Raw genomic sequence first — 57671 nt, forward strand, 5'->3', positions numbered from 1 at the left:
CCCGCCAATACACCGTATTCCCCGTTCTTATTGGCGGTTGTGGCTGCTTTATTTTGTTTATTAATTATGGCGCAATGGCAATTGGTTGATTATGAAAAACAATTTAAATTTGATGCCAATTTATTCGGTAGTCTTTCCTTAGTCGTTTCATATGTCGTTTACACTTACTTATTATTAAAAGTATTTAATTTGGCAAGTCGTGCTGTTCAGACAATGACTTGTATTTTTGCAGGGCACATTATAATACATCTGCTTGCCTTTCCTTTAATACTAATGGCGCTACTATTGGTTAGCGGGTCGATTTCACAAGGATTGGCAACGATAATGACCATAATCTATTTACTGTTGACCCTCATTCTAACAGCGTGGCAATTCATGTTATCGGCCTATGTGTACAAAGAGGCACTGCAAGTTAATTATTTACCGGCCATATTGGCCAGTATTGGACTGCTTGCAGCCAATATTCTGGTGGTTTCTTTCTGGCGTTGAATGGTGGTTCAAAAATCAATTGGACGGCATTTACTTTGCACAGCTATAATCAATAACCTTTAACAAGATCCGTGATTACTTTCCGATCATGACTGTACAACATATTCATATCTTAGGTGTAAGCGGCACCTTTATGAGCGCGCTTGCATTATTGGCGCGGGAGGCAGGGTTCTGGGTTACTGGCAGCGATGCCAATTGTTATCCTCCAGTCAGTGATTTGCTGGCCGCACAAGGGATAGAATGGACTGAAGGCTATGAAGACAGCAGCCAGGCTTTAAAAGCGGATCTTGTTATTGTTGGAAACGCCATTAAGCGCGGTATGCCTGTGCTTGAAAACGTACTTAATGCAGGCATTCAGTACACTTCTGGACCCCAATGGTTGGCTGAGCATATTCTCTCACGCTACCGGGTAATGGCTGTTTCTGGAACCCATGGAAAAACAACCACCACCTCCATGTTGGCCCACATCCTGTATTATGCGGGAATGAACCCTGGATTTTTAATAGGGGGGATTGCGCCTAATTTTAATACCAGTGCTTGTCTTGGCACGGGTAAATGGTTTGTTATTGAAGCGGATGAATATGACAGCGCCTTTTTTGATAAACGCCCAAAATTCATGCATTATCGTCCTGACATCGCCATTTTGAATAATTTGGAATTTGATCATGCCGATATCTACGATGATCTAAAATCGATTCAACAGCAGTTTCACTATTTTTTAAGAACCATACCTGGCAAAGGGTTGGTACTCAAACCTCGGGAGGATACAGCTCTAAATGAAGTCATGGCTCTTGGCCAGTATAGCCGCCTAGAAGAGATGGCTTGTAACAGTGATGCAACGTGGCGAGCTGAGTTACTCGAGGATAGTGGCCAGTCGTTTCGTTTGTGGCATCAAGGAAAAGAGGTAGCAGAAATAAGCTGGTCATTGATTGGGCGCTTTAATGTTGAAAATGCATTGGCGGCGTTTGCCGCCAGTATTCATGCAGGTGTGGAGCCAAGCATTGCAGCGAGGGCTTTAGAAAGTTTCATACCAGTAAAAAGACGTTTGGAGGTGAAATCAAATCGTCATGGAATTACAGTGTATGATGATTTTGCCCATCATCCAACTGCAATCAAAAAAACCATCGCTGCTCTCAAGCAAAGCGGCCGACATCGGCGAATTTTAGTGGTTTTGGAATTTGCCTCTTATACCATGCGGACAGGTGTGCATGCCCAGGAAATGGCAGAGGCTTTGACAAATATTGATGCCGCTTATGTATTGAATCCAATGGATTTTTGCTTATCTGACGTGGCTAAAGATTGGCATTGTCCTTATTTTGTATTGTCTAGTGTAGACACGATTGTTGAGACCGTTGTTAAAGACGTGCAGGAAGGGGATGCTTTGTTGGTGATGAGCAATCGCGGCTTTGGCAATATTCATCAGCATCTTGTGTCACGAATTGATGAAAAATTTGTACATTGAAGCATGTTAATTGCGAAGCAGAAATCCTGGCTGCAAGCAGCCAGGCTGCCATTGAGTGAATTGTAGCCTGGTTAACGCGCCAGCGGTAACCGGGTTTTGTCGGAAATTACTCCTGGATATTGCTTCGCTTATCCAGGCTACTGGTTATGATTCAAAGTGTAGCTGTTCATTTTTCCACGACACGTTAATGGTATCTCCGGGTTTAAAAAGACCGGTCAGTAAGTCTTGCGCTAAAGGATTTTCCAGTTTTTGTTGAATGACTCGTTTTAATGGCCTGGCGCCATAGACTGGATCAAACCCGGCTTCTGCCAGATGACTGAGCGCTTGAGGTTCAACGTGCAAAGAAATGTCTTGCTGTTGCAAGCGCTCTTGCAAATAGCGAATTTGAATGATTGCAATATTGGCAATCTGCTCTTTGGTTAAAGCATGGAAGACGATACTGTCATCGATTCGATTGATAAATTCAGGCCGGAAATGCTGGCCCACTAAATCCATAACGGCTGATTTTATTTGTTCATAGGTAAGTTTGCTGCCCATATCTTGAATCAAATGTGAGCCTATGTTGGAGGTCATGACAATGACTGTATTGCGAAAATCCACGGTTCGTCCTTGGCCGTCGGTTAAACGACCATCATCCAAGACTTGCAAGAGAATATTAAATACATCGCTGTGTGCTTTCTCAATTTCATCGAGTAAAATCACTGAATAAGGACGTCGTCGAACAGCTTCAGTTAAATAACCGCCTTCTTCATAGCCAACATACCCTGGAGGAGCGCCAATTAATCGGGCTACGGAATGTTTTTCCATAAATTCGGACATATCAATGCGGACCATGGCTTCGACGGTATCAAAAAGGAAAGCAGCCAAAGCTTTACAGAGTTCTGTCTTACCGACGCCAGTCGGACCTAAAAAGAGAAACGAACCAATGGGGCGATTAGGATCAGAGAGCCCAGCTCTTGAACGGCGAATTGCATTGGATACGGTATCAACGGCTTCTTCTTGGCCAATCACCCGCTGATGAAGGGCTTCTTCCATATGTAAAAGCTTCTCTTTTTCACCTTCAAGCATTTTGGCAACTGGAATGCCAGTCCATTTTGATACCACTTCAGCGATTTCTTCTTCTGTTACCTTATTACGTACCAGCTTGGTTTCTTGAGGCTCTTTACTGCCGACTTGTGCCAATTGCTTTTCAAGCTCAGGGATTCGCCCGTATTGCAATTCAGACATACGTGCCAGATCGCCGGCGCGCTTAGCCGTGTCCATTTCAATTTTTGCTTGCTCAAGTGCTTCTTTAATATGCGTTGCGCCTTGCATGACGGCTTTCTCGGCTTTCCATACGTCTTCCAGATCGGCATATTGCTTTTCAAGATCCGTAATCGTATGCTCCAAGTCGTCCAAGCGTTTTTTTGACGCTTCGTCGCTTTCTTTTTTTAATGCTTCACGTTCAATTTTTAATTGAATCAGTCGACGGTCAAGCTTATCTAGACTTTCTGGCTTGGAGTCAATTTCCATACGAATTTGGCTGCCGGCTTCGTCTATCAAATCAATGGCTTTGTCTGGCAGTTGCCTGTCAGTAATATAGCGATGGGATAAGGTGGCTGCCGCAACGATGGCAGGGTCGGTAATCTCTACGCCGTGATGCACTTCGTAACGTTCTTTTAAACCTCTTAAAATAGCAATGGTGTCTTCTACGGATGGTTCATTAACCAATATTTTTTGAAAACGACGCTCAAGAGCTGCATCTTTTTCCACATATTGGCGATATTCATCCAGTGTTGTTGCACCGATGCAATGCAATTCACCGCGAGCGAGCGCGGGTTTTAGCATATTGCCTGCATCCATGGCACCTTCTGCTTTGCCTGCACCTACCATCGTATGTAATTCATCAATGAATAAGATGATTTGTCCTTCTTGTTTAGCCAGGTCGTTTAATACACCTTTCAAGCGCTCTTCAAATTCGCCGCGGAATTTTGCACCGGCAATTAATGCCCCCATATCTAAGGACAAAAGGCGCTTGTCTTTTAATCCTTCCGGAACTTCACCGTTAATGATGCGTTGGGCGAGTCCTTCAACAATCGCGGTTTTACCGACACCTGGCTCTCCAATAAGCACCGGATTATTTTTAGTACGACGTTGTAAAACCTGAATGGTACGGCGGATTTCATCGTCACGACCAATGACGGGATCCAATTTGCCTTGCTCGGCACGTTCAGTTAAATCAATGGTGTATTTTTCCAGTGCTTGTCGTTGTTCTTCGGCATTTGGATCAGTGACTTTCTCACCACCACGAATTTCATCGATGGCTTTTTCAACGGCTTTTTGTTCAGCACCGGCTTGTTTCAGCAATTTTGCCAGCGAGCCACCTTCTTCAAGAGCTGCCAGAATAAATAATTCGCTGGAAATGTAATTATCTTTACGTTGCTGCGATAATTTATCGGTTAGATTGAGTAGTCGTCCCAAGGCATTGGAAATATGAATTTCACCTCCGGTTCCAGACACTTTGGGAAGACGCTCAAGCGCTTGGTCGATGAGTGTTCTGAGTTGTGAAATATTGATGCCGGCTTTAGAAAGCAAAGGTCTACAACTTCCTCCTTCCTGATCCAATAAAGCTTTCATCAGATGTTCTGGCTCAATGAAGCTGTTATCTCGGCCTAATGCCAACGATTGTGCATCGGCTAAGGCCAATTGAAACTTTGATGTCAGTTTGTCCATTCTCATAAGATGGCCCTTAATATTAAAGAATGATTTTAATTACTTCCTATCTACCGTAAAATGGGGGCTTCCTTGGTAAAATCAAGTCGCAGGTATGGATAATCATTCTTCTATAGATAATTCAGATTCGCAGGCGTTATTAAATAAAATTGTGTTTGAATACATGCGTGAGCAAAAGCGCAAGCGTTTTTGGCGATGGATCATACGGGTTTTCTTTCTAGTGCTTATTATATGGGGTATTTATCAGATAATCTCATTGCGTGGCGAAGAAATAACTGCACGGACAAAACCACATGTTGGTTTAATCGATTTGAAAGGAACTATTTTTGAAAATCAATCCGCCAATAGTGACAATTTAATTAAAAGCATGGAAAAAGCTTATGAAAATAAGGGGATGAAAGCACTCATTATTCGTATCGATAGCCCTGGTGGTAGCCCTGTGCAGGCAGATTATATGTTTAATACCATTCGCTATTACCATCAAAAATACCCTGATATTAAAACCTATGCCGTTTGTGTTGATGTTTGCGCTTCTGCTGCCTATTATATCGCGGCGGCAGCGGATGAAATATACGCTAATCCTTCAAGTTTAGTTGGTTCTATTGGCGTGCTATACAATGGATTTGGTTTTGTTGATACTCTGCAAAAACTCGGAGCCACAAGGCGCTTATACACTTCAGGTCAAAATAAGGGATTCATGGACCAATTTTCTCCAGAGCAGCCAGAGCAGGTCAAGAAGTTGCAAGTGATGCTTGATTTGATTCATCGGCAGTTTATTGACAAAGTGAAGGAAGGACGAGGCAATCGTTTGAAAATCAATGATGAACTCTTTTCAGGCCTATATTGGACGGGCATTCAGGCAAAAGAATACGGTTTAATCGATGGATTTGCCAGCAGTGGCCAATTAGTACGCGAAATCATCGGTCTTGATAAGGTAGTTGATTATACTCATAAGGATACGGTATTTGAGCAAGTGGCAAAAAACATTGGTACGGCAATGATTAACGAGCTACCACAAGCGCTGGGAATAAAACCGGGATTGCAATAGTTTTTCTTTCCATCATGATGGTTGGATTGCTATCCAGCCATTCTGAATGGCTGTCGACATTGTCTTCATCGAGATGGGGTTGGGCTCAAACGTTCTTCCAAGCATTCATCGACATCGCCTTTGATTCGCTGCAATCCTTCTTTCATGCTTTGTGTTTTTCTAATGGGGTCGGGATCAGGCATTAACAGCATTTCCAGTTTTTTTTCTGTTGAACTGAGTTGCATCTCTTTTAGTTCAAGGTTTACACCAGCTTCGGAAATGGCTACTTCATAGATGCATTTACCTGATAATATCGGAGCTTTTCCAGGTCTTTGTACGTATTCAGGATTGTCAGGATCTCTTCTTGAAAGATTGCCTTGGTAAACAAAGAGTTCTTTCATTGCAAAGCCTTCGTCGGTGGGGATTAAATCAATACGTCTTTCCATGCCTCTTTTTACATTATCAAGCATCATGCCGTCATAGGTTAATGATGTTTGCAGTTCTCTTTCCAGGATAGTAGGCAGACCACCTTGATGAAGGATTTGTGCTAATTGATCATAGATTTCATCTTTATCATTGAACGTAGCAGGAATTAGAGGATCTAATAGCGTTTTGAATTGGGCCTGTACCATCGGGTCATGAGGTGCTCCAAATACTTTATCAAGATCGATACCAGCTTCTTCAGCGTGGGCCTGCAAAGATTGACCATTGATGTATAAATAATGTTTTATGCGTGGCCAGTCGATCATTAATTGAGAGATGGTGGCGTTCCTTGAAAAATTAGGATGTTCAAGTGCACGTTCAATAGCCGACTTTTCCGGTTTATAATTAGACATATATGGCAAAAAATAATTATATAATCTAATTTTAGACCATTTTTTAATAATGACGGGGGAAGTGATACTCTAATAGGTATTCCACAAGAGTGACGGCCAAATTCGTTTGGCTGAGCTATTTAGGTATTATTGTAATTGCTGCCAGGATTGGCGGCCAAAACGGCTGCTGCCAGGATTTTCAGTGACTTTTTGAATGTCGCCACTGGTGCCTGGAAGGTATTTGTATTCAATATTGCCGGCATTAAGAACAGCGGGGGTGTTAATTAAGCCAACATTGGGCTGAACACCACTGGCAGGAACGCTAACGTCTTGTCCTCCTTCGCTATGCACCACAGCGTCACCATCATTAAATAAGTTATCGTTATTCAGATCAAATACATGATAATTCAATCGTGCGCCGGTGAAGGCATTTAATTCCATCAACCAGCTTTCCCCACCAAAATCACAAGGATCATCGGTGGGAATAATGGTTGAGAAAATAATTTTTTTATTAAGGAAAATCATATTAGATATAATACGCTCGCCACGGGCCACACCGCCAACAATGAGATCCAGATACCATCCGCGATCGTTGTTTGCAAGTAAATTTTCACTGACCACACGAACGTTGCCTTCTTCCGAAAGAATGGTTTGTTGCCGTAATTCGGCACGGCCGCTAATGCTTGTGGTATGAGTGTCACGCAACGTATAAATGGTTTGAATGCTGGTATCTGTTTTATCTGAAGTTTCTAGATATTTTCCGGTTCCAATATGAATTTGTAATCCCGATGCATTGACATCCAAGCGAGAGATGGTTGGCTTGATGGTGATGGGTTGGCGATTACCATTGCTATCCATGGCGACGAAAAAGGGCAGTGGTGTATTGCCAGATTTGAAACTGAAGTCCCATTGGCTAGCGTTTGCAGCGGAAATATTGATTTTCCAGACATTGCCAAACAAGTCGCCTGCGTATACAAAATCAGCGATGCTGTTGCCATCAAGATCAACAACGACAGGCGATGACATGCCGTTTGGTCGCCCAAGACCTAAGGGATCAGCACTCATGCCTACTTTTGTGTCAAGTTTTTTAATGATTGTCCCATCGTTGATGTTAACAATATAAAGCACCGCATTCCCCGTGGTGCTTGCATTGCCATCGGTATAGGTGTTGTTATAACCGTTGCCAAAAATGGCAGCCCATTGACCTGTCGCCAGACGAACGATGACCGGTTGACTGTAGGTAAATCCTAAATCCGCATCATTGGTATCCGTAAATTCCCATTTGACGATACTAGCCGCATTATTTTCATTAAATTGCCCAGGATCAGTGACATCTAACGCATAGACACCTTGCCCACCACCATTTAAGCCTGCAACCAGCATGGTTCGCCATTGATTATTGGAAAAAACATCAATGACGGTTGGTGAACCGTCTGCATAATAATGATGTGTGTAGTTAGGCGACGTTAATTGTGGCAGATTTTGATAAACAGGTGAGGGTACATAGGCAAATAGCTCGTCGCCCGTGTCGGCATCGAATGCATGAAGCATGCCGTCATTGGCACCTACATACAGTACCGCTTTGCGATTAAGATTGCTTTGGCGGAAGCTGCTGTAGGAAACATTATTTTCAGGAGCATTCCCTGACCATACAACGGGATATTGTTGTTCAGGCATGCTGATTGCAACGGGGTTTGAATTGATGATATCACCTAGTAACGTAGAACGGTCACGAAATAGGCCGCCATTTTGTTCTTCTTGCCCTTGATCACCGCGTAGATAATTTAGACGTAAACTGCCGTCGGAATCATTAAGAGCGGTGGTTGGATTGGTATTCAAGGCATTGACTTGTACCAGATCAAGTTCGCTGTTGGTCGGAGAAGCAGGATTGCTTGGCCAGCGAAAAGGAATACCAAGATTGGCAGAAGGTTTATAAGTTAAAATTTGCCTGCCCGTATTATAATTTTGTAGATCAAGTTTTTGCGCTGCATCCCATACGGAACCCGATGGACCACCGCCTGTAGTTAAGATGTCGCCCGTGGTTTCGTCGATGGCAAATGCCAGTAATTGTCCACTCCAATCTTCCGTGCGAAATATGGCTTGATAAATCCTTGTGCCAGTACTTAAAAAACCACTGCTTAAGGCGGCGGAGGAGAAAGAACCTGTGCGTTCAATAATCGATGCAAATGCTTTCGCCAATTGCGCTTGGAGATTATTAGCATTGGTAACTAAGAAATAGTTATCTGGGTCACCTGTGCCACTGTTATCAAATTCTTCTGTTTGATCCGGTGTATTATTGTTATTAGCATCATTGAATCCACCCCATTTCGCTGCATACCATAAAGGGGATTTGAGGAGGGTGGCATTAGGCTGATTGCTTGGTGTAAATGTACGGGTGGTTACTATCGGCAGAGCCGCATTATCTTGCCATCCTTGTCCAGGTAATTGGCCTGGAGGTGTATCTAAAAAATAATCCACATCGTTATTGGCGCTTGTATCACTGTCGCGTACTTCAAGATAGACGCCGTCTGCGGTGGTGCCTGAAATGACATACCCCATGTGTTGCGTGATTGAACCCGCACTATAAATTGTTTCCAGATTAACAGTCAGCGTATTATTAGGATTGACGGTGACGGTGTATTTGACAATTGCATCCATATCAAAATCTGCGCCTTGCTGAACGTCTTCAAAATTAACGCGAAACACTGCACTCGTATCCGTTAAGGATTCAATGTAGAAGTCAACAATATTGTTGGTGGGTTGGTATTGGCCTTCTGTTGGGTTAATGCCGAAACCATTGACCGATTTGCCAAAAGGTATGAGAGAAATCGGATGGCCACCTACATTAAATGTAATTTCTGGTGAAGGAGAAGACAGCCCAACCATGAAGGATTTTATATTCTGTTTTCCTTGTGCATTGTTTACATCATTTATCCATCCGTAATAAGCCACGCTGGCGGCATAATAACTGCCTTGAGAGTTGGCATCATGCGGAGCCAGACCACGAATGTTGCCGAAACTGGTAACGGTTTTTGGTGTTGGTGCGCCGTCGCTTACCCCCGCTGATTGGCCAATAAAGGCGAGTAAACTCAAGAAACCTTCTCCCGTGAAGATTTGTTGCCCAAGCGTTGCGGCTTCCAGGGCAGGCGATAAATCACCCGAAACACTGTTGAAATAGCTTCCTGGCACGTAGTCACTGTCATAGGAGGGATAAATATCACTAATGACTAGCATGTTCGCTTTAGCGCAGCGAGGGTATTGGCTGTAAGGATCTTGCCAGGCCGGTTTGGGCAAATTAAGGCTTGCGTCTGTTCCTCCCGAATAGTCAAAAGCTGAGGTGGGAGTAGATTTGCCGGCAAAATAACGCACGGCTTCATACATCATTTCAGCAATAGGGTTTCCCCACATTTGGCATTCGCCATTATTGATGTTACGGGTGGTTATCCACCCGCAACTGTATGAGTAATCCGTTTGGAAGCCTGTCACGGTGAGCCGGTTCAATGTGGCAATGATGCCGCTTACGTTGGTGAATTGACCAGTATTTAAGTTAATTTCATCCGTAATGGAGGATATATTTTTGCGGACTACTCCACCAGAAAGATTATTATTATAGGTACCCGTTAAAAGACCAAATTGCATGGAGTCATTTTCACCAAACTCCTGTAATAAGCCAATGGGTTTATGGTGTCCTGAAGCATAAGCACGGCAATTTTCTTCTACCCCTACCGCTTGGTCGCAGACTTTTACTCGCACGACATAGTCGGTAATTCCTGCAATAAATGGCCCACTGCCGCCATTTAAAGCTCGACTTCCCGCAACGGGGCGCTCTATACTGACCCATTCCCAAATACGGTAAGGTTGATTTAATGCAACCCTTAGCAAGGGCAACCCGGACCCATTGCGAAGTGTTGTATTGGCAAATAAATGATAGGCGTTACTGGAAGGCTGACTGTAAGGTGTGTAGTGACTGATGTCATAGCCATCAATTGCAGTACTGCGATATTCTTTTCCCCAGCTATGGCCATCCTGAGGGACATAAGTACGTTGCAGTATGGTTTGATCGGTCGTGTCAATGGAACGATAGCCACCATACAGCACTTTGCGTAAGGCATCCAGGCGCGCTGTGGTAAGATAGTTAAGAAAATTGCCACTCCAATTTCCGGAGCATTGCTTATTAGCAGTAACGGAGACAGGATAAAAATATTGTTCCCCGCCGCTGTATGCATAACATTTATAGCTGTCAAAATAACCGAAGTAATCAACACTGGGTTTAAAACGGATATCAATTATTCCATCCCCATCAATATCCGTAGAGTCATTATAGGCTTCAAAATAGAGTTTATGATCACGACTAACCACCAACATGGTCAATGGAGCAACTTGATCCGTAAGAAAAAGAGGGGTCTGCGACAAATTTAAAGGCGCAGCAAAGGCGCTTCCCGAATATAAGCTGTACAAAATTAAACTAAAGAAGAGCTTATGTATCATAGGGAAGATATGGTTCATCAGAATCTCCTTCCTATGGTTGTTTGTAAGATACTGACGGCAGTATCTGATGATCCTGTACCTCTTGCCGTAATTTGATAATAAAAAGTGCCCGTACTTTTTTTAGAAGAATCACCCAGCTCGGGGGAGTCTGGGACAAATTGTAGGAACTCAACAATGTAGCGAGGTGGGCTTGCTATGTTATTTAGTTGTGAAGGATAGGCGGCGGAATTAGCTTCCCACCATGCGCTTGATTGCGCTGAAAAATTTATATTTTGATAGGTTTCTTGCGCACAAGGAAATGGAGAACAAGTTGCAAGTACCGGAGGCTCTTGACTTAAGGAAAGTACCCAGGCTTCGCCTGCGGCAAGCGCTGATTCAGCTGCATTAAATGATAATTCTTTGTCCTGAAGATTGCTCGCCATTTTTTCCTGAAATTGGGTCACTTGCATGGTACTGATGCCGAGTAAAGATACGACAAATAAAAGGAGCAATGTCACGGCTAAGGTCGCGCCTGAATGTTTTTTCATGATGGTAACCCTCTGTTACGGATGGTCACAAAACTTTGCCATTCACGGCGTAATTTACGGTCAGTTGGCGTATAAGATGCGCCATTAAATTGATACGATTGTGGGCGGCTTGCGACATTTTCAATCGTAGAAAATAGTAGGTTAATCTTAAGGCTAATGACATTATTCCAATTATTACTGCTATTGACTTCAGTCGCTGATTGATAATGATCAGCGGTCTTATCATCATTGGTGTCAACCCCATAAAGAATGCGCATTTGTTCCACGCCTTCGACAATTTCTACCTCATTGCCATTAATATCTTGTCTTATCAAAGCGTAAATGGGTTGGCCGCTGGCGTTGGTGCGGCCAGTATTTTTTATATAGAATGCATAATAAACATAACGCATGACGTGTGCACCTGCTATATAAGGTGCGCTTAGATCATTGCTGGTGTTCTCATTGACCGTATGAGTAATGGCTGTGGCATTCGTGTTACCGCCTGCAATAAAAATATCGCCAACAAGACAATTACTGATCATAACGACTTCACCGGCCTGAATTCCTAATCGATCGTAGACTAAAATCGGATTATTGGTTTGATTCATATCGTCTCTTAGCTGAACATTCGTGTTGGACGCCATTCTTATTTCCAGAACATCCGTGTCAGGAAGTACTTTGCCTGTCAAGTTACTTGGAAGTGTTGGGCTAAACGATCCACTTAAACCATCAAAACCGAGCAATGGCTTATCATAAAGCAATGTAACGGAAGGCGTTTTGACACGATTGGTAATCTGAGCAAATTCTTCACTGGCACACCCTTGATAACCTGCCATTCGAATTTCGCGAGTTAAAAAATAATTAGCATAGCGTGCATTTTCCTGTAGGCGTGCCAATCCTGTTTGAATCTGGTAGTTGGCTTTATTTGACAGATAAATCGATCCTGTAGTGGCAACTAACAGTGCGCCTAAGGTAATGGCAATCATGAATTCAATGATGGAGAAGCCGTTGCTATGCTTTTTGAAATTCATAACTGAGCCTCCACTGCAAGACAGGTCAAGTCGACTTGAGCGTTACCGCTGCAATTTAATCCAGTGGCACCAGTGCGATTATTATCCCAATAGAGGGTGATGGTATAACGATTGCCATTACCGACCACGGTTCCTTGACCAGAAGGCAGTAAAAGAGCATTTTTACTGTTCCACTGATAGGCATCAAGTTGAGCGATTTGACTTGAACTGCAGGTTGTACAACCAGGATTATCTGGAATGCCTGATAAATTATTGTAAAGCCCTGTTTTAACACCGCTGTAGTTGGCACGCATACGATCGAGCATATTGTTTGCTTGGCTTATGGCAATGGATCGCATCTGTGCAGAATGGTTATAGCGGATCATATTGAGCTGGATTGCTGCAACGCCCAACAATCCAATGGCCAATACTATCACGCTAATCAGCACTTCAATTAAACTGAACCCGTTTTGGTGTTTGGCTGATATTCTTGTGTCCATTGGTAAATATTTCCATGGTTACACTATAATAATAGTTTAAATTTTGATCTTTTTGGTTTAATTTATGGTTATTTTCGACGTAGGCTGCAAATAAGCGCTTAACGGTTCCTCCCTTTGTACTATAAAGGGAGGTTAGGAGGGATTTTTTCAAACTTTTTAGACTTTAATCACAGGCGCAAGCGTTTGTAGAAGTGATTTGAATACTTTCGGGGTGCCTGCAATAACGTCACCTTGTTTCAAATAATTTTCTCCACCTTGCGGGTCACCGACCAATCCACCTGCTTCTTTAACCAGTAAAGCGCCCGCGGCTATATCCCAAGGGCGCAAACCAAATTCCCAGAATCCATCCAGTCTGCCGCTGGCAACATAAGCCAAATCCAAAGCAGCGGAACCTGTACGGCGTAACCCTGCACATTGCCCATATAACGCTTCAAACGTTGGCAAATAGCGTCTTGCTATTTCTTTATTGCGAAACGTAAATCCTGTGCCTAATAAAGCAGAATTAAGCTGGGATTGTTTTGAAACACGAATGCGCCGATCATTTAAGCGAGCACCGCTGCCACGGCTTGCTGTGAAACATTCATGGCGTAGAGGATCATAAACCACGCCGTGTTCAATGCGCTCTTTGATTCGCACGGCAATTGAAACGGCATAAAATGGAAAACCATGCAGATAATTATTGGTTCCATCGAGCGGATCAATAATCCATACTGTTTCAGCATCATCTTGATAAACACCGCTTTCTTCCGCAATAATGCCGTGTTCCGGGTAAGCTTTATGAATGGTTTGCATGATGGTTTGTTCTGATTTTATGTCAACTTCAGAAAAATATTCTTCATGACTTTTTGTTGTAATTTTGATACGGTCAAGTTGCTCAATATGACGAATAATGATTTCACCGGCTTGGCGGGCAGCGCCGATGGCTATATTTAAAAGAGGATGCATAAGTTTACTCTTGGTTAACAAAAGCAAAAATTGTAGCATATTTTGGCCTGCTGGCTCATCTTGGAAATAAATAGACTTAATTATAGATTATGAAGTTTGATTCTATTCGTATTGTTTTGGTAGCGACGTCACATCCAGGTAATATTGGTGCTGCGGCACGTGCAATGAAAACGATGGGATTACACCGGCTTTATTTGGTTTCACCTAAATCATTTCCAGACTTGCGGGCCTATGAAATGGCGGCTGGTGCTGATGATGTATTGCATAATGCGGTGGTGACTCATTCACTCCTGGATGCCCTGGCAGATTGTCAATTGGTTTTGGCAACCAGCGCGCGGCCTCGTGATATCGCTTTACAGGGACTAACGCCAAGAATGCAAGCAGCACTTATTAGTGAAACGCCAGACCATGTGGAAATAGCCATTGTATTTGGACGTGAACATGCAGGTTTAACGAATGAGGAATTGTTATATTGCCATTACCATATACAGATTCCTAGTAATCCTGACTATGGTTCTCTTAATCTTGCCCAGGCCGTACAAATTATTGCTTACGAAATAAGAATGGCATTGATTGCGCCTAGAGCCCAAGTTGATATGGGTAATGAAAGTCAGGCAACCATGAAGGAAGTTGAGCAATTTTATGCTCATTTACAAGACGTTCTAGTAGCGATTGATTTTCTTAAGTTATCCAACCCAAAGCGTTTATTACAACGATTGCGACGGATGTTTAACCGCATCAAACTTGAACGTATGGAAGTAAATATTTTGCGTGGCATATTGACGCATATTCAATATGCTATGAATAAAGGAAAGGATCAATGAAAGAGACAGGAATTTACATGAGTAAACAACCCATTTATTTGGATTATATGGCTACTACACCCGTTGACCCCTACGTGGTTGAGCAAATGATTAAATATCTTGGACCTGATGGGCATTTTGGTAATCCTTCCTCTAAAACTCATAGTTATGGGCAGACAGCGGCCAAGGCAGTAGAACGAGCACGGATGCAAATAGCGGATGTGATCGGTGCATCGCCCGAAGAAATTGTATTCACTTCAGGTGCAACAGAGGCGGATAATTTGGCCATTTTGGGTGCAGCTCGGTTTTATCAACGGAAGGGCCGCCATGTGATAACCATGGTGACGGAACATAAAGCGGTGTTGGATAGCTTCCATCAATTAGAGCGTGAAGGATTCCAAGTGACTTATCTCAACCCTCAGGAAAATGGGTTGTTGGATATGAATATTTTGGAACAATCACTGCGTAGCGATACAATTTTAGTTTCAGTGATGCATGTTAATAATGAAATTGGAGTGATCCAGGACATAGAGGCCATTGGCACACTCTTACAGGGTAAGGGTATTATTTTTCATGTTGATGCGGCGCAAAGTGCTGGGAAACTTGAACTGAATTTACAGAATATGGCCGTTGATCTAATGTCTTTTTCTGCTCATAAGAATTATGGTCCCAAAGGAGTTGGAGCATTATATGTTAGGCACAAACCGCGAATACGATTACAACCATTGAGTTATGGCGGTGGACATGAGGGTGGCATGCGTTCTGGTACATTACCTACGCATCAAATTGTAGGAATGGGAGAAGCATTTATTTTGTCAGAGAAGCTTAGGGAAAATGAGCAGTCTCGCCTCTTGCATCTGAGAGAACAATTGTGGCAGGGGATTAAACATTTACCAGGGATTCGATTGAATGGCCACAGTCAACAACGAATTGCTGGTAATCTCAACATTAGTTTTGAGAGGATTGACAGTGAATCTCTGTTAGTGGCATTGAGTGATCTTGCTGTATCCACCACTTCTGCTTGCTCGTCTGCGAGTTCGCAACCTTCCTACGTCTTACGGGCATTGGGTCTTAGTGAAGAATTGGCTTATAGTTCTATTAGACTGTCCCTTGGTCGATTTACTACTGAAGAACACGTCAGACATGCCATCACTGTAATATGTAAAGGAATTACTGCATTACACGAAAAACATCAGTTTGAGGTATAATAACCTCTATTCGGGGTTATAATAAGTACATGAGTTGATTTTGAGAGACCGATTAATGAGTGAAGTCATTCAGCATACAAATAGTTCTAAGCAAGGCATTGATTTAACAGAAGCTGCTATGAAGCATGTGCTGTCTTATTTAACGAAACAAGACAGCAAAGGGATTCGGTTGTCTGTTAAAAAAACGGGTTGTTCCGGTTTATCTTATGTTATAGATTACATCAGCTCGCCCGTAGCAGAAGATATTGTTTTGCCGCTTGTTGATGATTATGTCGTGTGTATTGATAAGGGAAGCTATCCATATCTTAAAGGGATGCAAATTGATTATGTCAAGCAAGGCTTAAACCATAAATTTGTGTTTCATAATCCAAATCAAACAGGCCAGTGTGGTTGTGGTGAGAGTTTTACAGTAGATTAGCCATTTTTGTCATAGGATAACTTTCTGTAGATCGCTTTCGCAGCTCAATTGCATTCCATCAAAAGAGCGGTTCCATACCCTCATGGGATTTTGTGTAATATTACCATTTCTCTGTGCATTCCTCTTATCTGCTGTGATTTTTGCAAGAATCCTGCTGCATTTTGGATATTAAATATGCAATTTTAAGTAAAAAAACACTTAAGCTTCACTTAATAAATGAATATCATTAAAACAATGTTTACACTCTTTGAGACATTTGTTATTATATGAATCATGATGTTCGGTCCATGGATATTGATCGGATGCAGTAAATTATCTAATAGAACGATTGATAGAATAGATTGGAGAAAAAAATGAGTGCAGTAATGCAAGATGTTCAACAAAATGAAGCATTATCACAGCAAGTGGTTCATGCCGTGAAAGGTTATTTGAATGCGGTAACCAGTAAAGATGCCAATTTGAATTTATACCAACTTATTGTGGAAGAAGTTGAAGCGCCTCTTTTTCGCACAGTGATGGAAATGACGCGTTACAATCAATCAAAGGCAGCTCGTGTACTAGGTGTTAGTCGTGGTACGTTGCGCACGAAGCTGAAACGCTATTTTGATGATGAGTTTATTGGAACTCGTGAATTTTAATATGGCCTTGTGCTAACCACTCTGCTATTATTAATTACAAAGTCGGTCAGGCAATCGCTCTTTGCTATTGCAAAGGGAGGAAAGTCCGGGCTCCATAGGGCGGAGTGCCAGGTAACGCCTGGGAGATGTAAGTCTACGGAAAGTGCCACAGAAAATATACCGCCTGTATTTTGCAGGTAAGGGTGAAAAGGTGCGGTAAGAGCGCACCGCGCGATTGGTAACAATCGTGGCAGGGAAAACCCCACTTGGAGCAAGACCAAATAGGAATCTAGATGATCCGTGCAGATCATGACACATGGCCCGTGTGGGATTCGGGTAGGTCGCTTGAGGTAAACGGTGACGTTTATCCCAGATGAATGATTGCCCACGACAGAACCCGGCTTATCGACCGACTTTTTTTTATCTTTACTTGATTCTTGTTTTATCTCCCCTTACGATCGCGCTTTCACTTACGTAGGCTGGCATCATGATGCTTTGTATTGATGTAGGTAATTCCCATATCTATGGAGGGGTATTTGCAGGCGGGGAGATACGCTTGCGTTTTCGCCATACCTCTAAAATGAGCACCTCCGATGAACTTGGAATTTTCCTTAAAAGCGTTTTACGGGAGAATCAATGTTCTCCGGAATCAATCAGCAACATTGGAATATGTTCTGTCGTTCCTCAGTTAGATTATTCGTTGCGCGCTGCTTGTGTTAAGTATTTTGATATTGAACCATTTTTCCTGCAAGCAGGTGTAAAGACAGGCTTGAATATTCAATATCGTAATCCATTGGAAGTTGGCGCAGATAGAATTGCTAATGCCATTGCAGCCACCCATCATTTTCCGGGCAAAAATCTCATTATTATTGATTATGGAACAGCGACAACTTTTTGTGTGCTTAATGCTAAAAAGGTGTACTTAGGCGGGGCTATTTTGCCCGGTGTGCGTTTGGCCGTAGATGCTTTGGCAAATAACACCGCAAAATTGCCATCCGTAGAAATTGTAAAGACGGACCAAGTCGTTGGCCGTTCCACCATTGAAAGCATCCAGGCAGGCGTATTCTATGGTGCTTTGGGTTCTTGTCGCGAGTTAATCCACCGAATCAAACAAGAAGTATTTCCTACCCAGCAGGTACTGGTGTTAGCAACTGGAGGATTCGCTTCGTTATTTGATAAACATGAGCTTTATGATCATCTTGCGTCTGATCTGGTATTAGAAGGTGTCCGCATTGCAGTTGGAATGAATAATAATAATAGCCTGACTTAAAAATCCCTCCTAACCTCCCTTTAAATAAAGGGAGGGATATACCATGTGCCAACCATCTCTCCAAAATAAATCGCCCAAATGGCTTTTAAAGATCATAGTGAATAATATATGATCATCAAGGGATAAGTTCAGCCATTTGTTCTGACTTTTTGAAAAAAAAATAGCGTTTTTAACTTGACGCTAGCGAAAATGTATTCCTATAGTGTAGAAAAGTGGTTTAAAATAACTAAAAAGTGGAGAATTGTGGGGAGGTATTTCCTCACAAGATAAAAATCATGTTTCGTGGAATCAATGCAATCAGTATTGATACAAAAGGACGTCTTGCGGTTCCTATACGTTATCGAGAAGCGTTGGGGCAAGATCGTGCTTCGTTGGTAGTGACCATTGATACTGAAGAAACATGTTTGCTGCTGTACCCTGCAGGACAATGGCAGGTGATTGAAGACAACTTGCAGCGTCTGCCAAGTTTTAATGCAGCTGCTCGTCGGATTCAGCGCTTGTTGATTGGTCATGCAACTGATGTGGAGTTGGATAGTAACGGGCGTATTCTGTTGCCGCCTTTATTGCGAGATTACGCCCAACTAAACAAACGAGTGGTTATGATTGGTCAGGGTAATAAATTTGAAATTTGGGATGAACTAATATGGCAATCAAGGCGAGAGCAATGGTTGGCTGAAGAAGCATCCAGAGAAGATGGCTTGCCGGATGAGATGAAAACGTTTTCTCTGTAACCAAACCCCAAACGAGGGTTGTGGAGAATATTTATGGCTACACATCGATCTGTTTTGTTGCAGGAATCAATTGAAGGCCTCGCAATTAAGGCGGATGGTGTCTATGTGGATGGAACATTTGGGCGCGGTGGTCATAGTCGTCTTATTTTAACGCATTTAAATAAAACCGGAAAATTACTTGCCATTGATAAGGATCCAGAAGCAATTGCTTATGCAAAACAGCATTTTGGTCAGGATGAACGATTCAAAATTTTTAATGAATCTTTTGCAAGTTTAAGTGACATTGCCCGAAAATGCAGTGTCTATGGCCAAATTGATGGTATTTTGCTTGATTTAGGAGTCTCTTCTCCTCAGTTAGATAATGCTGAGCGTGGTTTCAGTTTTATGCAGCAGGGTCCTCTGGATATGCGTATGGATAGCAGCCAGGAGATGGATGCGACACGTTTTATAAATCAAACGGAAGAAGAAGCGATGGCCTCTGTTTTCAAACAGTATGGTGAAGAACGTTATGCGCGTCGTATTGCTCATGCCATTGTTCGTGCGCGAGAGCAAAATCCTATATTGACGACACAGACTTTAGCGGAAATTGTCAAGGAGGCAAACCCTAAATGGGAAAAACATAAACACCCTGCAACTCGAGTTTTCCAGGCGATTCGTATTTACATTAATCGGGAGTTAGCCGACTTGCAGGACTTTCTAAAACAATGCATGGACAGCCTGGCGGTGGGTGGCCGATTAGTCATTATCAGTTTTCATTCACTTGAAGATCGCATTGTTAAGCAGTTTATGCGTGATGCAGAACGTGGTGTGCAGCCCCCGCGGGGAGTTCCTTTTAAGGCTTCTGAAATAGTAACGAATTTTAGGCGTGTTGGCAAAGCAATTAAACCGAGTGATGAAGAAATCAAGAACAACGTTCGAGCCCGAAGTGCTGTACTTAGGATAGGAGAAAAAATAGCATGAACGCTGCAGCGAGAATGATTCACCAAAGCAATATATTTAGTGGACAATTTGCTGATATCCGTTTGTCCAGAATGTTTTGTTTTCAGGTTTTCTTGTTGATTTCCGTATTCGCCAGTGCGTTGGCTGTTGTCTATGTAACCAATCAGCATCGCATGACGTTTAGTCAATTACAATACGCTGAACAAAGAGAGCATGAATTGCAATTGCAATGGGGCCAATTGCTGCTTGAGCAGGCAAGTCTTGCGACACCGGCAAGAGTACAACAGCTTGCTCAGGAAAAATTTAAAATGTCGTTACCTGTAGACAGGCAAGTTATTATGCTACGGGTCAAATGAGTAACAAAAATCATCAAATAAGATTATGGATGGTGTCGTTTTTTTTTATATTTCTTCTGACGGCACTGCTTTGGCGCATGTATAATCTTACCGTCGAGAATAGACAGTTTCTGCAGAGCCAAGGAGACGCTCGCAGCTTACGGACTGTTAAAATCCCTGCCTATCGCGGCATGATTACGGATAGACAAGGTGCTCCCTTAGCAGTGAGTACCCCGGTAAAGTCATTGTGGGTGAATCCCAAAATCTTTAATCCAAGCAAACAGCAATTGGCTGATTTAGCACGTTTATTGCAATTGCCAGCTAAGTCATTGATGCCTCGTATCACGCAGACAAACAATCGTGAATTTATTTATTTAAAACGACAGCTAACTCCCATGCTGGCTAAAGAAATTGAATTGCTAGCCATCCCTGGCGTTTATTTTGAGGAGGAATTTAAACGATATTATCCACAGGCGGAAAGCACGGCGCAATTAATTGGATTTACGGACATTGATGATCAAGGCATTGAAGGGCTTGAATTAGCCTATCAGCCGTGGTTGATGGGAATCAATGGCAAGAAAAGAGTTTTGAAAGATAGGATAGGTCGTATTATTGAGGAACTGGATGTTATCAAAGAACCTCGCCCCGGCCATGAATTACGGCTTAGTATTGACCGCCGTATTCAATATTTTGCCTATCATGAATTGCAAGATACCATCACTAAGTTTTCTGCGAAATCAGGATCAATTGTTGTATTAGACACTCAGAATGGCGAAGTTCTGGCGATTGCAAATGCTCCGTCATTTAATCCCAACGTACGTGAACATTATCCGACAGAATGGTATCGCAATAAAGCGATTACTGATGTATTTGAGCCAGGGTCGGTTATGAAGCCTTTTAGTATTGCAAGTGCACTTGAAAGTGGTCATTTTACTGCCGATAGCATGATTGATACTCGACCAAGCTGGATGATGGTACACGGCCATGCCATTCGTGATATAAGAAATTACGGCCTGTTGGATGTAACCGGCATTTTGCAGCATTCCAGTAACGTTGGTGTCAGTAAAATGGTGTTAGCCAGTCCACCTGAGCAGTTAATAGGCTTGCTGACACGATGTGGCATTGGCCAGCGGACTGAAAGCGGTTATCCAGGTGAGAGTGACGGAACAATCGTTAAAGTAGCTGATGCAAATCCATTTGTACTTGCTACTTTAGGATTTGGTTATGGAATGTCGATGACAACCTTGCAGCTCGCAAAAAGCTATTTGATTTTTGCAAATCAAGGCCGACTTATGCCAGTTCGTTTATTGCATTATGAAAAGCCTAATGAAAGTGTTCAAGTGATTAATTCTACTACAGCGAATCAAGTATTAGCGATGATGGAAGCTGTCGTTGACATTGATGGTACCGGTAAAAGAGCCAAAATTCCTGGGTATCGTGTTGCTGGCAAGACTGGTACAGCACGGATTGCTGGTAAACATGGGTATGAAGCGGAACGTCATATTGCCAGTTTTGTGGGAATTGCTCCAGCTTCCCAGCCAAGATTAATTGTTGCTGTGGTCATTAATGAACCTTCTCGCGTGAGCTATTATGGGGGAGCTGTGGCCGCACCTCTTTTTGCCAAGGTCATGGGCACGGCCTTACGTATTCTGGACATACAACCCGATAAACCAATATGAGGAGAGGAATGTAATGAATCTTGCCAAGTTGCTTCATTCATGGTTTCCTGAACTCATTTCAGATTGTGACATTTCCGGGTTACACAATGACAGTCGCCAAGTAAAGCCAGGCTATTTGTTTCTGGCTTATCCGGGAGCGGCAGCGGATGGTCGCCTATTTATGCGTCAAGCTGTTGCGGCTGGTGCCGTGGCAATTATTTATGAACCTGAATTATTACCTGAGGCTTGTTTACCGATGCCCGATGTTCCCTGTCTTCCTATGCCTGGATTAGGGAAAAGGCTAGCGGCTCTTGCTAATTCTTTTTACGAATATCCTTCACGTGATTTGGCTGTGACGGGAGTGACTGGTACGAATGGTAAAACAACCATTGCTTATCAATTAGCACAAGCCTACGAGCTTTTAGAACAACGAGCGGCTTATATTGGTACACTAGGGGAGGGAACAATCCAAACATTAAATCCATTGGCAAATACAACGCCGGATGGATTATGTTTACAACAATTGCTACATCGATATAGAAGCGAGGGTCTGCATCAGGTATGCATGGAAGTTTCTTCGCATGCCCTAAGCCAGAAGCGGGTGGATCAGATTGATTTTGTGCATGCTATTTATACAAACTTAAGTCATGAGCATCTTGATTATCATCATACGATGGAAGCTTATGCGGTGGCAAAAAGTGAGTTATTTGCGTTGGCTACCCTGAAATCGGCGGTTATCAATCTGGATGATGTGTATGCATCTTATATGGCTAAAAGATTGAATGCAACCTGCCAGAAAATAACGTATGGGTTGTATTCTGATTGCGATGTACGTGCGATACATATACAAACCAGTCGAATTGGCAGTGAGTTTGAGGTCGTTTCTCCTTGGGGAACCTATCCTCTGCAAATTAATACGTTGGGACAGTTTAATATCTATAATAGTCTTGCTGTATTCACCACTTTATTGATGAATGGCTATGATCCAACTAAATTAGTGCCAATCATGGCAAAATTACAAGCAGCGCCTGGGCGCATGGAAGTTATCTGCCAAGAACCATGCATTATTGTTGATTATGCGCATACACCAGACGCGTTGGATAATGTACTTTCAACGTTAAATCAATTAAAGGCAGGGCGCTTAATGGTTGTATTTGGCTGCGGTGGCGATCGAGATAAGGCAAAGCGCCCAATCATGGGACGTATTGCAAGCCAACATGCGGATTTATCCATTGTAACCAGTGATAATCCTCGTACTGAAGATCCTCTACAGATCATTGCTGACATCAGTCAAGGATTGCTTTCGTCTCGAGCCGTTTTAAAAATAGTTGACCGCAAACAAGCCATTGAGAAAGCGATTAGCCTTGCTGATAAGGAAGATATTATTTTAATTGCGGGAAAAGGGCATGAGGCATACCAGCAAATTGGCCATGAACGATTTGATTTTTCAGATCAGAATATTGTACGGGACTTGATGGAGCATTGATAACGCTTGCTATAGCGAAGGGGCTGTATTAACTGGTTCTGTTACTAATGGCGTGTTTCCTTCAGAAAGCGCTATTGTATTCATTATTAATAGTCCTTGCTTTGCACTTTGAGGGATCCATGAGGCAGTATTTTTCTGTCCATCTATTTGTGATTTTATTAATGTTCTTAATTTTTCTACTTGATGATAAGAAGCTACTGAAGCAGGTGAAAATTGTTGATCATATATTACCCGCCTATACATTCCTGGCCCGCTTGCCTGCATGACTGATTGTTTATAAGCTTCTGTCCAAAAATCAAGGGAGCGTCCTTCTTTTATTTTTTTCTCAATTTCAGCTCTTAAAGCGATTAAAGGATTTCTTGTGGTTCGTTGCCTTTTTACATTTTTTATCATTTGATCTAATTGCTTTTCATCATCCTCCGCTCTCTTCATTTGCATATTATTTAGAATATTCTCTAATCCTTCACCACGATACATTTGTACTATTCCAGCCTGTAAGCACTTAATAAAATCAAGTTCGGCAGCTTTTACTCCAGAGGCAATAATAATGACATCATTACAATAACGACCCTTATAGCTTATTGTGGGAATAAGAACAGCAGCAGGAATGTCTTCATGACCACTTTCAGAAAGTAACGTGTTTGAAAAATCTAGAAGTACGTCAAAATCAGTGTAAATTCCTTGTTTATAACAGGGGCTTAATAGGCGTATAATGTCACTGGCTGCGGCCGGGTTTCCGCCATGACTAAAACTCCTCAATTCCAATCGGGCATATTCAAATAATTCTTGTTCATTTTCATCAAGTTTTTCAATAAAATCTGGTGAGTCAATATCGAGAAATTCAATATGGAGAGAAAGATTACAAAAATCATTTTCATGATATGAGGTTTGTAGTGTGTTTAATTTTTTTCTTCCTTCCTCATCTAAAATAGAACTGCTAAACACTAAAGTAAATTTCCTTTGGGGATTCTCTATTCCTAATGTTATAAGTTGATCAGCAATAGTTGGAGTTACGACTTCTTGAGGGTTTGTAGAAAACCAGATTTTTACCCAGTTTTTATTATTCATTTTAAATTTTTGATCAAAAAACATTTGGCATGGCACTATAAAAAATGAGGTTTATTTTGAACTTAATTGTAAAAAAGTGTTTTTATTATTCTTGCATTTTTTTCACTTGAGTGAAGCAAGAAAATAATAAAATAACTGTTCAATAAGCATTTTTTATTTTTCAATGGCAATCCGATCATCAAATACAAAGCATGTTCCTTCCCAGAGAGATTCTTTTTCTGGTATTTTGTCCAGATAATTCAAGATGCCGCCATCCAGTTGATATATTTCCTGAAATCCTAACTCTTTCAGATACGCAGTGGACTTTTCACAACGTATTCCTCCTGTGCAAAACATGGCAATTTTCTTGTCTTTTTTATCCATTAAATGCGTCTTAACGTATTCAGGAAATTCGCGAAAATTGTCTGTGCATGGATTAATTGCCTGTTTAAAGGTTCCAAGCTTGACTTCATAGTCATTACGAGTATCAATCACTAAGACGTTGGGGTCGGAAATCAGTTGATTCCATTGTTCAGGAGAGATATGAATACCGGAAGATTTAAGCGGTGAGACGCCTTCAACACCCATGGTTACAATTTCTTTACGGAACTTTACCTTGGCCTTATCAAATGGCATTAAATCGTCATGAGTTTCTTTAAACCATAAATCATGAAAGCGGCTGTCGCTTTTTAAATAATGATATAAATAGTCAATGTTATTCCGTGTTCCGGCGACACTGCCATTAATGCCTTCTTTAGCCAGAATAATGGTTCCCAGCAAGTTGTTGGCATTCATGACTTGTAAGATGGGTTTTTTCAACGATTCATATTCAACGAGTTCAACAAATTTGTAAAAGGAGGCAATAACGTATTTTTTCATGTTTCACCTAAGTTATTTTTAATTCATGATAACTTAAACCAGCAATTTTCCCGAGCTTTTCTTCCATACCCTGCGGTCTGTTCACAGGGTCCAAGTCGTCACTTCAGCGAAGATCTCAGACGAGCCGAGGAGGGTAGGGAGAGCCGTTACAATTCGCAATTATACTACATTGCTAGTACGGGTACAGGAGAAGCCAACGTTTCTTCAGGATTTATGATTCGTTGATGCTGTCTTCTGATGCGACTAAACGAATGATGAATATTATCAACCTGGTAGACTCGAGGAGGAGATGGTGCTGACTCATGAGCTGGTAAAAGGGTCTCTAAATCTTCTTTTATTTCTGAGGAAACCTGAAGAAAATTTTCTGTTATGTTCATATGTTTCTGATTAATTTGTGCTTCGTAGTCTTTTTTTAAGTCCTGTAATTCTTTTTTAATTGTTAACACTTCATCTAGTTTGCGTGCGGTATCAGTTTTAAAGATGGACGATATTTTTGCAAACAAATTGGATAACCAGACCCAAAAACCATTATGTTTGGCAACAAATGAATCAATGTAATTATTTAATGCATTTATCTCATGGAGTTTTTGTTGATTTCGATTCATCATGGCTCTTAATTCCTGGTATTCTTTTACCAAATCTTTAAGGGTGCTGGTGGAAATACGCAATTGTTTTAAGCCAGGAATACTCACAGTCTCAAGTAATAATGTGACTTCTTCTTTAGCAGGAAGTCGATGAGTTAAATGAGCAGATACTGTTTTAATATCGTTATTGATCGCTTGAAGCTGTCTATTTAATTCCAGTTGACGTGCTTGTGCTAACGCCATGAGTTCTTCTTTAAATTGACTGTCAGCAGTAGATGGAGCATATTGCTGAACGGTTCTTTTTATAAATGCTGGAGCAAAGGCACGAAATGCAATGGTGGGAAGAAAAGTAATTGTACTTACGCCATATTGAATTCCACTTTTAATTTTCCCTGCTGCATCAGGATGCTCAAGTTGCGCTTGTCTTGCCTCCCACAGCCTTCTTATTTCTGGTACGGAATTCTCTATAAGATTGTCGTAGCTTTTTCTGTGAGCTGCGACTAATTCTAATGCATATTGTCTACCAACAATTTTTTCATCATTTTCTTCAAGCGCTCTGAGTAACAGGCTTGCATGATTTAATTGTTCATTGAATCTGGTTCGATTTTCTCTAAGTGTTATTAAACGGGCGAAATTGGCTTCATCTTCCTCAAGTGCTTGATGTAGTCGCTCTAGCCTCTCTTCTTCTGGCTGCTCTTCCTGGATGAGTGCAAAGTATGAAGCATTAAAATGCCTTATCAGTGGATTTAATTCCGCCAGGATGTCTTCCTCTTGTTTCCTGATCAGTTCATCAAGGTTTGTACTGGCAGCAGCCGTTTTGTCGAGGAGTGTTTGCAAAGCAGCCCGCATTTCATCCACGTTAATATCATAACTGGTTTTAAGTATATGCTTTAGTGTATCGTCTAACGTAGCATTACGAAGTTCGGTGATTTTTAATGCGGCGTATAATGCGCGACATAAATTTTTTGCCTGGTTTTTGTTGTTGCTGTCTAGTGCGTAGCGTTCCAGCCAAAGAGAAATATTCGCAATGACTTTATCAATTCGAGTTTTTGGGTTATTGGTTGGGGTAGTATAGAGATGGCCTATATCGGCTCCTATTTCTGCAAGCAGTAATTTTTCCTCTTCGCTGATTTCTTTCTGGCGATATCCTTCAATCACCAATTTTGCATAGAGAACGGCTCCTTGTAAGCGTTTTGGGCCAAAAGAAATAAAGTGTGGCGAGCTAGCGCTCCTGAGCTCTTCTTGAATCTCAATCAGTTTTTTTCCATTAACATAATCGTTAATTAAAAGAGTGGTTGCTAGATGGTCTTCTTCCTCAGCAGCACTTGCGCTTCGCCAGGCTACAAATTGTGCGCGCAAATGTTCGTTTTTTAGAATATCTACCATAACCAAACCTCTATGCTCTTAAAGTAGAAGAGAGTTTTTTGAACTATATTGTACCACAATGATTAAGATTATACTAACATATGAATCCAAGCAGTGCTTTTTTTTGTGGGCTCAGTTGGCTGCTATCGTAATAGCAAAAGTCATGACGGTTTTGATGAGATTGACGTTGGAGTAAAAACGCCTGTTTTTTATCCGGTGCGGATTTTAAAAGGTCAGTGTCTGTAAATGGATTGTATAAAGAGAGAACACAGTCTTGCCAGTTGGTTTTATCCGATAATAGTGGCCTGGATTGTGCAGGAACGGATAGTGAAGGAAGTGGTAAACCATAGTAATGATAAAGTTGTTCACCAATTTTTTGGACAGCTGCTCGTTTTGCTTCAATACTATGTCCTGCAATATGAGGTGTGCAGAGCGTGGCAAAATCAATGAGATGTGGATTAATATCAGGTTCTTTAAGATAGACATCTGTACAGTAAGCGATTGATTTTTCATGGGTTAATAATGCATCTTCATTGACGATGCTGCCACGTGCGGCATTAATAATGGCGATGCCTGGCGGTACTTGTGAGAAAAAGTGTTTATCCAGAAGGTTTTTAGTGGGGAAGGGAAGCGATTCATGCAGATTAGCATGAATGCAAAGCAGATCACAGGATAATAAATCAGTCTTTGTTCCATAGTGATATTGATGCTCCATCATCGCTTTGGGTGGGTCGTAGGGCAATACTTCAAATCCTGCTGCGGCCAAACGTTTTATGACACGTTGTCCTACTTCCCCAGCACCGATGACACCCGCTTTACAACCTTTCAGCAGCTTGGCTTGCTGCAAAAAAGCAACGGAGGCGACCACATAATCGGCAACGGCATTGGCATTGCATCCTTTGGCATCGAATAAACGAATGCCACGTTTTGTTAAATAATTAATGTCAATATGATCCGTGCCACTGGTTGCCGTGGCAATACATTGAATGGTGCTATCTTTTAAAAGGGTTTCAGTCACTTGAATGGTAGAACGACACAGCAAAATATCATGGTGATGGATTAAATCGGCCAGTTCTTGTGGAGTTTCATAAGTAGTCAGGGTGAATGGCTCTACAAACCATTTCTGGAGATCAGGTAATGCGAAATCGGCGAGGATTCTCATAGATTGAAGAGGGATTTAATGAAATAAAGTGACCAAATAAGAAGCGGGCTAAGTAACCACCCCAATAGGCCTGTAATCAGTAAAAGAAGCATAATTAAAAAACCAAAGCGCTCCAATCTTAAATAGATGGCTGATTGTGAAGGGCTTAGGAGACTCGCTACAATTCGACTGCCATCGAGCGGTGGAATAGGGAGTAAATTTATATAGGCCAGGATCAGGTTGATTATTATCCCAGCTTGGGAGGCAAGTAGCAGAAAAAGGGCAATTGTGGAGGATTGCGGATTAAGCATCAATGCAATTTTGAAGCAAGTAGCCCAGATAACAACCATAATAAAATTGGTTACTGGCCCAGCGAGCGCTACAAAAAGCATATCACGCCGTGGATGGCGTAATTGATCCCAATTGATTGGTACTGGTTTCGCCCAACCAAACACAAAATTAAATTTTGTTAAAATGCCAATTAACAGTGGAACCAATACGGTTCCCACCAAGTCAATATGCCGCAGAGGATTAATGCTTAACCGACCAAGCATTTTAGCGGTGCTATCGCCAAACCGATTTGCCATCCAGGCATGTGCTGCTTCATGTAAGGTGATGGCAAACAAGACAGGAATTGCCCAGATTGCAATTTTTTGAATTAAGGTTAATGTTGGCATGGATTTCTCATGATGATTTCTGAAAAAACGGAGGTCAAAGCAAAAAGAAATGTTGATGAGGAGTTTAGACGAACTAAATGACTGAATCAAAATTTCTTTTTAACACAGAAAATGGCGTTTTGCGTAAGTCCTGACTCAATTTTAGGATATGAAACCATTTAATACTAGAATTTCATGCTCAGTTTTAATAGGATGCCGTTTTAATTCTGATGAGATTGCACGTTGTCAAGAATCAATCCCTATTTATTACTTGGTTTATTTTCTTTACTACTGTTTTTACCTGGCATCTCAAATTTGCCAGTCGTTGAGCGTGATGAGGCGCATTTTGCCCAGGCAACGCGACAAATGGTACAAACTGGTGAGTATTTCCAAATTCGTTTTCAGGATAAAACAAGATTTCAGAAACCACCAGGAATTAATTGGTTGCAAGCTGCTTTTGTCCAGCTGTTCAGTGATGGAGAGCAAGCAAAAATCTGGCCTTATCGTCTTCCCTCGGTTATTGGTGCTTTGCTATCCGTGTGGTTAACCTTTTTCTTTTCACGTCGTTTTGTGCATGAACGAACGGCTCTATTAGCATCCGCATTTCTTGCTTCATCGCTCTTGCTTGTGGTTGAAACCCATATGGCAGTGATTGATGCTTCCTTATTATCATCGGTTGTCCTCATGCAGGGTGCTTTATGGATCATTTATTCAAATGGAATAAACCGTAAATCTGTCCATTGGGGATGGGCTTGCATCTTTTGGCTGGCTATGGCTTATGGTTTTGTTTTGAAAGGGGTGACTCCACTGGTCGGTGTATTATCTGTAGCGGCACTTTGTTTGTTTGAACGTCGCCTCGATTGGCTACGGGGATTACGTATTTTCTTTGGTTTGTGCTTATTCCTCGTGCTAAGTCTCGCTTGGCTTTTGCTTGTGAATGCTGCTGAGCAAAGTAATTATCTTTTGCAAATGGTGCATAAAGATTTATTGCCAAAGTTGCAAGGAGGGCATGAGTCTCATGGCAAGCCGCCTTTATTTCATTTGGTTGTTTTGCCGTTTACTTTTTGGCCTGCTTCTTTATTTTTATGGCAAGGCGCTGTTTATGCTTATAAAGAACGCCATCAGAAAACGGTACGTTTTTTAATCGCTTGGATTTTGCCCACCTGGATTTTTTTCGAAATGATGCCGACCAAACTGCCTCAGTATGTTTTACCGACGTTTCCTGCCATTGCGTTACTGTTTGCACTTGTGGTGGAGCAAGTCAAAGAAAAACCTGGAAAATGGTTGCATAGCCTGCAATTTTTATGGGGGGTATTAACCGTTGGTTTGGCCGCGGGTTTATTAATTATGCCCTATCTTTTGTTGCAACCATTGACACTCATAAATGTGTTATTATTTTTAGTGATCTGTGGGATAGGGATTGCTTGTGTGTTTTTTGCCTGGAAGGGCGCCTATTTTAAAGCCAGTGTTTTTGTATTACTCACAGCATTAATGACATTTCCATTTACATTTTCGGTTTTTTTACCACAATTGAATCCTTTATGGCTGTCTTATAATGTGGCGCAGGTGGTCAATAAAGTCGATATTTCAGATGAAAGTCCTTTATTAGTCGTTGGTTTTTCCGAACCGGGACTTGTGTTTTATTTAAATACAAAAAAGGTGCTATTCACCGACGCTGAAACGGCCATGGGTAAGATGAAATGTCATGGAAATCATTTACTATTAATTAATGAGCGTGATCTTGCATCGATTGCAGAAAAGATGCCGCTCACTATTTTGCAGCACATCGATGGATACAATTACAGCAAAGGGAAGTGGGTCAAACTCTTATTGGTCAAAAAGAAATGTAAACAGACCCTAGGGCGTGTCATCAATTTATAACGAGGAGAAATCATTTTATGAAGCCGTTTGATCGTTTGTTTTCAACCTTGACAAAACCATGGATTGCTGCCGCTTATTGGGGATTTATTATTTTGTCATTTTTGTATTTTGACCAGCCAATTGCCTTCTTTTTCTATGATCTTGATCTGGATGCTCACGTCCCATTCTTGAAATGGATTACCAACCTAGGATTAGGCGGGATTTATTTTGTGTCTCTCTTTCTGCTGGCGTTTGTGTTTCGATACGTTTATCGTAAACCGCAGTGGGAGGCGCAAGCTTGGTTCTTATGGTTGTGTGTGGTGATTCCTAGTTTGGTTTGTCTTGTATTAAAGATAACACTTGGCCGTGCCCGTCCTCACCTGCTTTTTTATGATGGGTTATATGGTTTTTATGGATTAAAGACCCATGCTTCTTATTGGTCATTGCCTTCGGGCCACACCACAACCATGATGGGGTTCGTATTTGGTTTGAGTATTTTATTTCCTCGTTATGGATATGCGTTTATAATCGGCGGGTTGACCGTAGCTCTATCAAGGATTTTATTGACAAATCATTATTTGAGCGATGTTCTGGCTGCCAGCTATTTGGCGCTTGTGGAAATAGGATTGCTGCTTTGTTGGTTGCGGCATAAAAGCACATTAAGTCATTTACCAAGTTTTGTAAGGAATCGTTAAGAGCTTGTTAACAAATTCTACTAAGAATGAACACTAACCGTCATTTTCTGTGTTCCGCTGCTCATGTACTTCCATGTACACTGCGCTGCGGTGCTCATAAATAACGCTATTGTTCTATTTTTAGCGAAATTGTTAACAAGCTTTAAGACTCTATAATTCTTGCGTCCTAATTGATGAGGGTTATCGCCTAAAATCTCGCATTTTCATTGACAATGGGTATATAATGTATAAATTTTTAGCGATGTTGGGTGTTAAGGATGTCTGCCGATTTTCCCATTGATTTATCAATCATTATCCCAGTTTATAACGAAAAAGATAATGTAGAAACCTTATATCACGAGACAGTTCGTGTGTTGTCTGCAACCACTTATCGATTTGAGGTTATCTTTGTTGATGATGGAAGCACTGATGGCACAAAAGAACGCTTGCATGCATTGGCACAAAATCAGGAACATTTGCGCTTGCTTTGTCATAAGAATAATTATGGACAAAGCGCCGCTTTATTAACGGGGGCTCGTGCCGCTCGTTATCGATTATTGGTGACCATGGATGGTGATGGTCAAAATGATCCTGCAGATATTCCGCGCCTTATCGAACAGCTGCCGGATGCTCGCAGCGTTGTTTTAGGAAACCGTCAGAAGCGTGATGACAATCACTTACGTAAGTTCTCTTCACGTATTGGGAATGGTATCCGGCGCTGGTTGCTGAATGATGAATGTCCTGACACTGGCTGCAGCTTAAAGCTTTTTCCACGTGAGACCTTTTTAAATTTGCCGCATTTTAATCATATGCATCGTTTTTTGCCGGCTTTATTTAAACGTGCTGGCTTTAGATTGGTAAACGTCAAAGTCAATCATCGTCCACGCTGCCATGGGGTATCAAAATATGGGGTGATGAATCGTCTCTTTGTCGGGATACATGATTTAATCGGGATGCGATGGTTATTGAAACGGCCATGTGCTCCGGAGGTATGTGATCATGAATGTTGAATATATTTGGTTAGGCATCGGCCTATTAGGGCAAGCCATTTTTTCTGCCCGTTTCATTGTACAATGGTTGGTCAGTGAAAAGGAAAAGCGTAGTGTGATTCCTGTTGCTTTTTGGTATTTAAGTCTTCTGGGGGGTATTACGTTATTAACCTACTCCATTTATAAACGTGATCCAGTCTTTATTCTGGGTCAGTCAACCGGTGTTTTTATTTATTCCCGCAATTTACTGCTTATCCAGCGAGAGCGGCTAGCAAGAGGTGAGAAACTGCGCGAAGCATGATCTTTAAGAGCATAGAGTCTATTTTATATCAAATGGGAACAAGGATGCGCACTGCCATTAAAATATTGTTGAGCTTATTTTTTCTTCATCTATCGCTGATTCACGCTAATCCCCAATTGAGTCATTGGGTTACGGGAAGTGGAGACAAAATTCAGATACATGTGGATTTATTCTTATCCTCAACGTGTCCACACTGTCATAAAGCGGATCAATTTTTCAGCAAAATGAAAAAAGAAAAGCCTTGGCTTATTATCCACCGTTATATGATTAACCAAGATAAAGGGGCGTTAAAATTATTTCATGAGTGTTTGCAGCAGCAAAACTCAAACGATTTTTCGGTGCCTGCCATTTTTTTCTGTAATTCGCGCTGGGCAGGGTTTGCTGATGCAGAAACATCGGGTAAAACATTAATGCATGCCCTGAATTATTGCCGGAAACAAATTCGTGAGGATGGTCAGTTGAGCTCACGCACGGTGAATGTATTGCGGGAGTGGGGCGCTGCTAATCAATTCAATCTGAATGAAAATATTACTCAGTCAGCGATGCAATTTATTCCTATGGCAGCCATCATAGATGCCATTAGCCCTTGTACTTTTTTTAGTTTGGCTGCTTTCCTTGCCTTTCTGTGGTTGTATCCAAACTATAAGTCACAACTCATCACAGGTATTATCTTTCTTGCCTCGTTAGTGATGCTTCACTGGATAAGACAAGTTAATGCAGCTTATTATTATCAAACCATACCATGGCTGCGATGGCCTGCATTATTCGTGGGTCTATTATTATTGCTTTATATTTTATATTTTCATCGCAAGATAAATCATAATAAAGGGGTGAAACCCACAAGATTGCATTATGCATCGGCCTTTCTGACCGCCATCGTGGTTCAAATTTACCAACAAACATGTGCTTTAAACGTAGCCTTGATCTTTGAACAATGGTTGACCAAACAAAAGCTGACAATGACGCAGCATATTTTTTATTCTCTCATTTATCATCTATTCTACGCATTGCCTTTAGCGCTCTTTCTCGTTGTCTACCTTTATTTAAGTCGATCTGGGCGTCTTGTGCGCTATGATCAATATTTAAGAGTAGCTGCTTGCCTTATTTTGCTGATGATTGGTGGAGTATTGGTTATTTATCCAAAATTATTAGCGAGCATGTCTTTATCCACAATGGTTCTTATTATTTCTGTATTATGTGGATGGATAGTGGTGCGTCTGAAGCAACGATATGAGCGATGAATTCTTGATTCTCATGGATTGATTTGGGAACATAGGCCATTAAATCAACAGGTGTCATAATGAGTAAACTAACGGATATTCCGATTGTTATTGAAAGCGGCCGGAAATATAAAACGAAACAAGGAATTGTTGCCATAAAAGACGGTGTAAAATCAGTAAATTTGCAGCATGAGCGTTTGTCTAAACCCAAATGGCTGCGGATCGTGAACCAAACAACACCAGCCTACAATCGGGTAAAAGAGCGTGTTAAAGAACATCAATTGGCAACGGTTTGTGAGGAAGCAAAATGTCCCAATATCGCCGAATGTTGGTCTCATGGAACCGCAACGATTATGCTGATGGGGGATGTTTGTACCAGGGCTTGCCGTTTTTGTGCTGTAGATACAGGTAATCCTCATGGCTGGCTTGATATGCAGGAGCCTGAAAATACTGCAAGAACGGTCTCTTTAATGAATTTGGATTATGTTGTATTGACTTCTGTGAATCGTGATGATTTGCCGGATGGTGGTGCGAAGCATTATGCTGATTCGATCCGCGCTATCAAAAGCCGTTGTCCAAAAACAAAAGTGGAAGCACTGACCCCAGACTTTCAGGGCAATTTGAAGGATGTTGCTGTTCTGTTGGATAGTGGTGTTGACGTGTTTGCGCAGAATGTTGAAACGGTTGAGCGGCTCACCCATCCCGTACGAGACAATCGTGCCGGATATTGGCAAACAATCAACGTTCTTTCCTTTGCTAAACAATATCGCTCTGATGTCCTGACCAAAACCAGCCTAATGCTAGGATTAGGGGAAACCGATGAAGAAATCATCCAAACCATGGATGATTTACGGGCTCATCAGGTTGATATATTAACGTTGGGACAATATTTACAACCGACTAGAAATCATTTACCTGTGGTACGTTATGTAACTCCGGAAAGATTTTCTTCACTACGTGAGATTGGTTTACAAAAAGGGTTTTTTGAGGTAGCTTCCGGGCCATTGGTTCGCTCCAGTTATCGTGCTGATCGAGTCTTTAAAAGAGATAATTTGGGTCTTTAATGCAGAGATGCTCATTTTGGCCGTCGGTTTTGGGCTTATTTTCTTACCAATACCACATCAATAATATGAGTGTCTCTGTAGGGAAAGGTAAAGATTTTACTGAATAAACGCTTCAATCGCTGCAGTAGAAAATTCTTTGGCAGCATTCGAATCGACAAACTGTTCAAAAACCAAGTGCCTTCAATTCCAAAAGATACTAGTTCGTCAATATTATTTATTTCAATAGGAATACGTATTCGTTGGTGGTCTACGATCTGAAAGTGGTGCTGGGCCAGAGCACATATTAACTCATCTTCGCTTGCTGCAACCGTCGTATTTTTAACAATTGCTTTATAATAATGCCCAACAATGCGGCTAAGTATTGATTCTTGGGAAACAAAGTCAGCCAGTTGCTGCTGTGCTATAGGAAAGGATTCATAGGTTGTTGTGATTAGAGAAAAATGTCCATTTGACCGAGTGAGCAGTTTTGCTTGATTAAACAATTTGTTGATTGGTATGTAAGCATTTATAAAATGAGCAAGGATTAAGTCTTGACTATGGTGAGGCAGATAATGGCTGGCTTCAGTAGCACTGGTTTCAATAGTAGTTAACTCAAGTGCCGCCTTAGCTTGTTTCAACATCACTGGTGACACATCAATGCCTGTAAATTCAGCATTTGGCATATGCTGCCTGAGCTGTTTTAGAAAAGCACCATTTCCTACGCCAAGATCTAAGACCTTATAATGAGGCTTCATTCCCAAGTGTGCTTTAGTAATTTGTGCAATGGCACACGTATGGCTTTTACTGATTGAGCCGAAGCGATTGGCAATAGAATGGTGGTCCGCAATATTGTCATACATGGCCTTAAGGGTCATGCAATGTTCCTTTTTTTACGCATCTGCGGAGTATATCGCCAAATTTATAGTTTTGCAGCAGTTATGAAGATGAACGATCGGAGTTTAGCAACGGAAGCGCATATTTTAAAACATTTTTATTGTAAAGGAGAGATTAAAATATTACGGAATTTTGTATTTGAGATAAAAACATAAGCCTTTAAAAAAAGTCATATTTTATTTTGAAAATTTTTGAAAGAAGCTGTCTTAAATTTGACTAATTCACATAGGCTTGCTAGTATCCGGCCAGCTTTTATGTGTGGCCAATCCACAATAACAAATTGGAAGGAATGGATTTATATGTGTGGGATAGCAGGTATCTTAAGCACAAAAAAAATAAAAATAGAAAACCTCATCAATAAGCTTGGCGTAATGAACAAGTTAATTGCACATCGAGGACCGGATGATCAGGGAATATGGACTGATAAAGATAAGACAATTGGACTTGCTCATCGCAGACTTAGCATTATTGATTTGTCGAATCATGCTCATCAACCTATGGTATCATCAACTGGTGATGTAATTATATATAATGGTGAGATATATAATCATATTGAATTAAGACAAGCACTCTCAGCCCATTGGACATTTACGACACATTCTGATACGGAAGTAATTCTTGCTGCTTATCGCGTATATGGCATTGACTGCATAAAACATTTTAAGGGTATGTTTGCTTTTGCTATTTGGGACGGCGAAAAACTTTTTTGTGCGCGAGATCATTTTGGAATTAAGCCATTTTATTATACTAAGCAGGATGACAAGTTTATTTTTGCTTCAGAAAGCAAAGCATTAATGCCTTTTTTACCTGCAATTAAAACGGATCGTCAAGCGTTTGCTGAATATATTACTTTTCAATACCCCATGGGAAAGCAAACCCTATTCCAACATATATATCAATTAGAACCTGCTTCTGCCATGCTTATTACTGCAGATGGTGAGAAGATATGGCGTTATTGGGATGTTCATTATCATATTGATTATGACCACACTCCAACGTATTTTTCTAATCGACTTGAAGAAATTGTTCATGAGTCTGTTCAATTGCATTTACGTTCTGATGTTGATATTGGTGCTTATGTAAGTGGTGGTATTGATTCAAGTTTAATTGGTATTTTGGCGACAAGGGAAAAAGATCAAGCCTTGCCATTTTTTCATGGTCGTTTTCTTGAAGATAAAGCTTATGATGAAAGTGAATATGCATATGATGCAGCTAAACAATGTGGTACATCGCTACATGTAAAAGATATCACCGCACAAGAATTTGCCAAGAATTTCAGCCGTATTATTTATCATATGGATTTTCCTGTTGCAGGGCCTGGTGTCTTTCCACAATTTATGGTTTCTAAAATGGCAGCCCAACAAGTCAAGGTGGTTCTGGGCGGCCAAGGCGGTGATGAGGTCTTCGGAGGGTATGCTCGCTATGTTATTGCTTATTTTGAGCAGTGTATTAAAGCGGCAATTGAAGGCAATTATAAAAAAGGTAATTTTGTTGTAACGGCTGAATCAATTATCCCTAATCTTGAAGTTTTGAATGCTTACAAACCTTTACTTAAACGCTTTTGGAGTCAAGGGCTTTTTGAGCCGTTGGAAAAGCGTTATTTTACTCTAGTTGATCGAGGTATGGATCTGGATGGTGAAGTTACTTTAACTGCAGCTGAGCATGAACATGTTTATCAGCAATTTCTTGATGTTTATAATACTGCCAAATTTGAAAGAGCTGAGTCCTATTTTGATAGCATGACGCATTTCGATTTTAAATGCTTACTACCAAGTTTGTTGCATGTTGAGGATCGAGTGAGTATGGCGCATGGTTTGGAAGCAAGAGTTCCTTTTCTTTATTATCCATTAATTGAATTTGTAGCAACAATTCCTGCTAATATAAAATTTGCTAATGGTCGTATGAAACATCTTCTAAAGCAAACATATGCTAGCATTCTTCCTGAAAAAATAATTCAGCGAAAGGATAAAATGGGCTTTCCTGTCCCATTAAATGAATGGATGCAAGGAGAGCTTAAGGAATATGTTTATGATATTTTGCATTCAGGGTACGTAAGAGAAAATAGCTTTATTGATTATGGAAGGATCATTAATAATTTTGATAAGACAGGAAAATTTAGTCGTAAAGTATGGGGATTCTTATGTTATGAAGTCTGGCAGCAGCAGTTTCATGATCAATCCCAAAAATTTAAATCTATGTTGAATTGTAACGAAAATTTTGCCAACGAGGAGTGTAATGTATGAAAGTCTTAATTACAGGTGGTTCAGGTTTTGTTGGATCTCATTTGGTTGACAGATTATTGGCAAGAAATGATCAAGTGTTGGTTATTGATAATTTCAGTACAGGAAGACGCGATAATTTAAAGCCTCATCAAAATTTGAAAGTAGTTGAGGAAACTATTGCTAATACTGCCGCCATGGAGAAAATTTTTACTCAATTTAAACCAGATGTTGTCGTTCACGCAGCTGCATCTTACAAAGATCCTGATAATTGGATTGAAGATTGTCAAACAAATGTTCTTGGTACAGTTAATGTTATTTCCGCGACAAAAAAATCAGAATGTAAACGCTTGGTTTATTTCCAGACTGCTTTATGCTACGGATTAAATCCCAAAGAACAACCAGTTACTTTAGAACATCATTTTGATGCAAGAGGTAGTAGTTATGCTATTAGTAAAACTGCTGGTGAACATTATGTAGAATTGTCTGGGCTAAATTTTGTTTCTTTTCGTCTGGCTAATGCATACGGTCCTAGAAATATCAGTGGTCCGCTTCCTACTTTTTACCATCGTCTCACCACGGGTAAACCATGTTTTGTTATGGATACTCGACGTGATTTTATCTACATTCAAGATTTAGTTGATTGCGTCCAAAGTGCAGTTGATGGCAAAGGAAGTGGCTATTACCATATCTCTTCTGGAAGTGATTATTCAATTAAAGAATTATTTGATGCAACACTTACTGCTTTGGATATGACGTTAGATAAAGAAGTAGAAGTGCGTCCTCGTCATCCAGATGATGCTTACACAATCCTGCTTGAACCTTCTCGAACAAACGCTGATTTTTCATGGAAAGTGAGAACATCACTGACTGATGGAGTGAAGGCAGCAATTGAATATTATAAGCAATATGGAATTGAACAGACTTTTACTCACTTACGTGCAGCAGAAGTTGAAACAGCTTGAATCAAACAAGAAATAACGATTCAGTAATAGGCCTCTCTGATAAAATAACGCAGTTTATCAGAGAGGTTGATAGAGCATGATATAACTATTTGTTTTGATGAAGGAAATGAAATGGCCGATTTTTCAGGTAAGACGATATTGGTTGTCGGTGGTGCAGGATTTGTAGGTAGCAATTTAACCAATAAACTATTAGAAGGTGATCCAAAAAAAATAATAGTGATAGACAATTTATTATCTTCGGATATATCTCAGGTTGCCGAACATACACAATTAGAATTTATTCATGCGTCTATTACTGAAGATAATATTTTATACCAGTTACCTGAAAAGATGGATTATGTTTTTCATTTGGCAACCTACCATGGCAATCAAAGTTCGATTGAAGATCCATTAAAAGATCATGAGAATAATACTCTGACTAGTTTGAAATTATTTGACAGAATAAGTAAATTTAAATCACTTCAGAAAGTAGTTTATTCATCAGCTGGATGTACCGTTGCTAAAAAAACTTTTGATGATGCTGCGGCAACAGTTGAGCAAGAGGATGTGTCACTTTACCTTGATAGTCCTTATCAGATGTCCAAAATATTCGGAGAATTTTACGGTAATTATTATTTCATGCGTTATGGAATGCCTTTTGTTAAGGCACGTTTTCAAAATGTATATGGGCCTGGTGAGATTTTAGGCGCTGGTCAATGGAGAGGAAATTCCAATACAGTATGGCGGAATGTTACGCCTACTTTCATTTTTAAAGCCTTGCACCAGCAATCGTTACCTGTGGAAAATAATGGTGTTGCAACACGTGATTTTATCTATGTAGATGACATAGTCGCAGGGCTGATTGCGTGCGCATTGCGTGGTAAATCAGGCGGAGTTTATAATATCGCCTCAGGTGTTGAAACATCTATTCGTGATCTGGCAACCATGATTAACGAGATTTCTGGTAATAAGGCTGATATTGACAATAAACCTGCTCGTAATTGGGATCGTTCAGGAAAACGCCATGGCGACACTACAAAATCAGAAAATGAGTTAGGTTTTAAAGCACAGATTTCATTACCCGATGGGTTAAAGAAAACCATCGACTGGACAAAAGAAAACATGGAGACTATCAAGCGCTGCATGAGTGCTCATGCTCGCTACGTTCCTGAAATAAAACAATATTTTTGAGGAATATTATGCAATTCATTGACTTAAAAGCCCAAGCGGAGCGAATTGAAGCGCGGTTGTTTGACCGTTTTAGAGCTGTCTTGAATCATGGTTCTTACATTATGGGGCCAGAAATTACTGAGCTGGAAAAGGCTCTGGCTCAATTCGTTGGTGTAGAGCATGCTTTAGCTGTTGCCAGTGGAACGGATGCTTTGCTTATCGCTTTAATGGCCTTGGGGATTAAGGCTGGCGATGAGGTAATTACTACGCCCTTTAGTTTTTTTGCTACGGCTGAAGTCATCGCGCTTTTAGGAGCAAAACCTGTATTTGTCGATATTGATCAAGGAACGTACAACATAGATGCCGGTGCTATCGAAGCAGTCATCACTGAGAAAACAAAAGCAATCATGCCCGTGAGCTTATATGGTCAATGCGCAGATTTTGATGAAATTAGTGCTCTTGCAAAAAAATATAATCTTCCTGTTATTGAGGATGCCGCTCAAAGTTTTGGTGCAACTTACAAAGGGCAGTTATCTTGTGGATTAACAACCATTGGCTGTACAAGTTTTTTCCCTTCAAAACCGTTGGGATGTTATGGCGATGGTGGTGCCTGTTTTACCAATGATAGTGAGCTGGCAAAACGTATGGATGAGATTCGTACTCATGGGCAATCTAGGCGCTATTACCATACTCGTTTGGGCATTAATGGACGAATGGATACTATACAAGCCGCAATTTTATTAGAGAAGTTGGCAATATTTCCTGAAGAAGTTCAATTACGACAAAGAGTTGCGCAGCAATATCAACAATTATTACCAACCTTCATAAAAAAACCGCTGACAAAAAGCCATAATCTTAGTGTCTATGCTCAATACACTGTAGAGGTTGCGAATCGTGATAGGGTGCAACAAGCATTACACGAAAAAGGAATTCCTACGGCTGTCCATTATCCATTGGGGTTGCATGAACAACCTGTTTTCAAAGAACTTTATCCTGAAAAACAATCATTTCCTAATACAGAAGCAGCAGCACGACGAGTTCTGAGTATCCCTATGCATCCTTACCTATCGTTTGAAGATCAGAAACAAATTTGCAATGCATTACAAGAAGTTTTGAGTAAGGAGATGGAAGTCGCCTAAACTTAGTGACATTTATTTAGAAGGATTAAAACTGAAAGTTCACTGATCTGATGTAATGCTTTTACTTTTTTACCCTGTTGCAAGGGAAAAGTAACGCCAGAATGAATAATAATTGATAAAGAATGGACAAGGTGTAGCAATGATGTTGAATAACCTCGTGGAAAGAATAAATAACAAAGAAGCGATTATTGGCATTGTCGGGCTGGGTTATGTGGGATTGCCGTTGATGCTGCGATTTGCTGAAGTAGGTTATCGTGTTATCGGTATTGATGTGGATGAGCGTAAAAATGAGTTATTAAACCAAGGCCGTTCTTATATTCAACATATTTCTTCTGATCAAATAGCCAACGTTAAAAATCGAATTCATGCAACATCAAATTTTGCGAGAAGTTCTGAAGCCGATGCCATTATTTTATGTGTGCCAACACCACTTGATAAATATCGTGAGCCTGATCTAAGTTACGTCTTGCAAACGACGGATGCTTTAGTGCCTTATTTGCGAGCTGGACAATTAATTTCATTGGAAAGTACTACTTATCCAGGCACAACTGCAGAAGAACTGAAGCCACGAGTAGAAAGCACTGGGTTGCAGGTTGGGAAAGATGTATTTCTGGTTTACTCACCAGAAAGAGAAGATCCGGGCAACCTCCATTTTACAACAGCAACGATTCCAAAAGTATGTGGTGGGGATACAGAACATTGTTATAAGGCCGGTCAGGCGCTGTATTCTGCTGTGATCGATAGAGTAGTGTGTGTTTCTTCAACCAAAGTGGCTGAAATGACCAAGCTTCTTGAAAACATTCATCGTTCAGTCAATATTGGTTTGGTCAATGAAATGAAAGTGCTTGCTGACAAAATGGGTATTGATATCCATGAAGTGATTGATGCAGCTGCTACAAAACCTTTTGGCTTTGTGCCTTATTACCCAGGTCCTGGAATTGGTGGGCATTGCATACCGATCGATCCATTCTATCTGACTTGGAAAGCTCGTGAATATGGATTGCACACTCGTTTTATTGAGCTGGCAGGTGAGATTAACAGTAGCATGCCAAAATGGGTGGTCAATAAGATAGCTGACTCGCTTAATCAGCGAGAGCGTGCAATAAAAAATAGTAAGGTATTGATATTAGGCATTGCTTACAAAAGAGATGTAGACGATATGCGAGAATCTCCATCCATTGAAATCATGGAGTTATTGCAAGATAAAGGAGCAGAAGTTTCTTATTCTGACCCACATGTCCCAGTGTTTCCTGCCATGCGTGCGCATCATTTTGATTTGCATAGCGTTGAGTTAAATGAAGAGACATTAAGTCAATACGATTGCGTGGTATTAGCAACTGCCCATCGTGCTTTTGATTACGCAATGATTGCCCGGCATGCCGAATTAATTATTGACACGCGTGGAGCTTTTAAGCAATTTAAGCAGGATAATATTGTGAGTGCCTAACAATGAATAAATCACCCTGGTTCATACAAGATCGTAAAATTAATATTGCATTGGTAGGCTGTGGTCGAATTTCAAAAAATCATTTGCAGGCCATTCAACAGCATCAAGACCGTTTAACGCTGACTGCTGTGTGCGATACCAATGAAGAGGCAATGCTGGCAGCAAGTCAGGAGTATGGCGTTGACGGGTATAATAACATTGGTGACCTATTAAAGCATTGCAATGCAGATATCGTCTCTCTTTGTACCCCAAGTGGTATACACCCAATCCAAGCCATCAAAGTAGCTCAATCTGGTCGCCATGTTATTACTGAAAAACCAATGGCGACTCGCTGGCAGGATGGTTTACAAATGGTTCGTGCCTGTGATGAAGCTGGTGTTCGTCTGTTCGTTGTTAAACAAAACCGTTTGAACGCAACTCTGCAACTGCTTAAACACGCGATTGAGCAAGAGCGGTTTGGTAAAATATACATGGTTAACATTAATGTATTTTGGACAAGACCACAGGATTATTATGATCAAGGTGGCGGTTGGCGCGGCACTTGGGAGCTTGATGGTGGTTCATTTATGAATCAGGCCAGTCATTACATTGACTTGATTCATTGGCTGTTAGGCCCTGTTCAATCTGTGCAGGCCATGATGGGGACATTAGCAAGAAAAATTCAAGCGGAAGATTCAGGTGTGATGAATATTCGCTGGCGAAATGGTGCGATGGGATCTGTGAATGTGACGATGCTGACTTATCCTAAAAATTTGGAAGGCTCTATTACCATTCTTGGTGAAAAAGGAACGGTTCGGGTTGGCGGGCTTGCCGTGAATGAAATACAGCATTGGGAATTTGCAGACAAACGACCCGAAGATGAACAAATAAAAGAAGCCAGTTATCAAACAACGTCAGTGTATGGCTTTGGTCATCCATTGTATTATGACAATGTGATCAACAGCCTTCAGGGAACTGCCGAGCCTTTGGTTGATGGCCGGGAAGGATTGACTTCATTGGAGTTGTTGATTGCTGCTTATCGTGCCGCTCGTGATAATCAAACCGTTCATTTGCCATTGGAGTTGTGATGGTAGCTTATCAGGTGCATGAAACGGCTATCATTGATGATGGCGCACAGATTGGTAATGATACACGTATATGGCATTGGGTACATGTTAGTGGTGGTGCCCGCATTGGCGAGCGTTGCAGTCTTGGCCAGAATGTCTATATTGGCAATCGTGTTGTTATTGGTAATAACGTTAAAATTCAAAATAACGTCTCCGTTTACGATAATGTGACACTGGAAGATAATGTATTTTGTGGTCCAAGCATGGTCTTTACCAATGTCTACAATCCTCGTTCCGCTGTATCTCGCAAAGATGAATATCGCAACACGCTTATTAAACACGGAGCAACGTTAGGGGCAAATTGTACAATTGTCTGTGGTGTTACCATCGGTAAGTATGCGTTTATTGGTGCGGGTGCGGTTGTTAACCGTGATGTGCCTGATTTCGCACTGATGGTTGGAGTGCCGGCACGACAGATTGGGTGGATGAGCCGCTATGGTACGCAGTTGGAATTTAGACTTCAAGCTGATGGTACACAGTTAGCACAGTGTGAACATACAGGGGATATTTATGTGCAACAAGATAATTATGTTGCATTAAAGAATTGAATACGAGCAAAAATGGATAATCATTGATGTCAACGCTTTATCAATACTCTCATTTTCTAGCTGTTACCAATGGTTGTTACGACGGGAATCTATCTATTAAAGAGTTAAAAAAACATGGAAATATTGGTTTAGGAACATTTAATTCTTTAGATGGTGAATTAGTTGTAGTTAATAATAATTTTTATCATTGCTCTAATGGGTGCGTGCGTGTCGCATTCGATCATGAAATGCTTCCTTGGGCCGCTGTGACGAACTTTCAATCTGAAAAATTTGTTACTATAAATGATATTTCTTCAATTAGTGAACTTGAACTTAGATTATTAGCCCATTTCCCATCAAAAAATTATCCCATCGCTCTTTATATAGAGAGTGATGTAGAAAATATTGCATTGGGGAGTGTGCCAAAACAAAAAAGGCCTTATAAACCAATCTTACAGGTTATTGATGAATCCATATTTATTAATACCGGTAGAATTAATGCCAAGATAGTTGGATTTTATGCGCCTGGATTTATCTATCCTATAAAATCGAATGGTATACATTTGCACTTTATAGATAAAAATATATGTATTGGTGGTCATATTTTAGATCTTAACCTAATTTCAGCAAAAATTTATTGGCAACAAATAGATGCATTAAATGTTATTTTTCCACAATTTGATGAATATAAGCATGCAGATTTAAAATTAGACATTCATAGCTCACATTTACCAAAGTTTGAAGATAAATTAAAAAGAAATCATAAAATGGAATGATATAAATTATTAATTGAAGGTATATTCAAGGAATTGCACTGAATACCCTATAAGGTAGTAGAAATTATGAAAGTATGCACAATTGTTGGTGCTCGTCCTCAATTTGTCAAGGCAGCCACTGTTTCCAGAATAATAGCGTTAATGCCAGATGTTCATGAACTTATCATACATACTGGGCAGCATTATGATGCTAATATGTCTGAGCAGTTTTTTAAGGAATTAAATATTCCAAGACCAGGTTATAACTTGAATATTGGATCCAGTTTACATGGAAAACAGACCGGTCTGATGCTTGCAAGTATTGAAGATGTGTTATTACAGGAAAAACCTGACTGGGTGCTGGTTTATGGTGATACCAACTCAACTTTGGCTGGCACTTTGGCTGCGGTAAAATTACATATCCCTGTTGCACATGTGGAAGCTGGATTACGATCTTTCAATCGTAAAATGCCAGAAGAAATTAACCGAATTACAGCAGATCATTTAAGTACAATTTTATTTGCTCCAACTGAAAATGGTTATCAACAATTACTCAAAGAGGGGATTTCCTCTAAGCAGATATTTAATATCGGTGACGTGATGTATGATGCTACTCTCTATTATAATGAACACAATGCAGGTCGTAGAACAATTGTTGATGATTTAAGGTTGCAAGCCCAATCATATTGTCTAGCTACTATTCATCGTGCGGAAAATACAGATAATGAACAAAGACTGAATAATATTTGCAATGCATTAATTGAGCTTAGCCATTCAGTCCAAATTATTCTTCCTTTGCATCCCAGAACTAGAATGGCGCTTGAAAAACAACATTTATTGGAAAAACTAAAACATTATCTCTCACTTATTGAGCCAGTTGGATATCTTGATATGTTAGCTCTAGAAAAAACTGCTAAGTTTATTGTCACCGATTCTGGAGGTGTACAGAAAGAGGCGTATTTCAATAGAGTTCCTTGTATTACATTACGAGATGAAACTGAATGGATTGAGTTAGTTGATTCAGGTTGGAATCAATTATGTTCTCCAAATACGTCGTTTTCTTTAATTCCTTTACTTAGAGAGAGCGTGGCAAAATCATCGGTGAACAGTGAGCAGTTATATGGAGATGGAAATGCTGCAAGGAAAATCATTGAAATTTTGTGTTCATTGTATAAGGAATCAAAATTCCATATTTAGTTAAAAAAATAATGGATAATAGTAAATTTGTAGCGTGATTCATACGGTAATATAAAAAATCTATGAGTATTTTAAAGTTTTTTAAAGATCCTTTTTTTTTAATAGGAAAGCATTTGCCTCTATTAAAAGCAGTGGCTTTTTCTGAGATTAGTCAGCGTTATGCTGGATCTATTATAGGATTAGCTTGGGGATTATTATATCCAATAATTTTATTTTTTATTTATTCAACTCTATATTTGGTTATTTTTAAAATTAAGCCAATTGAGATGACTGCGAATATGTACATTATTTATATTATGAGTGGTTTATTGCCATTTTTAGGTTTTTCTGAGGCATTGAATGCGGGGACAGCCTCATTATTAAATAAAAAATCTCTTTTATTGAATACAGTGTATCCTTCTGAATTCATCCCACTGCAAACTGTATTAGCAAGTCATATAACCTTATTTATTGGTATATTTTTACTAGTTGCAGCTAATATTATTTTACTCAATAAATTACATTGGGCGATAGTTATCGTTCCATATCTAGTTATTTTACAGTTAATGTTTACTATTGGGTTGGTTTGGGTTCTTTCAATATTAAATTTGCTGCTTAAGGATATACAGCAATCATTATCATTTATTACAATGCTATTGATGATCGTGAGTCCCATAGCTTATACCCCTTCTATGGTTCCCAGAGCGTTAAAATTCATAATATATTTTAATCCTTTTTCTTATTATGTTTGGACTTACCAAGATATCTTTGTTTATGGTCGTGTGACTCAAAATATTCTAATTGCAACTATTATTAGCGCGGTTACATTTACATCTGGCTATAAATTTTATAATAAAACTAAAAAGGTTTTTTATGAGTTTGCATGAAAAAGAAGCTATTGTTTTTCAGAACATTTCAAAAATTTATCGCCTTTATAGTAACAAATGGCAAATGGTAAAAGATGCACTAGGATTTAAAGTTAAAGGTAATGTTCAAGAATTTTATGCACTTAAAAACATTAATTTAACTATAAGAAAAGGAGAGAGGGTTGGCATAATTGGTAGAAATGGAGCCGGTAAGTCAACTTTATTAAAATTAATCACTGGTAACTTTCGACAATCTAACGGCAATTTATATATTAATGGAAATGTACAAGCATTAATGAATACGGGAGTAGGTTTTCATCCAGAATTTACTGGTCTTGAAAATATTAAAGCTTCTTTATTGTATAATGGTTTATCAAATAATCAGCTTTCATCAGCTATTGAGGATATTATTGATTTTGTTGAATTAGGAGAATTTCTTGAACAACCATTCAAAACCTATTCTCTGGGGATGCAGTCGAGATTGCACTTTGCAGTAGCAACTGCTATTCGGCCAGAAATCTTGATTGTCGATGAGGTATTAGGTGCTGGCGATGCGTATTTTTCTGCTAAGTCTGCTGAGCGCATGAAAAAACTTACAAACTCAGGTTGTACTTTATTACTGGTTTCTCATGCAACAGCACAAATTTTACAATTTTGTGAAAAGGCTATATGGTTAGAATGTGGTGAGAAAATTAAAGAAGGTACGGCTCTTGAAGTTGTAAAAATATATGAAGAATATACAAAAAAATTAGAGCTAGAAGCTAAAGAGAAAAATACAAACAAAATATCATCGTCTACCTCTTCTTCAAAAATTATTCAATCTAAATGGTTACGAGAAAAAATATTACGTGATGTTTTAAGCATAGTTGATGACAGCAACCACAATAAAGAAACTGGCTGTAATGTAACTCATGGTGGATTGTCTCGTTGGAAACCAACGGCGGAAGGTCTATGTATCACATCAGTAAATGTGCTAGATCAAAACGAGCAGCCTTGCTTTGTTCTAAATCCGGGTAAAAATTTAACTTTTAATATAGAATTCGAAGCGTTGCAAAGCGATGGATATAATTGCTATTTCGTTATTATGATTTTTAATGCAGAAGGAAAAACTATAACGAGACATCGTAGTCCGCTATATCAGTTAAATTTAAATCGTGGAGAAAGATACCAAGCTAAATTAGTATATGAAAAAATTTTATTTGGGGCTGGACATTATGTGTTTAGTGCAGCTATTTTCAAACATTTTGGAGAAAATGCTGAGTATTATGATTTACTTTCTAGAAGTTTCGAATTTAATATCAGCAGTTATGATGATGATCCTTCTCTCTTTTATCATCCAGCAATATGGCATGATAAGATTATTGAATTAAGCTCTGTAGATACTAAAGATGATTTAATCACGATGATGAATTAGAAAAATTAAGATAGGATAAGAAATGTTGATTTGTCCCAACTGTAGAAAACATAGTGATTGTCATGATTTAGGGCAATGTGGTTTTTGTGACTGGAAATTGACATATAAAAATGAAATCCCTTTGTATTTTTCTAATGACGACTTAGCATCAGAGGATTTTAGTTCATACTTTAATGATTATGAACAGATGAGTATTAATAATCTTAATGCTACCGAAGAATATGGTTCTTATTTAGAAGTTCAGAATAATAAATTATATACATATTGTGGAGCATTAAGGGGGAAGAGCGTTTGTGAGGTTGGTTTTGGGCGAGGATATTTATTAAAGAAGATCTTACAGGATAATCCAGAAAAATTAATAGGTATTGATATTAGCCCTACATATACTAAAAGATTAAAAAATGAGTTGTCTCATCTTAAAAATCTAAAATTAATTATGGCAAATGCTGAAAATATTCCATATAAAAATGAATTTGATTGTATCATTGCCTCAGATATCTTAGAGCATGTTTTAAATCCAGGTAATTTTATTTTTTGTGTTAATCAAGCTCTTAATGTAGGGGGAAAATTTATAGTAAGAGTTCCTTGTAATGAAAATATTGTTAAGTATTCTAAATACTTAGGATGTCAATATAAGTATGCTCATTTAAGAAATTTTAATAAAAAAAGTCTGAAAGCAATATTACATTCTTCTGGTTTTAAAATAAAAAAAATCCACTATGATGGATACCTTGCAAGTGAAAAAAGAAGTATCTTCAAAAATAGTAAGATTTTAAATTACTTCTTCAACTTTTGCGTTGAAAGATTTATTAATCAAAAAGGAGTAATAGTTTTAAATAATTTTATTTCAAAAATCTTGATGAAACCAATTGAGATTGTATTGGTTTGTGAAAAAATCAGAGAGTTGATTTCCCCTTTCGAGAGTCCAGAAATAAAAAACTTTTATATGAAAGATAATTATTACACATTGGAATGGGAATATGAGCATTATATTCCAAATTCTGGATTTGGTTTTATTCTTAACATTTCTGATAATTCAGGTAAAGTCCACTTTAGTAAGAATATTGGAGATGCTTTAGCATATGGAGTTGATTTGTCATTTTTAAATGTAAAAAAACAATATGTAGCTAATGTATATGCTACGTATGAAGGAAGTATGCTGACAGGTCCTTCTGAAGACTATATTTTTGATTTAATTTAAATTATAACTCAATGGTGCCATAATGAATTTTTCGATGGAAAAAATTCAACATGAATTGTTTTTGATCGCTGAAAAAGTATCTCCATCATGTATTTTTATAATTGGAGCTCCTAGAACTGGTAGCACCATCTTATATCAAGCTCTTATACATGTATATAAATTGGGTTATATTGCCAACATTACGAATGATTTTTTCTTTAAATACCCCACTATTGGATTTGCTTTGCATGCTGCAAATGTGACAAATACTCAAATTTTATCTAAAAATAAGTATGGAAAAACCAAAGGTATTTTTCAACCTTCAGAGGGTTCTTTTGTATTAAAAGAATGGTTTGGGGGTGAGCATCCTTCACAAACCCGAAGTCATGAAATACTTAATGATGTAGCTGCAGAACATTTCACTAAAAGTATAAAATATGCCAATTTTGCATTTAATAATCCTTTTCTTATAAAGAATCCATGGAATTGTTTTCGCATAAAAGCCATTTCTCGTTTATTACCTAATGCTCGATTTATATGGATTAGAAGAAATATGGCGGCCAGTGCGAAATCAGATCTCGATTCACGATATATAAATCAAGGAGATCCTTGTAAATGGAATTCTGCTACGCCTCAAAAAATTTCTGAATTGCAAGACAGACCTTATTGGGAACAAGTAGTAGAAAATCAGTTTGAATTTAATATTGCCATTCAAAAGGATCTAAATAGTATAGAGAAAAACCGCTTTGTAGAGGTTTGGTACGAAGATTTTTGTAGGAATCCTGTTGAGATAATTACAAAAATTGGTAAAGAATGTCATCTAACAGAAACCGAAATTTCAGTAAACTTGTTGAATAATTTTGAAATATTGCGATCAGGCGAGAATTATCAATTAACCCGTCAAGATATTAATTATGTTGATAACTATATTAAATGTAATATAGGGCGATTTAATGCATTTGTGTATGAGAAATAATTCTTAATTTACATGTATATGGATAAGTTTTGTTATTATACATAAGTTTTTCTCTGATTTATTCTTACTTAAAACACATAATTATTTTGAAACTGCTGTAAAAAATTAATTGGGAATATTTTATGCAAAATAATGTAATTAGGTATTTTATTTTTGGTGATTCTATTTGTGTTGGACAAGGTGTCTCTATCAATAAGGGATGGGTTGTAAGGATTGCTCAAGATATTGAAATATTTAATCTTAAAAATAGTAAAAACATATTGCTGGCAAATAGTTCAAGAAATGGAAATACTACAAGACAAGCTTTAGAACGAATGCCGTATGATGTTCAAAGTCAAGGGGTCGAGATATTATCAATACAGTTTGGTTTGAATGATTGTAATTATTGGGATACAGATAATGGTTTGCCAAGAGTTAGTCCTAAATCTTTTGAAGCAAATTTAGAGGAAATTATAGCTAGAGGTGTAGTATTTGGGGCAAAAAAAATAATGATTCATACAAATCATCCCACCCTGAGAGATAGCGTAAAATCTGGTTTTTTATCACACTCTTACGATGAGAATAACCGTATATATAGCCAAATCATTCGAAAAATAGCTCATAATAACGAGTATGTTACTTTAATTGATATTGAGAAAAAGTTTAATCAATTTTGTGAAAATGAATCTGTAGAGCTAAAAAGTTTATTATTGCCAGATGGATTACATCTAAGTGTTTTAGGACATGAGCTCTATTATAAAAGTATTAGTCCTTACATTAATGAAGTTCTTAATTATATTTCTAATATAAAGGCTTCAGCCTCTTTAAATGAAGCTGATTGAATTTAATTATGAAGGCTAATTATATTATTAATACATTGTTTAAGTATTCGAAATTAATAAGTAAAAATCAATCAATAAGATCTTTGATTGATTTTATGAAAGTACGTGTTGGATTGATAAGAGAAGTTTTATTTTTTTCCAAAAAAAAAGACAATGATAGCATAAGAAAAATTAGTAGGTATAATCTCGAAATTGTTAGTGAAATTCCTTATGAACAATTAAAAATTGTTAAAGATTTGACTGCTGAGAAAATGCTTATTATAAGGGAAATGGATATAGAGCAAGCCAAATTGGCTCTTGGAATTAGTAAAGAGCAGCTCAAAATAGTTAAGTCTCTTGATTTAATTCAATTACGAGAATGTGTTAACTATGTAAATACTAAAAAATTGAAGCCAGCCATTGAACCTGAGTCTATAATGTCTATCGATATTTCTCAATATCGACACTCTGAGCTTAGTGTTGCGAACGTCTTGATTTTGGCAGATAACAATCATCCAGCAAACGTTGTGCAGGATTATATTAATGCTTTCTTGGAGCATTCTCAACATAATATAACCATCTGGAACCCATTAAATACTACTGAAGAGGACTTTAGTCTTTTTTTAAATGATTATGATGTAATAATTATTCACTATTCTGTTTGTGTTTTGTTCGAGTATTTTTTGCCAAAATATTTGATGAATAAAATTATTAAATATAATGGGCTAAAAATTCAGATTATTCAGGATGAGTTTCGATGGATAAATCGTATGGCAAATAGGTTGGAGTTGCTGGGGATTGATATCCTAATTTCATCACTTAATACGGAAAATATTAAGAAAGTATATCATCATTATGGACTAAGATATGTAAAAAAATACCATTCCTTACCTGGTTATGTACCAAATTATTTGCTTACTAGGAACTCACCTCCAATAGAAAATAGAAATAATCATCTTACTTATAGAGGGAGGCAACTCCATTATTACTACGGAGCAGTTTCTCAGGAAAAATCGACAATTGAAACTTATTTTAAGGAGATTTCAAGAAAGTATAACTTGAAGGTTAATTTGGCTTCAAAAGAGGATGAAAGACTATATGGGGAGGATTGGATTAACTTAATTCAATCTTCTAAAGCTGTTCTGGGGGTTGAAGGAGGAGCTAGTATTTTTGATTTTGATGAAACAATATCGCTTAACGTAAATAAATACCTAATGTATTATCCAGGGGTTGATTTTTCAATAGTAGCAAAAGAAGTCTTAAAGCCTTATGAAGGTAATATTATTCATAGGACAATAACACCAAGAATTTTTGAAGCTATTTGTTTACGTACAGCATTAGTCCTTTATCCAGGTAGTTACTCAAATATACTTATTCCGTGGCAACATTATATTCCAATTGAAAAAGATGGAGCAAATGTTTCAGTAGTTGTTGAACGACTTAAAGATGATAGTTATTTAGCAGAAATGACTGATAGGGCATATAGAGAAATTGCACTAAACCCTGAACTTCAATTTAAAAATTACATTTCAAAGCTAGATATATTAATTTCAAATGAACTGCGTGCAAAATAAAAGCAAATTTTATATTAAGGAATTAGGATGATGAATACTAAAAAACAAATAGTAATAGATCAGGAAAATCAGTTATTTTGGAACGAATTATGTGGAACTCAATTAGCAAAAGAATTAGGTGTGGTGGATTCAAGTCAAGATAGTTTGAGTAAATTTGATAATTTTTATATGGATTTTTATCCTTATTTAGAAAAACATCTGTTCCTTGATGAAATCAAAGAAAAAAATGTATTGGAAGTTGGATTAGGTTATGGAACCATAAGTCAGAAATTAGCTTTGACTGGTGCAAATTATTATGGTCTTGATATTGCTCCCAATGCTGTTGCGATGGCCAGGCATCGCTTAGAACAACATGGCATTACGGGCGATATTCGAACAGGAAGCATGTTAGAGTGCCCTTTTCCTGACAACTATTTTGATTATGTTTTTTCAATTGGATGTTTTCATCATACAGGTGATATGCAAGCTTGTGTTGATGAGACTTACCGTGTGCTAAAAGATGGTGGGAAGGCGGTCATCATGGTTTATAACAAATTTTCTCTGCGCTTGTGGATGAAATGGCCAAAGTGGACTGCTAAAAATTTTATGTTTCAGTTTCTTGGAAAGAATATACATGCTAATGAGGAGCATAGAAAAGCATATGATACTTCAAGTTCTAATAATGGAGCACCAGAAACTGAGTTTTTTTCTATAAGAGAAATTCGTCGTATTTTTAAACGGTATCATTCTGTAAAAACAACTCGTGAAAACTTTGATGAAGATGTGGCATTAACTGTTGGAAAATTACCCATCTATCGTTTTAAGAAACGCGCACAATGCTTGGACAACAAATGGGCTCGTTATTTCGGATTAGATTTATACATTCACGCTGTAAAGTAAAAGTTATATAAAAATCTTAAATGGTATATACCTCAATTATATATGGGATACGATGTTTTATGACCTTGAATATACTTTTTTTATGTAATAAACCCAAGTTTGGCAATGATGCAAATACGATTATTGATCATATTAATGCATTTGAAACTTATTCCAAACATAAAATATGGATTTATTCTAATCTTGGGGAGATGTCAAAGAAACTAGATTTAGAGCGTTTCGATGCTATTATAATTCACTATTCTATATGTCTTCTACATGATTATTATCTTTCGAAAAAATCTAAAGAGAGATTAAGAGAATATAAAGGATTAAAAATTGTTTTTGTTCAAGATGAATATCGACAAATCAATAAAATGATAGCGGAGTTGGCTTTTCTTCAGATAGACATATTATTTACTTGTTTCCCAACAAGTGAATATGATCGAATTTATTCAGAGGATAAATTACCTGGAGTTAAGAAATGCAATAATCTGACCGGTTATATTCCTGAGCGTTTAATGAAACTAACTGAGCAACCACTTATTGTTAAACGTTCTATTCATGTAGGTTATCGCGGAAGAAAAATCCCTTTTTGGCTAGGTGAGTTATCTTATGAAAAATATAGTATTGCCGAAAGATGGATTGAGAAGACGTCTAAAAGTGATTTAAAAACAGATATTTCTTGTGAAGAAAAAGATAGAATATATGGAGAAAAATGGATTGAGTTTCTATCTTCTTGCAAAGCTACTTTAGGTGTGGAAAGTGGTGCTAGTGTTATGGACTTTACAGGTAACTTAGAAAAGGTTATTGATTTGCATCAATTAACGCATCCCAATGATTCATTTTTTACTGTACAAAAAAAATATTTGCTTGATCATGAGGGATTATATAAGTTAAATCAAATATCTCCTCGTTGTTTTGAAGCCATTGCTTTAAAAACTGTGCTTGTGCTTTATGAAGGTGAGTATTCAGGAATTTTAATTCCTTGGCGGCATTACATTCCATTAAAAAAAGATTTTAGTAATATTGATGATATTATAATCAAGCTTCATGATGATTTATATTTACAATCTATTGCAGATAAGGCTTTTGAAGAAATTGCTCAAAACCCTAAATATAGTTACCGTTCATTTATAAAATCAGTTGATCAGACTATAGAAGATGAATTTCTAATGCGATGTAAACAAAAAGTAAATATACCTTATAAGATAGATGTGTATACGCATGATATTAAGTACATACCATTTAAAAGTAAATTGTATCAAAAAGGTTTAACCTGTTATCAAAAATTTCCTTTAACTATCCGTCTTGTTATAAAAGGAGTTCTCCGGCCCAAATTCGCTATACGATATTTATTTAAGCATTTTTTCAGTATAGTACGTCCATAATATTCTCTCGAAAGATAAAAAAGTAATTTTTTATGAACAAACCAAATGTTTTACTATTAGCAGATACGGCTCATCCAGCACAGGCAGTTATTGATCATATCAGAGCTATTACAAGTTCTGATAAAATAATATGGCATATTTTAAACCCCATAACTTTTAAGATTATTGATAAAATTGATTTTTCAATATTTGATGCTATAGGCATTCATTACTCAATAAAACCTTATAACAATTATTATCTTTCAGATTTATTGAAAAAACGTATTGCCTCATTTCAAGGGATAAAATTTTTATTTTTACAGGATGAATATCAAAAAGTAAATCAGGTTCAGGAATATATGTATACATTAGGTTTTCATTTATTATTTACATTAGTTAATTGTAATATAGTTAATAAAGCCTATCCTGATCCACGCTTATCTGGTTTAAAGCGAGTGACAGTGTTAACAGGTTATGTCCAGGATTATATGAAGTCGATTATTTCTCTTCCTGTCTCTGAGCGGCTAATTGATGTTTCTTATCGTAGTAGGCGTTGTGAATATTGGTTGGGAACACTCTCACATGACAAGGAAAGAATTGCTAGAGGGTTCACTCATTATGCTCAGGGAAAAAGGCTCAAGCTTGATATCAGTCTTGAAGAATCTGCGCGGTTATATGGAGAAAAATGGCTGCAATTACTGAAAAACTCCAAAGCAGTTCTGGGTACGGAAAGTGGTGCAAGCATCTGGGATTTTGATGACAGTATTCGTAAAAAGACTAATCGATTTCTTCGAAAAAATAAGGGCGCTAATTTTGATTCTGTTTATGAACAGGTTCTAAAACCATTTGATGGCAATATATTATATAATGCTATTTCTCCTAGAGTGTTTGAAGCTGCGGCGACAAAGACGCCGATGATTATGTTTCCAGGCGAGTATAGCGGAATATGTATACCAGATAAACACTATATTCCATTAGAAAAGAATTTTTCCAATATAGAAGAAGTGATAGACAAATTAAAAGATTTTTGTTTTTTGCAAGCGCTTGCCGATCGAACTTATAATGACTTAATTGTCTCAGATCGTTATTCGCAACATAAATTTTCTGATTTGATTGCTAATGAGTTGTTGGCCATTATTAAATGTAGAACAAAAAGTATAAATAAAATAGACTTACTATCTAAAATAGAAAATACTAGGAAAAAATACAAAAATCTGAATCGTTTTCGTTGTTTTTGTACAGAGGCTAATTTTATTTTCTGTAATTTTTTTAAGTTATTGTTTAATCCAAAATACACTTTTTTTACAAATGTAAAATTACTAGCTGCGGGGATGAAACGTTATTTGTCTTATTTAATTCCAAGATTAACTAGAAAACGTCTCTGATTTTGCACTTGTAATAATTTTAGAATATTCCCAAATATGCTCATCATCAATGAAATTATGAGAACATAGGTTTTAGATATTTAATGAAACTCTTTTTACAAACTATTTCAATATTTATTATTGTTATTAGCTCAAAAAATTATGCAAGTTCTGATAATAGTATTTCTGTTCCTGTCAAAAGTATTAGTCATTTTCAGCGAAGTCTTGATGGCAATTATGTTCTAAATAATGGTATCCCTGTTATAGGAGAGGATGAAGAGTATATATTTAATACTACTTTTTTAAATAAAAATACAGCTTTTGTCGTGATTGATCCATGGACAAATATGCCGGATAAACAATTAAATCTTATTAATGAAAAAATAATTAAAAAATATATATTACCATTAGTAGAAATTGCAGCCAAAAAAGGTTTCTCCATTTATGTTTTTACGAATGATTGTGAAAGACTTCATATATCCTATAGTTGCTTTGCTCCTTATGAGTTTTATGTATTACAGAAAAATAATGATGTGGTTTAATGGATTCGGACACACCAGTTAAGAGATAATAAACTTAACTGGAGTAAAAGATATGACAATTAGAAGAAAATTTTCACAAGAATTTAAGCTTGATGCAATTAGCCTTGTAAAAGATCAAGGCTACAGTCGGGCGGAAGCAGCTCGCAGTTTGTCGCTTAATCCGAATGTGCTT

The 57671-nt window shown here is 38.8% G+C and carries 52 protein-coding genes and 1 other RNA gene (1 of these 53 only partly in view); 40 read left to right on the forward strand and 13 right to left on the reverse strand.

The window, feature by feature from the left end:
• Together E1O52_RS01335 and mpl are read left to right on the forward strand one after the other, a co-directional pair.
• Positions 1-489 (forward strand): hypothetical protein (locus tag E1O52_RS01335; protein WP_165474670.1); only part of this gene is annotated, 489 nt, incomplete at its 5' end.
• 88 nt (positions 490-577) lie between these two features.
• Positions 578-1951, forward strand: coding sequence for a UDP-N-acetylmuramate:L-alanyl-gamma-D-glutamyl-meso-diaminopimelate ligase (gene mpl, locus E1O52_RS01340; protein WP_133126910.1), 1374 nt, complete (start codon positions 578-580; stop codon positions 1949-1951).
• A gap of 144 nt (positions 1952-2095) precedes the next feature.
• Here mpl and clpB read toward each other — a convergent pair whose 3' ends face one another.
• The gene (gene clpB, locus E1O52_RS01345; protein ID WP_133126911.1) at positions 2096-4669 is read right to left on the reverse strand and encodes an ATP-dependent chaperone ClpB; all 2574 of its coding nucleotides are present in this window, start codon (positions 4667-4669) and stop codon (positions 2096-2098) included.
• A gap of 88 nt (positions 4670-4757) precedes the next feature.
• Between clpB and E1O52_RS01350 the strand changes: the two genes are divergently transcribed.
• Positions 4758-5711, forward strand: a complete 954-nt coding sequence (locus E1O52_RS01350; protein WP_133126912.1) for a S49 family peptidase — start codon at positions 4758-4760, stop codon at positions 5709-5711.
• Positions 5712-5776: 65 nt separating this feature from the next.
• Here E1O52_RS01350 and E1O52_RS01355 read toward each other — a convergent pair whose 3' ends face one another.
• From E1O52_RS01355 to E1O52_RS01380, 6 genes are all read right to left on the reverse strand, one after another.
• Entirely contained in the window at positions 5777-6526 is a 750-nt protein-coding gene (locus tag E1O52_RS01355) for a hypothetical protein (RefSeq protein WP_133126913.1), read from the reverse strand.
• A 126-nt stretch (positions 6527-6652) separates the two neighbouring features.
• On the reverse strand, positions 6653-11011 hold the full coding sequence (locus tag E1O52_RS01360; protein ID WP_133126914.1) for a pilus assembly protein: 4359 nt from the start codon (positions 11009-11011) through the stop codon (positions 6653-6655).
• Positions 11011-11520: a pilus assembly PilX family protein gene (locus tag E1O52_RS01365; RefSeq protein ID WP_133126915.1), complete on the reverse strand. Its 510-nt coding sequence runs from the start codon at positions 11518-11520 to the stop codon at positions 11011-11013. The genes E1O52_RS01360 and E1O52_RS01365 overlap by 1 nt, the downstream gene beginning before the upstream one ends.
• Positions 11517-12530 carry a PilW family protein gene (locus E1O52_RS01370; protein ID WP_133126916.1) on the reverse strand — a complete coding sequence of 338 codons (1014 nt, stop codon included), beginning with the start codon at positions 12528-12530 and terminating at the stop codon, positions 11517-11519. Before E1O52_RS01370 ends, E1O52_RS01365 begins: the two co-directional genes overlap by 4 nt.
• Entirely contained in the window at positions 12527-13009 is a 483-nt protein-coding gene (gene pilV, locus E1O52_RS01375) for a type IV pilus modification protein PilV (protein ID WP_133126917.1), read from the reverse strand. Before pilV ends, E1O52_RS01370 begins: the two co-directional genes overlap by 4 nt.
• 156 nt (positions 13010-13165) lie before the next feature.
• On the reverse strand, positions 13166-13954 hold the full coding sequence (locus E1O52_RS01380; protein WP_133126918.1) for an inositol monophosphatase family protein: 789 nt from the start codon (positions 13952-13954) through the stop codon (positions 13166-13168).
• An 89-nt stretch (positions 13955-14043) separates the two neighbouring features.
• Between E1O52_RS01380 and E1O52_RS01385 the strand changes: the two genes are divergently transcribed.
• The 11 genes from E1O52_RS01385 (at position 14044) to E1O52_RS01435 (ending at position 23419) form a co-directional block, all read left to right on the forward strand.
• On the forward strand, positions 14044-14778 hold the full coding sequence (locus E1O52_RS01385) for an RNA methyltransferase (protein WP_133126919.1): 735 nt from the start codon (positions 14044-14046) through the stop codon (positions 14776-14778).
• 17 nt (positions 14779-14795) lie between these two features.
• The gene (locus E1O52_RS01390; protein WP_133126920.1) at positions 14796-15965 is read left to right on the forward strand and encodes an IscS subfamily cysteine desulfurase; all 1170 of its coding nucleotides are present in this window, start codon (positions 14796-14798) and stop codon (positions 15963-15965) included.
• Positions 15966-16020: 55 nt separating this feature from the next.
• Complete coding sequence (locus tag E1O52_RS01395) at positions 16021-16383, forward strand: HesB/IscA family protein (RefSeq protein WP_133126921.1); 363 nt, start codon at positions 16021-16023, stop codon at positions 16381-16383.
• 353 nt (positions 16384-16736) lie between these two features.
• On the forward strand, positions 16737-17021 hold the full coding sequence (locus E1O52_RS01400) for a helix-turn-helix domain-containing protein (protein ID WP_133126922.1): 285 nt from the start codon (positions 16737-16739) through the stop codon (positions 17019-17021).
• A 38-nt stretch (positions 17022-17059) separates the two neighbouring features.
• An RNA gene (gene rnpB, locus E1O52_RS01405) (RNase P RNA component class A) lies at positions 17060-17421 on the forward strand.
• Positions 17422-17487: 66 nt separating this feature from the next.
• Positions 17488-18270 carry a type III pantothenate kinase gene (locus E1O52_RS01410; protein ID WP_133126923.1) on the forward strand — a complete coding sequence of 261 codons (783 nt, stop codon included), beginning with the start codon at positions 17488-17490 and terminating at the stop codon, positions 18268-18270.
• A gap of 275 nt (positions 18271-18545) precedes the next feature.
• Positions 18546-19001 (forward strand): division/cell wall cluster transcriptional repressor MraZ, encoded by a 456-nt coding sequence (gene mraZ, locus E1O52_RS01415; RefSeq protein WP_133126924.1) that lies wholly within the window; start codon positions 18546-18548, stop codon positions 18999-19001.
• 33 nt (positions 19002-19034) lie between these two features.
• On the forward strand, positions 19035-19961 hold the full coding sequence (rsmH, locus tag E1O52_RS01420; RefSeq protein ID WP_133126925.1) for a 16S rRNA (cytosine(1402)-N(4))-methyltransferase RsmH: 927 nt from the start codon (positions 19035-19037) through the stop codon (positions 19959-19961).
• On the forward strand, positions 19958-20296 hold the full coding sequence (gene ftsL / locus E1O52_RS01425) for a cell division protein FtsL (RefSeq protein ID WP_133126926.1): 339 nt from the start codon (positions 19958-19960) through the stop codon (positions 20294-20296). The genes rsmH and ftsL overlap by 4 nt, the downstream gene beginning before the upstream one ends.
• Entirely contained in the window at positions 20293-21954 is a 1662-nt protein-coding gene (locus E1O52_RS01430) for a peptidoglycan D,D-transpeptidase FtsI family protein (protein ID WP_133126927.1), read from the forward strand. Before ftsL ends, E1O52_RS01430 begins: the two co-directional genes overlap by 4 nt.
• Positions 21955-21967: 13 nt before the next feature.
• Positions 21968-23419, forward strand: coding sequence for a UDP-N-acetylmuramoyl-L-alanyl-D-glutamate--2,6-diaminopimelate ligase (locus E1O52_RS01435; protein ID WP_133126928.1), 1452 nt, complete (start codon positions 21968-21970; stop codon positions 23417-23419).
• A gap of 9 nt (positions 23420-23428) precedes the next feature.
• Here E1O52_RS01435 and E1O52_RS01440 read toward each other — a convergent pair whose 3' ends face one another.
• From E1O52_RS01440 to E1O52_RS01460, 5 genes are all read right to left on the reverse strand, one after another.
• Positions 23429-24511, reverse strand: a complete 1083-nt coding sequence (locus tag E1O52_RS01440; protein ID WP_133126929.1) for a glycosyltransferase family 88 protein — start codon at positions 24509-24511, stop codon at positions 23429-23431.
• A 129-nt stretch (positions 24512-24640) separates the two neighbouring features.
• A complete protein-coding gene (gene trhO / locus E1O52_RS01445; protein ID WP_133126930.1) occupies positions 24641-25345 on the reverse strand; it encodes an oxygen-dependent tRNA uridine(34) hydroxylase TrhO in 705 nt (234 codons plus the stop codon).
• A gap of 164 nt (positions 25346-25509) precedes the next feature.
• Positions 25510-27315, reverse strand: coding sequence for a hypothetical protein (locus E1O52_RS01450; RefSeq protein ID WP_133126931.1), 1806 nt, complete (start codon positions 27313-27315; stop codon positions 25510-25512).
• 73 nt (positions 27316-27388) lie between these two features.
• On the reverse strand, positions 27389-28456 hold the full coding sequence (locus tag E1O52_RS01455) for an NAD(P)-dependent oxidoreductase (RefSeq protein WP_133126932.1): 1068 nt from the start codon (positions 28454-28456) through the stop codon (positions 27389-27391).
• Positions 28453-29112 carry a site-2 protease family protein gene (locus E1O52_RS01460; protein ID WP_133126933.1) on the reverse strand — a complete coding sequence of 220 codons (660 nt, stop codon included), beginning with the start codon at positions 29110-29112 and terminating at the stop codon, positions 28453-28455. Before E1O52_RS01460 ends, E1O52_RS01455 begins: the two co-directional genes overlap by 4 nt.
• A gap of 222 nt (positions 29113-29334) precedes the next feature.
• On the opposite strand from E1O52_RS01460, the gene E1O52_RS01465 reads away from it, so the two are divergent.
• From E1O52_RS01465 to lipA, 6 genes are all read left to right on the forward strand, one after another.
• Positions 29335-30972, forward strand: coding sequence for an ArnT family glycosyltransferase (locus E1O52_RS01465; RefSeq protein ID WP_133126934.1), 1638 nt, complete (start codon positions 29335-29337; stop codon positions 30970-30972).
• Positions 30973-30989: 17 nt separating this feature from the next.
• Positions 30990-31646 carry a phosphatase PAP2 family protein gene (locus E1O52_RS01470; RefSeq protein ID WP_133126935.1) on the forward strand — a complete coding sequence of 219 codons (657 nt, stop codon included), beginning with the start codon at positions 30990-30992 and terminating at the stop codon, positions 31644-31646.
• Positions 31647-31903: 257 nt separating this feature from the next.
• Positions 31904-32635: a glycosyltransferase family 2 protein gene (locus E1O52_RS01475; RefSeq protein WP_133126936.1), complete on the forward strand. Its 732-nt coding sequence runs from the start codon at positions 31904-31906 to the stop codon at positions 32633-32635.
• The gene (locus tag E1O52_RS01480; protein WP_133126937.1) at positions 32625-32915 is read left to right on the forward strand and encodes a lipid-A-disaccharide synthase N-terminal domain-containing protein; all 291 of its coding nucleotides are present in this window, start codon (positions 32625-32627) and stop codon (positions 32913-32915) included. Before E1O52_RS01475 ends, E1O52_RS01480 begins: the two co-directional genes overlap by 11 nt.
• 44 nt (positions 32916-32959) lie before the next feature.
• A complete protein-coding gene (locus E1O52_RS01485; RefSeq protein WP_133126938.1) occupies positions 32960-34156 on the forward strand; it encodes a hypothetical protein in 1197 nt (398 codons plus the stop codon).
• A gap of 59 nt (positions 34157-34215) precedes the next feature.
• On the forward strand, positions 34216-35199 hold the full coding sequence (gene lipA, locus E1O52_RS01490) for a lipoyl synthase (RefSeq protein ID WP_133126939.1): 984 nt from the start codon (positions 34216-34218) through the stop codon (positions 35197-35199).
• Between the two features lie 35 nt (positions 35200-35234).
• Here the strand turns inward: lipA and E1O52_RS01495 are convergent, their stop codons facing one another.
• Positions 35235-36053, reverse strand: a complete 819-nt coding sequence (locus E1O52_RS01495; protein WP_133126940.1) for a class I SAM-dependent methyltransferase — start codon at positions 36051-36053, stop codon at positions 35235-35237.
• A gap of 210 nt (positions 36054-36263) precedes the next feature.
• Here E1O52_RS01495 and asnB point away from each other — a divergent pair, with 210 nt between their 5' ends.
• The 20 genes from asnB to E1O52_RS01595 all read left to right on the forward strand — a co-directional run.
• The gene (asnB, locus tag E1O52_RS01500; RefSeq protein WP_207384153.1) at positions 36264-38315 is read left to right on the forward strand and encodes an asparagine synthase (glutamine-hydrolyzing); all 2052 of its coding nucleotides are present in this window, start codon (positions 36264-36266) and stop codon (positions 38313-38315) included.
• Entirely contained in the window at positions 38312-39256 is a 945-nt protein-coding gene (locus tag E1O52_RS01505) for an NAD-dependent epimerase/dehydratase family protein (protein ID WP_133126941.1), read from the forward strand. Before asnB ends, E1O52_RS01505 begins: the two co-directional genes overlap by 4 nt.
• A gap of 111 nt (positions 39257-39367) precedes the next feature.
• Positions 39368-40426, forward strand: a complete 1059-nt coding sequence (locus E1O52_RS01510; protein ID WP_133126942.1) for an NAD-dependent epimerase/dehydratase family protein — start codon at positions 39368-39370, stop codon at positions 40424-40426.
• A gap of 8 nt (positions 40427-40434) precedes the next feature.
• Positions 40435-41544: a DegT/DnrJ/EryC1/StrS family aminotransferase gene (locus E1O52_RS01515; RefSeq protein ID WP_133126943.1), complete on the forward strand. Its 1110-nt coding sequence runs from the start codon at positions 40435-40437 to the stop codon at positions 41542-41544.
• 139 nt (positions 41545-41683) lie between these two features.
• Entirely contained in the window at positions 41684-42991 is a 1308-nt protein-coding gene (locus E1O52_RS01520; RefSeq protein WP_207384154.1) for a nucleotide sugar dehydrogenase, read from the forward strand.
• A 2-nt stretch (positions 42992-42993) separates the two neighbouring features.
• Positions 42994-44058 carry a Gfo/Idh/MocA family protein gene (locus E1O52_RS01525; RefSeq protein WP_133126944.1) on the forward strand — a complete coding sequence of 355 codons (1065 nt, stop codon included), beginning with the start codon at positions 42994-42996 and terminating at the stop codon, positions 44056-44058.
• A complete protein-coding gene (locus E1O52_RS01530; RefSeq protein ID WP_133126945.1) occupies positions 44058-44645 on the forward strand; it encodes a DapH/DapD/GlmU-related protein in 588 nt (195 codons plus the stop codon). The genes E1O52_RS01525 and E1O52_RS01530 overlap by 1 nt, the downstream gene beginning before the upstream one ends.
• 26 nt (positions 44646-44671) lie before the next feature.
• Positions 44672-45400 carry an acetolactate decarboxylase gene (locus E1O52_RS01535; protein WP_133126946.1) on the forward strand — a complete coding sequence of 243 codons (729 nt, stop codon included), beginning with the start codon at positions 44672-44674 and terminating at the stop codon, positions 45398-45400.
• 66 nt (positions 45401-45466) lie between these two features.
• On the forward strand, positions 45467-46576 hold the full coding sequence (wecB, locus tag E1O52_RS01540) for a non-hydrolyzing UDP-N-acetylglucosamine 2-epimerase (protein WP_133126947.1): 1110 nt from the start codon (positions 45467-45469) through the stop codon (positions 46574-46576).
• 62 nt (positions 46577-46638) lie between these two features.
• Positions 46639-47442: an ABC transporter permease gene (locus E1O52_RS01545; protein ID WP_133126948.1), complete on the forward strand. Its 804-nt coding sequence runs from the start codon at positions 46639-46641 to the stop codon at positions 47440-47442.
• Positions 47429-48835, forward strand: a complete 1407-nt coding sequence (locus E1O52_RS13125) for an ABC transporter ATP-binding protein (protein WP_165474672.1) — start codon at positions 47429-47431, stop codon at positions 48833-48835. The genes E1O52_RS01545 and E1O52_RS13125 overlap by 14 nt, the downstream gene beginning before the upstream one ends.
• 22 nt (positions 48836-48857) lie before the next feature.
• A complete protein-coding gene (locus E1O52_RS01555) occupies positions 48858-50036 on the forward strand; it encodes a class I SAM-dependent methyltransferase (RefSeq protein ID WP_133126949.1) in 1179 nt (392 codons plus the stop codon).
• A 34-nt stretch (positions 50037-50070) separates the two neighbouring features.
• The gene (locus tag E1O52_RS01560; protein ID WP_165474673.1) at positions 50071-50991 is read left to right on the forward strand and encodes a sulfotransferase family protein; all 921 of its coding nucleotides are present in this window, start codon (positions 50071-50073) and stop codon (positions 50989-50991) included.
• Positions 50992-51113: 122 nt separating this feature from the next.
• The gene (locus tag E1O52_RS01565) at positions 51114-51812 is read left to right on the forward strand and encodes an SGNH/GDSL hydrolase family protein (RefSeq protein WP_133126951.1); all 699 of its coding nucleotides are present in this window, start codon (positions 51114-51116) and stop codon (positions 51810-51812) included.
• Positions 51813-51820: 8 nt separating this feature from the next.
• On the forward strand, positions 51821-53365 hold the full coding sequence (locus E1O52_RS01570; protein WP_133126952.1) for a hypothetical protein: 1545 nt from the start codon (positions 51821-51823) through the stop codon (positions 53363-53365).
• 27 nt (positions 53366-53392) lie between these two features.
• Complete coding sequence (locus E1O52_RS01575; RefSeq protein ID WP_133126953.1) at positions 53393-54244, forward strand: class I SAM-dependent methyltransferase; 852 nt, start codon at positions 53393-53395, stop codon at positions 54242-54244.
• A gap of 59 nt (positions 54245-54303) precedes the next feature.
• Positions 54304-55614 carry a hypothetical protein gene (locus E1O52_RS01580; protein ID WP_133126954.1) on the forward strand — a complete coding sequence of 437 codons (1311 nt, stop codon included), beginning with the start codon at positions 54304-54306 and terminating at the stop codon, positions 55612-55614.
• Between the two features lie 32 nt (positions 55615-55646).
• Positions 55647-56978, forward strand: a complete 1332-nt coding sequence (locus E1O52_RS01585; protein WP_133126955.1) for a hypothetical protein — start codon at positions 55647-55649, stop codon at positions 56976-56978.
• 83 nt (positions 56979-57061) lie between these two features.
• On the forward strand, positions 57062-57499 hold the full coding sequence (locus E1O52_RS01590; RefSeq protein ID WP_133126956.1) for a hypothetical protein: 438 nt from the start codon (positions 57062-57064) through the stop codon (positions 57497-57499).
• Between the two features lie 52 nt (positions 57500-57551).
• The coding region annotated (locus E1O52_RS01595) for a transposase (RefSeq protein WP_133126957.1) crosses the window boundary (this coding region is incomplete at its 3' end): on the forward strand, positions 57552-57671 show 120 of its 165 nt. Its footprint extends 45 nt past the window's final position.

Source organism: Legionella nagasakiensis, assembly GCF_900639915.1.
GTDB classification, from domain to species: domain Bacteria; phylum Pseudomonadota; class Gammaproteobacteria; order Legionellales; family Legionellaceae; genus Legionella_A; species Legionella_A nagasakiensis.

Coding starts and splice junctions, on each gene's coding strand:
- mpl (WP_133126910.1), top strand. CDS start 578: ATGACTGTACAACATATTCATATCTTAGGTGTAAGCGGCACCTTTATG.
- clpB (WP_133126911.1), bottom strand. CDS start 4,669: ATGAGAATGGACAAACTGACATCAAAGTTTCAATTGGCCTTAGCCGAT.
- E1O52_RS01350 (WP_133126912.1), top strand. CDS start 4,758: ATGGATAATCATTCTTCTATAGATAATTCAGATTCGCAGGCGTTATTA.
- E1O52_RS01355 (WP_133126913.1), bottom strand. CDS start 6,526: ATGTCTAATTATAAACCGGAAAAGTCGGCTATTGAACGTGCACTTGAA.
- E1O52_RS01360 (WP_133126914.1), bottom strand. CDS start 11,011: ATGAACCATATCTTCCCTATGATACATAAGCTCTTCTTTAGTTTAATT.
- E1O52_RS01365 (WP_133126915.1), bottom strand. CDS start 11,520: ATGAAAAAACATTCAGGCGCGACCTTAGCCGTGACATTGCTCCTTTTA.
- E1O52_RS01370 (WP_133126916.1), bottom strand. CDS start 12,530: ATGAATTTCAAAAAGCATAGCAACGGCTTCTCCATCATTGAATTCATG.
- pilV (WP_133126917.1), bottom strand. CDS start 13,009: ATGGACACAAGAATATCAGCCAAACACCAAAACGGGTTCAGTTTAATT.
- E1O52_RS01380 (WP_133126918.1), bottom strand. CDS start 13,954: ATGCATCCTCTTTTAAATATAGCCATCGGCGCTGCCCGCCAAGCCGGT.
- E1O52_RS01385 (WP_133126919.1), top strand. CDS start 14,044: ATGAAGTTTGATTCTATTCGTATTGTTTTGGTAGCGACGTCACATCCA.
- E1O52_RS01390 (WP_133126920.1), top strand. CDS start 14,796: ATGAGTAAACAACCCATTTATTTGGATTATATGGCTACTACACCCGTT.
- E1O52_RS01395 (WP_133126921.1), top strand. CDS start 16,021: ATGAGTGAAGTCATTCAGCATACAAATAGTTCTAAGCAAGGCATTGAT.
- E1O52_RS01400 (WP_133126922.1), top strand. CDS start 16,737: ATGAGTGCAGTAATGCAAGATGTTCAACAAAATGAAGCATTATCACAG.
- E1O52_RS01410 (WP_133126923.1), top strand. CDS start 17,488: ATGATGCTTTGTATTGATGTAGGTAATTCCCATATCTATGGAGGGGTA.
- mraZ (WP_133126924.1), top strand. CDS start 18,546: ATGTTTCGTGGAATCAATGCAATCAGTATTGATACAAAAGGACGTCTT.
- rsmH (WP_133126925.1), top strand. CDS start 19,035: ATGGCTACACATCGATCTGTTTTGTTGCAGGAATCAATTGAAGGCCTC.
- ftsL (WP_133126926.1), top strand. CDS start 19,958: ATGAACGCTGCAGCGAGAATGATTCACCAAAGCAATATATTTAGTGGA.
- E1O52_RS01430 (WP_133126927.1), top strand. CDS start 20,293: ATGAGTAACAAAAATCATCAAATAAGATTATGGATGGTGTCGTTTTTT.
- E1O52_RS01435 (WP_133126928.1), top strand. CDS start 21,968: ATGAATCTTGCCAAGTTGCTTCATTCATGGTTTCCTGAACTCATTTCA.
- E1O52_RS01440 (WP_133126929.1), bottom strand. CDS start 24,511: ATGTTTTTTGATCAAAAATTTAAAATGAATAATAAAAACTGGGTAAAA.
- trhO (WP_133126930.1), bottom strand. CDS start 25,345: ATGAAAAAATACGTTATTGCCTCCTTTTACAAATTTGTTGAACTCGTT.
- E1O52_RS01450 (WP_133126931.1), bottom strand. CDS start 27,315: ATGGTAGATATTCTAAAAAACGAACATTTGCGCGCACAATTTGTAGCC.
- E1O52_RS01455 (WP_133126932.1), bottom strand. CDS start 28,456: ATGAGAATCCTCGCCGATTTCGCATTACCTGATCTCCAGAAATGGTTT.
- E1O52_RS01460 (WP_133126933.1), bottom strand. CDS start 29,112: ATGCCAACATTAACCTTAATTCAAAAAATTGCAATCTGGGCAATTCCT.
- E1O52_RS01470 (WP_133126935.1), top strand. CDS start 30,990: ATGAAGCCGTTTGATCGTTTGTTTTCAACCTTGACAAAACCATGGATT.
- E1O52_RS01475 (WP_133126936.1), top strand. CDS start 31,904: ATGTCTGCCGATTTTCCCATTGATTTATCAATCATTATCCCAGTTTAT.
- E1O52_RS01480 (WP_133126937.1), top strand. CDS start 32,625: ATGAATGTTGAATATATTTGGTTAGGCATCGGCCTATTAGGGCAAGCC.
- E1O52_RS01485 (WP_133126938.1), top strand. CDS start 32,960: ATGCGCACTGCCATTAAAATATTGTTGAGCTTATTTTTTCTTCATCTA.
- lipA (WP_133126939.1), top strand. CDS start 34,216: ATGAGTAAACTAACGGATATTCCGATTGTTATTGAAAGCGGCCGGAAA.
- E1O52_RS01495 (WP_133126940.1), bottom strand. CDS start 36,053: ATGACCCTTAAGGCCATGTATGACAATATTGCGGACCACCATTCTATT.
- E1O52_RS01505 (WP_133126941.1), top strand. CDS start 38,312: ATGAAAGTCTTAATTACAGGTGGTTCAGGTTTTGTTGGATCTCATTTG.
- E1O52_RS01510 (WP_133126942.1), top strand. CDS start 39,368: ATGGCCGATTTTTCAGGTAAGACGATATTGGTTGTCGGTGGTGCAGGA.
- E1O52_RS01515 (WP_133126943.1), top strand. CDS start 40,435: ATGCAATTCATTGACTTAAAAGCCCAAGCGGAGCGAATTGAAGCGCGG.
- E1O52_RS01520 (WP_207384154.1), top strand. CDS start 41,684: ATGATGTTGAATAACCTCGTGGAAAGAATAAATAACAAAGAAGCGATT.
- E1O52_RS01525 (WP_133126944.1), top strand. CDS start 42,994: ATGAATAAATCACCCTGGTTCATACAAGATCGTAAAATTAATATTGCA.
- E1O52_RS01530 (WP_133126945.1), top strand. CDS start 44,058: ATGGTAGCTTATCAGGTGCATGAAACGGCTATCATTGATGATGGCGCA.
- E1O52_RS01535 (WP_133126946.1), top strand. CDS start 44,672: ATGTCAACGCTTTATCAATACTCTCATTTTCTAGCTGTTACCAATGGT.
- wecB (WP_133126947.1), top strand. CDS start 45,467: ATGAAAGTATGCACAATTGTTGGTGCTCGTCCTCAATTTGTCAAGGCA.
- E1O52_RS01545 (WP_133126948.1), top strand. CDS start 46,639: ATGAGTATTTTAAAGTTTTTTAAAGATCCTTTTTTTTTAATAGGAAAG.
- E1O52_RS13125 (WP_165474672.1), top strand. CDS start 47,429: ATGAGTTTGCATGAAAAAGAAGCTATTGTTTTTCAGAACATTTCAAAA.
- E1O52_RS01555 (WP_133126949.1), top strand. CDS start 48,858: ATGTTGATTTGTCCCAACTGTAGAAAACATAGTGATTGTCATGATTTA.
- E1O52_RS01560 (WP_165474673.1), top strand. CDS start 50,071: ATGGAAAAAATTCAACATGAATTGTTTTTGATCGCTGAAAAAGTATCT.
- E1O52_RS01565 (WP_133126951.1), top strand. CDS start 51,114: ATGCAAAATAATGTAATTAGGTATTTTATTTTTGGTGATTCTATTTGT.
- E1O52_RS01570 (WP_133126952.1), top strand. CDS start 51,821: ATGAAGGCTAATTATATTATTAATACATTGTTTAAGTATTCGAAATTA.
- E1O52_RS01575 (WP_133126953.1), top strand. CDS start 53,393: ATGATGAATACTAAAAAACAAATAGTAATAGATCAGGAAAATCAGTTA.
- E1O52_RS01580 (WP_133126954.1), top strand. CDS start 54,304: ATGACCTTGAATATACTTTTTTTATGTAATAAACCCAAGTTTGGCAAT.
- E1O52_RS01585 (WP_133126955.1), top strand. CDS start 55,647: ATGAACAAACCAAATGTTTTACTATTAGCAGATACGGCTCATCCAGCA.
- E1O52_RS01590 (WP_133126956.1), top strand. CDS start 57,062: ATGAAACTCTTTTTACAAACTATTTCAATATTTATTATTGTTATTAGC.